49 protein-coding genes and 1 pseudogene (2 of these 50 only partly in view) are annotated in these 57,095 nt (G+C 68.3%); 25 read left to right on the top strand and 25 right to left on the bottom strand.

The window, feature by feature from the left end; genetic code table 11:
- From ASC87_RS08175 to ASC87_RS08190, 4 genes are all read right to left on the bottom strand, one after another.
- Positions 1-293: the beginning of a branched-chain amino acid ABC transporter permease gene (locus ASC87_RS08175; protein WP_056659448.1), read on the bottom strand. The gene continues 685 nt to the left of window position 1, outside the view; the window shows 293 of its 978 coding nt (coding positions 1-293); its start codon is at positions 291-293; the stop codon falls past the left edge of the window.
- On the bottom strand, positions 290-1,150 hold the full coding sequence (locus ASC87_RS08180) for a branched-chain amino acid ABC transporter permease (RefSeq protein WP_056659450.1): 861 nt from the start codon (positions 1,148-1,150) through the stop codon (positions 290-292). Before ASC87_RS08180 ends, ASC87_RS08175 begins: the two co-directional genes overlap by 4 nt.
- 27 nt (positions 1,151-1,177) lie before the next feature.
- Positions 1,178-2,359 (bottom strand): ABC transporter substrate-binding protein, encoded by a 1,182-nt coding sequence (locus tag ASC87_RS08185; RefSeq protein WP_082568480.1) that lies wholly within the window; start codon positions 2,357-2,359, stop codon positions 1,178-1,180.
- Positions 2,360-2,736: 377 nt separating this feature from the next.
- On the bottom strand, positions 2,737-3,246 hold the full coding sequence (locus ASC87_RS08190; protein ID WP_056659452.1) for a DUF1993 family protein: 510 nt from the start codon (positions 3,244-3,246) through the stop codon (positions 2,737-2,739).
- Positions 3,247-3,696: 450 nt separating this feature from the next.
- On the opposite strand from ASC87_RS08190, the gene ASC87_RS08195 reads away from it, so the two are divergent.
- Complete coding sequence (locus ASC87_RS08195; RefSeq protein WP_200954329.1) at positions 3,697-4,896, top strand: non-reducing end alpha-L-arabinofuranosidase family hydrolase; 1,200 nt, start codon at positions 3,697-3,699, stop codon at positions 4,894-4,896.
- A 178-nt stretch (positions 4,897-5,074) separates the two neighbouring features.
- On the opposite strand, the gene ASC87_RS31680 is transcribed toward ASC87_RS08195, so the two are convergent.
- On the bottom strand, positions 5,075-5,251 hold the full coding sequence (locus ASC87_RS31680) for a hypothetical protein (RefSeq protein WP_157603908.1): 177 nt from the start codon (positions 5,249-5,251) through the stop codon (positions 5,075-5,077).
- A gap of 26 nt (positions 5,252-5,277) precedes the next feature.
- Between ASC87_RS31680 and ASC87_RS08200 the strand changes: the two genes are divergently transcribed.
- From ASC87_RS08200 to ASC87_RS30640, 4 genes are all read left to right on the top strand, one after another.
- On the top strand, positions 5,278-7,461 hold the full coding sequence (locus ASC87_RS08200; protein WP_082568482.1) for a dockerin: 2,184 nt from the start codon (positions 5,278-5,280) through the stop codon (positions 7,459-7,461).
- Between the two features lie 551 nt (positions 7,462-8,012).
- Complete coding sequence (locus ASC87_RS08205; RefSeq protein WP_056659456.1) at positions 8,013-8,195, top strand: ester cyclase; 183 nt, start codon at positions 8,013-8,015, stop codon at positions 8,193-8,195.
- Between the two features lie 10 nt (positions 8,196-8,205).
- Complete coding sequence (locus tag ASC87_RS08210; RefSeq protein WP_056659458.1) at positions 8,206-9,198, top strand: NADPH:quinone reductase; 993 nt, start codon at positions 8,206-8,208, stop codon at positions 9,196-9,198.
- A gap of 308 nt (positions 9,199-9,506) precedes the next feature.
- Positions 9,507-9,863 (top strand): alpha/beta fold hydrolase, encoded by a 357-nt coding sequence (locus ASC87_RS30640; protein ID WP_056659459.1) that lies wholly within the window; start codon positions 9,507-9,509, stop codon positions 9,861-9,863.
- Here the strand turns inward: ASC87_RS30640 and ASC87_RS33135 are convergent.
- The 6 genes and pseudogenes from ASC87_RS33135 to ASC87_RS08240 all read right to left on the bottom strand — a co-directional run.
- Positions 9,815-10,004 (bottom strand): annotated as a pseudogene (locus ASC87_RS33135) (IS5/IS1182 family transposase); the annotation flags it as partial. The gene ASC87_RS30640 and the pseudogene ASC87_RS33135 overlap by 49 nt on opposite strands.
- Positions 10,005-10,100: 96 nt before the next feature.
- Positions 10,101-11,354: a hypothetical protein gene (locus tag ASC87_RS08220; protein WP_082568483.1), complete on the bottom strand. Its 1,254-nt coding sequence runs from the start codon at positions 11,352-11,354 to the stop codon at positions 10,101-10,103.
- A gap of 678 nt (positions 11,355-12,032) precedes the next feature.
- Positions 12,033-14,147, bottom strand: coding sequence for a LamG-like jellyroll fold domain-containing protein (locus tag ASC87_RS08225; protein ID WP_235582105.1), 2,115 nt, complete (start codon positions 14,145-14,147; stop codon positions 12,033-12,035).
- Positions 14,148-14,784: 637 nt separating this feature from the next.
- Positions 14,785-17,778 carry a winged helix-turn-helix domain-containing protein gene (locus tag ASC87_RS08230; RefSeq protein ID WP_157603911.1) on the bottom strand — a complete coding sequence of 998 codons (2,994 nt, stop codon included), beginning with the start codon at positions 17,776-17,778 and terminating at the stop codon, positions 14,785-14,787.
- A 324-nt stretch (positions 17,779-18,102) separates the two neighbouring features.
- Positions 18,103-19,425 (bottom strand): fumarylacetoacetase, encoded by a 1,323-nt coding sequence (gene fahA / locus ASC87_RS08235; protein WP_056659467.1) that lies wholly within the window; start codon positions 19,423-19,425, stop codon positions 18,103-18,105.
- Between the two features lie 16 nt (positions 19,426-19,441).
- Positions 19,442-20,518 carry a porin gene (locus ASC87_RS08240; protein ID WP_369820745.1) on the bottom strand — a complete coding sequence of 359 codons (1,077 nt, stop codon included), beginning with the start codon at positions 20,516-20,518 and terminating at the stop codon, positions 19,442-19,444.
- Here ASC87_RS08240 and ASC87_RS33500 point away from each other — a divergent pair.
- Positions 20,460-20,582 (top strand): hypothetical protein, encoded by a 123-nt coding sequence (locus ASC87_RS33500; RefSeq protein WP_255358913.1) that lies wholly within the window; start codon positions 20,460-20,462, stop codon positions 20,580-20,582. The genes ASC87_RS08240 and ASC87_RS33500 overlap by 59 nt on opposite strands.
- Before the next feature lie 93 nt (positions 20,583-20,675).
- Here the strand turns inward: ASC87_RS33500 and ASC87_RS08245 are convergent, their stop codons facing one another.
- The 8 genes from ASC87_RS08245 to pgl form a co-directional block, all read right to left on the bottom strand.
- The gene (locus ASC87_RS08245) at positions 20,676-21,473 is read right to left on the bottom strand and encodes a cyclase family protein (RefSeq protein ID WP_056659470.1); all 798 of its coding nucleotides are present in this window, start codon (positions 21,471-21,473) and stop codon (positions 20,676-20,678) included.
- Positions 21,474-21,493: 20 nt separating this feature from the next.
- Entirely contained in the window at positions 21,494-22,207 is a 714-nt protein-coding gene (locus ASC87_RS08250; protein ID WP_369820743.1) for an ABC transporter permease, read from the bottom strand.
- Positions 22,208-22,242: 35 nt separating this feature from the next.
- The gene (locus ASC87_RS08255; RefSeq protein ID WP_056659474.1) at positions 22,243-23,013 is read right to left on the bottom strand and encodes an ABC transporter permease; all 771 of its coding nucleotides are present in this window, start codon (positions 23,011-23,013) and stop codon (positions 22,243-22,245) included.
- A complete protein-coding gene (locus ASC87_RS08260; RefSeq protein ID WP_082568485.1) occupies positions 23,013-23,837 on the bottom strand; it encodes an ABC transporter ATP-binding protein in 825 nt (274 codons plus the stop codon). Before ASC87_RS08260 ends, ASC87_RS08255 begins: the two co-directional genes overlap by 1 nt.
- 5 nt (positions 23,838-23,842) lie before the next feature.
- On the bottom strand, positions 23,843-24,772 hold the full coding sequence (locus ASC87_RS08265; RefSeq protein WP_056659478.1) for an ABC transporter substrate-binding protein: 930 nt from the start codon (positions 24,770-24,772) through the stop codon (positions 23,843-23,845).
- Positions 24,773-24,796: 24 nt separating this feature from the next.
- Positions 24,797-25,501: a TetR/AcrR family transcriptional regulator gene (locus ASC87_RS08270; RefSeq protein WP_056659480.1), complete on the bottom strand. Its 705-nt coding sequence runs from the start codon at positions 25,499-25,501 to the stop codon at positions 24,797-24,799.
- Between the two features lie 222 nt (positions 25,502-25,723).
- Positions 25,724-26,611 carry a transcriptional regulator HexR gene (hexR, locus tag ASC87_RS08275; protein ID WP_056659482.1) on the bottom strand — a complete coding sequence of 296 codons (888 nt, stop codon included), beginning with the start codon at positions 26,609-26,611 and terminating at the stop codon, positions 25,724-25,726.
- A gap of 15 nt (positions 26,612-26,626) precedes the next feature.
- On the bottom strand, positions 26,627-27,346 hold the full coding sequence (gene pgl / locus ASC87_RS08280) for a 6-phosphogluconolactonase (RefSeq protein ID WP_056659484.1): 720 nt from the start codon (positions 27,344-27,346) through the stop codon (positions 26,627-26,629).
- A 181-nt stretch (positions 27,347-27,527) separates the two neighbouring features.
- Between pgl and edd the strand changes: the two genes are divergently transcribed.
- Genes edd through zwf form a run of 3 tightly spaced genes read left to right on the top strand, consistent with a single transcriptional unit; the run spans position 27,528 to position 31,488 of the window.
- Complete coding sequence (edd, locus tag ASC87_RS08285; RefSeq protein ID WP_056659486.1) at positions 27,528-29,384, top strand: phosphogluconate dehydratase; 1,857 nt, start codon at positions 27,528-27,530, stop codon at positions 29,382-29,384.
- Entirely contained in the window at positions 29,371-29,991 is a 621-nt protein-coding gene (gene eda, locus ASC87_RS08290; RefSeq protein WP_056659488.1) for a bifunctional 4-hydroxy-2-oxoglutarate aldolase/2-dehydro-3-deoxy-phosphogluconate aldolase, read from the top strand. The genes edd and eda overlap by 14 nt, the downstream gene beginning before the upstream one ends.
- Positions 29,992-30,021: 30 nt before the next feature.
- The gene (zwf, locus tag ASC87_RS08295) at positions 30,022-31,488 is read left to right on the top strand and encodes a glucose-6-phosphate dehydrogenase (RefSeq protein WP_056659490.1); all 1,467 of its coding nucleotides are present in this window, start codon (positions 30,022-30,024) and stop codon (positions 31,486-31,488) included.
- Between the two features lie 12 nt (positions 31,489-31,500).
- Here the strand turns inward: zwf and ASC87_RS08300 are convergent, their stop codons facing one another.
- The 3 genes from ASC87_RS08300 to ASC87_RS08310 are packed head-to-tail and all read right to left on the bottom strand — an operon-like array spanning position 31,501 to position 36,456.
- A complete protein-coding gene (locus ASC87_RS08300; RefSeq protein WP_056659492.1) occupies positions 31,501-33,135 on the bottom strand; it encodes a hypothetical protein in 1,635 nt (544 codons plus the stop codon).
- On the bottom strand, positions 33,132-34,748 hold the full coding sequence (locus ASC87_RS08305; RefSeq protein ID WP_056659494.1) for a hypothetical protein: 1,617 nt from the start codon (positions 34,746-34,748) through the stop codon (positions 33,132-33,134). The genes ASC87_RS08300 and ASC87_RS08305 overlap by 4 nt, the downstream gene beginning before the upstream one ends.
- 7 nt (positions 34,749-34,755) lie before the next feature.
- On the bottom strand, positions 34,756-36,456 hold the full coding sequence (locus tag ASC87_RS08310; protein ID WP_056659496.1) for an Hsp70 family protein: 1,701 nt from the start codon (positions 36,454-36,456) through the stop codon (positions 34,756-34,758).
- Positions 36,457-36,562: 106 nt separating this feature from the next.
- On the opposite strand from ASC87_RS08310, the gene ASC87_RS08315 reads away from it, so the two are divergent.
- From ASC87_RS08315 to ASC87_RS08340, 6 genes are all read left to right on the top strand, one after another.
- On the top strand, positions 36,563-37,459 hold the full coding sequence (locus ASC87_RS08315; protein ID WP_056659497.1) for a hypothetical protein: 897 nt from the start codon (positions 36,563-36,565) through the stop codon (positions 37,457-37,459).
- Positions 37,460-37,495: 36 nt separating this feature from the next.
- The gene (locus ASC87_RS08320) at positions 37,496-38,119 is read left to right on the top strand and encodes a LysE family translocator (protein WP_056659498.1); all 624 of its coding nucleotides are present in this window, start codon (positions 37,496-37,498) and stop codon (positions 38,117-38,119) included.
- Positions 38,120-38,201: 82 nt separating this feature from the next.
- A complete protein-coding gene (ada, locus tag ASC87_RS08325; protein WP_056659499.1) occupies positions 38,202-39,263 on the top strand; it encodes a bifunctional DNA-binding transcriptional regulator/O6-methylguanine-DNA methyltransferase Ada in 1,062 nt (353 codons plus the stop codon).
- On the top strand, positions 39,260-39,955 hold the full coding sequence (locus ASC87_RS08330; protein ID WP_056659501.1) for a 2OG-Fe(II) oxygenase: 696 nt from the start codon (positions 39,260-39,262) through the stop codon (positions 39,953-39,955). Before ada ends, ASC87_RS08330 begins: the two co-directional genes overlap by 4 nt.
- Positions 39,952-40,587, top strand: a complete 636-nt coding sequence (gene alkB, locus ASC87_RS08335) for a DNA oxidative demethylase AlkB (RefSeq protein ID WP_056659503.1) — start codon at positions 39,952-39,954, stop codon at positions 40,585-40,587. Before ASC87_RS08330 ends, alkB begins: the two co-directional genes overlap by 4 nt.
- A 10-nt stretch (positions 40,588-40,597) precedes the next feature.
- Positions 40,598-41,812, top strand: coding sequence for a YbfB/YjiJ family MFS transporter (locus ASC87_RS08340; protein ID WP_235582106.1), 1,215 nt, complete (start codon positions 40,598-40,600; stop codon positions 41,810-41,812).
- Here the strand turns inward: ASC87_RS08340 and ASC87_RS30645 are convergent.
- Positions 41,806-41,961: a DUF3096 domain-containing protein gene (locus ASC87_RS30645; RefSeq protein ID WP_082568487.1), complete on the bottom strand. Its 156-nt coding sequence runs from the start codon at positions 41,959-41,961 to the stop codon at positions 41,806-41,808. The two genes, ASC87_RS08340 and ASC87_RS30645, sit on opposite strands and share 7 nt — an antisense overlap.
- A 46-nt stretch (positions 41,962-42,007) precedes the next feature.
- Positions 42,008-43,099: a S1C family serine protease gene (locus ASC87_RS08345; RefSeq protein ID WP_056659505.1), complete on the bottom strand. Its 1,092-nt coding sequence runs from the start codon at positions 43,097-43,099 to the stop codon at positions 42,008-42,010.
- Positions 43,100-43,178: 79 nt separating this feature from the next.
- Here ASC87_RS08345 and ASC87_RS08350 point away from each other — a divergent pair, with 79 nt between their 5' ends.
- From ASC87_RS08350 to gudD, 6 genes are all read left to right on the top strand, one after another.
- Positions 43,179-44,162 (top strand): GAF domain-containing protein, encoded by a 984-nt coding sequence (locus tag ASC87_RS08350; RefSeq protein ID WP_157603912.1) that lies wholly within the window; start codon positions 43,179-43,181, stop codon positions 44,160-44,162.
- A 136-nt stretch (positions 44,163-44,298) separates the two neighbouring features.
- Entirely contained in the window at positions 44,299-45,099 is an 801-nt protein-coding gene (locus ASC87_RS08355; protein WP_056659508.1) for a carotenoid biosynthesis protein, read from the top strand.
- Entirely contained in the window at positions 45,096-46,454 is a 1,359-nt protein-coding gene (locus ASC87_RS08360) for an oxygenase MpaB family protein (protein WP_056659509.1), read from the top strand. Before ASC87_RS08355 ends, ASC87_RS08360 begins: the two co-directional genes overlap by 4 nt.
- A 55-nt stretch (positions 46,455-46,509) precedes the next feature.
- Positions 46,510-48,327: a diguanylate cyclase gene (locus ASC87_RS08365; protein ID WP_157603913.1), complete on the top strand. Its 1,818-nt coding sequence runs from the start codon at positions 46,510-46,512 to the stop codon at positions 48,325-48,327.
- 93 nt (positions 48,328-48,420) lie between these two features.
- Entirely contained in the window at positions 48,421-49,383 is a 963-nt protein-coding gene (locus ASC87_RS08370; RefSeq protein WP_056659510.1) for a tripartite tricarboxylate transporter substrate binding protein, read from the top strand.
- 31 nt (positions 49,384-49,414) lie between these two features.
- Entirely contained in the window at positions 49,415-50,749 is a 1,335-nt protein-coding gene (gene gudD / locus ASC87_RS08375; RefSeq protein ID WP_056659511.1) for a glucarate dehydratase, read from the top strand.
- A gap of 202 nt (positions 50,750-50,951) precedes the next feature.
- On the opposite strand, the gene ASC87_RS08380 is transcribed toward gudD, so the two are convergent.
- The gene (locus ASC87_RS08380) at positions 50,952-52,814 is read right to left on the bottom strand and encodes a PhoX family phosphatase (RefSeq protein ID WP_056659562.1); all 1,863 of its coding nucleotides are present in this window, start codon (positions 52,812-52,814) and stop codon (positions 50,952-50,954) included.
- Between the two features lie 72 nt (positions 52,815-52,886).
- Between ASC87_RS08380 and ASC87_RS08385 the strand changes: the two genes are divergently transcribed.
- The 4 genes from ASC87_RS08385 to fusA all read left to right on the top strand — a co-directional run.
- Complete coding sequence (locus ASC87_RS08385) at positions 52,887-53,246, top strand: DUF1304 domain-containing protein (RefSeq protein WP_369820744.1); 360 nt, start codon at positions 52,887-52,889, stop codon at positions 53,244-53,246.
- A 107-nt stretch (positions 53,247-53,353) separates the two neighbouring features.
- Positions 53,354-53,587, top strand: coding sequence for a hypothetical protein (locus tag ASC87_RS08390; RefSeq protein WP_056659513.1), 234 nt, complete (start codon positions 53,354-53,356; stop codon positions 53,585-53,587).
- 35 nt (positions 53,588-53,622) lie between these two features.
- Positions 53,623-56,259 (top strand): DEAD/DEAH box helicase, encoded by a 2,637-nt coding sequence (locus ASC87_RS08395; protein WP_082568488.1) that lies wholly within the window; start codon positions 53,623-53,625, stop codon positions 56,257-56,259.
- Between the two features lie 422 nt (positions 56,260-56,681).
- Positions 56,682-57,095, top strand: partial view of an elongation factor G gene (gene fusA, locus ASC87_RS08400; protein ID WP_235582107.1) — the beginning only. The gene runs 1,611 nt beyond the window's last position; only the first 414 of its 2,025 coding nucleotides appear in the window; it begins with the start codon at positions 56,682-56,684; its stop codon lies off the right edge, out of view.

The following is a 57,095-nucleotide window of genomic DNA, read 5'->3' on the forward strand; positions in this document are numbered from 1 at the left end:
CCCACGAGAGGATCCGGCATCACGTGCTTCGCGAACAGCGCCGCGACGTAGGCGCCTGTGCCGAAGAAGGCCGCGTGCCCGAGCGAGATGACCCCGGCATAGCCGAGGATCAGGTCGAGCGACAGCGCGAACAACGCGAGTATCGCGATCTCGTTGGCGAGCAGGGCGTGTTCACCGACGAAGAACCAGGAGACCGACAGTGCGGCCAGAAGGACCAACTCCCATGGTTTCCAACGCGAGGTGGCGTTGAGCGAGGCGAGGGTGGTGCCGAGGTCTGCGTGTGTGGCGCTCATCGCGTTGTCCCCCGGCCGACCAGCCCCTGCGGGCGCCAGAACAGGATGGCCACCATCAGCAGGTAGACGATGAAGGCGCCGAGCTTCGGGACGTAGTACTTGCCGAACACATCCGCGATGCCCAGCAGCAACGCGGCAAGCAGCGGCCCGGTGAGGGTGGTGGTTCCGCCGACCGAGACGACGATCAGGAAATAGATCATGAACTTGAGCGGGAAGCTGGGGTCCAGCCCCACCATTTCGGCACCCAGCGCGCCGCCCAGCCCGGCCAGGCCGGAACCGACCGCGAAGGTCACGCTGAACATGGCACTCACGTTGATGCCCAGGCCGCGTGCGACACGCTGGTCGTCCACCGCCGCACGCAACCGGCTGCCGAAGCGCGTTCGCGCCAGTGTCCGCTGCAGAAGCGCCGTCAGTGCCAGGCAGACGACCACGATGAAGAGCCGGTATCTTCCGATGCCGACGCCACCGATGTCGTAGCGGCCCTGCAGCCAGGCCGGCAGCTTGATGATCTGCTGCTGCGAGCCGATGCCGTAGTCGACCGCTGCGACCGCCATGAAGACCAGGCCGATCGACAGCAGGACATGATCGAGATGCGGCCGCTTGTAGAGTGGGCGATAGAGCGTGGCTTCGGCCAAGCCGCCGATCACCGCAGGCACCAGGAACGCGAGTGGCAGCGTCCACAGGAAGGGCACGCCGGCGCGGTCCATCAGCAGTACCGTCACGTAGCCTCCGGCCATCGCGAACGCACCGTGCGCGAGGTTCACGAAGTTCATCAACCCGAGCGTCACGGCAAGCCCGATGGCGAGCACGAAAAGCAGCATGCCGTAGGCGATGCCGTCGAAAAGCAAGGTCAGCATGTTTGATGGACGCGCAGGGGCGTCGACCTATTTGGTCTTGCCGGGGTCCTTGACGGCTTTCTGCACATCAAACTCGACGTTGTGCAGTTCGCCACCGACCCTCTCGACTTTTCGGATGTAGACGTCCTGCACGATGTCGCGGGTCTGGCCGTCGATCAGCACCGGGCCGCGCGGGCTCTCGAAGAGCTGCCCCTTCATCCCGGCGAGAAGCGCTTCGCCGCCTTGACCCTTGCTCGCCTTCAGGCCCTCGACGATCACGCGGATGCCGTCGTAGCCGCCCACGCTCATGAAGTTCGGCCGCATGCCGTTGTTGGCCTTCTTGAAGGCTTCCACGAACTTCTGGTTTGCCGCGGACTTGTGGTTGGCCGAGTAGTGGTGCGAGGTGACGACGCCGAGCGCAACGTCGCCCATGTCGTTGAGCTGGTCGTCGTCGGTGACGTCGCCGGTGGCGATCAGGCGGATGCCGGCCTTGTCGAGACCGCGCTCCGCGAACTGCTTCATGAACAGCGCGCCCTGGCCCGAGGGCAGGAAGACGAACAGCGCCTCGGGCGCGGCGTCTCGCACCTTCTGCAGCACGGGCGCGAAGTCAGGCGCGCGCAGTGGCGTGCGCAGCTTGTCGATGACCTGGCCGCCGTTCAGCACCATGCGGTTGGCGAAGTATTTCTCGGCGTCGATGCCGGGCCCGTAGTCGCTCACGAGCGTGACGACCTTCTTGATGTTGTTCTTGGCCGCCCATTCAGCGATCGAGACCGAAACCTGAGGCAGCGTGAAACTGGTCCGGATCACGAACGGCGAGGCCTCGGTGATCGCCGAGGTGGCAGCGGCCATCACGACCATGGGGGTCTTCGACTGGGTTGCGATCGGCGCGGTGGCCATCGCCGACGGCGTGATGCCGAACCCTGCCAGCGCGACGACCTTGTCGTTGACGACCAATTCCTGAGCGAGGCGGCGCGTCGTGTCCGGTGTGCCAGCGTCGTCCTTGACGATCACCTCGACCTTGCGGCCGTTGATCGTCGGGTGGTTCTGCGCCATGTAGAGTTTGACGGCCGCATCGATCTGGCGGCCGGTGGAGGATTGCTGGCCCGTCATCGGCAGGATCAGGCCGATCTTCAGTGGATCGGTATCGGCGGCAACCGCGTGCCCGCCCAGTCCAAGGCCAAGCGTCAGGGTCACGGCACAGAGGTGGTGCGAGAGGCTGCGGTAGTGCATGAAGTTGTGTCCAGGAAGATGGAGGGGATCCGGGCCGAGACAGGCGGATGTGGGGTCCGCCGATGCTATCGGAATTGCGGCGTGCGGCGCCCGGGTGCGGGGCGGTATGCAACCACCTCGCGCGCGGCCAGGTGCGAGGCCGCGGTGGCCGAGATGCCGGTCGGCCACGAGGGAGGCGGCAGGCACGCGGCCCCGCGCGACGCGCCGAACGATGCAGATCAGAAGTAGGTGGCGCCGGCGCGCGTGGTCACGACTTGGGCAGCGGCGCCGCTGCGGCTGGCTTCGACCTGCCCGAGGCCGTAGTTGACCTCGACGATGCAGCGGCCGGGCCGATCGCGCAGGCCAGCGCGGTTGTTGCAAACGTCGTGGGCCCTTGTTCAATACGTGCCGATGTAGTCCTTCTTGCCCACCTCGACGCCGTTGTGGCGCAGGATTGAATAAGCGGTAGTCACGTGGAAGAAGAAGTGCGGCAGTCCGTAGTTCAGCAGGTACGAATGGCCGCTGAAGCGCTTCTCTTTCGGCGTGCCGGCCTGAGTCACGATTTCGCGCGTGTCGCTGCCCTGGAACTGTTGCGGCGTCAGGCTGTTGACGAAGGCGAGCGTCTTCGCGATACGTGCCTGCAGGTCGACGATCGTCAGCTCCGTGTCCTCGAAGCTTGGCACCTCCACACCGGCCAGCCGCGCCGACACGCTTTTCGCAAAATCGCAGGCAACCTGAACTTGGCGCAGCAAGGGGAACATGTCTGGGAAGAGACGTGCTTGCAGCAGCGCGTTCGGTTCGATCTTCTTGGCAACAGCGTGCGCATCGGCTTTCGCCAGCACGCTGTTCAAGCCGCCGAGCATTTGATTGAAAACGGAGGTCGAGGTGATGTGTAGCGAGGAGGTCATGCGTGCTTTCAAATGGTTGGGGCGAACTGCGTGAAGGTACCGGGCCGCCAGGGGGCTACTGTACGCCCGCGACCCAGGGGCACTGAACTCCACTTCCGTTCCCGGGCCGCTGCGCACCGTGAGCTTGCAGTCTCGTCGCGCATCAGCGGATGCAGGGTTTGCGGCGTGCCTTGCACTTCGACATGCACCGAGGCCACATGACCGTTGTCGTTCGCGAGAACCTCGGCGAGCGCGCGCGGCGCGTCCGCAAGAGTCAATCGATTCGGGGTGAATTTGCATCCTGTTGCATGGCGTCTCGCCGCGCCAACGCTGCACGTGGCTTTCGTCGGTTCGTCACAGTTTGATCATTCGCGCCCCATGTCGCGCCCCACAGAATCGCGCCGGGAATTGAGAGCGTGGCACGTCGAACGACGTGTACGCGCCGCACTTTGACGCAACAGGAACTTCACGATGAGCATGCCAAACCAACGCCCGAGACGTGCCACTGCAACAAGCGCACTGCTGTGCGCACTGGTGCTATCAGCCTGCGGGGGCGGCAATGACTCAAGCACCCCAGCGCCACCCGTTGGCTCTGCACCTGCACCTGCACCTGCACCTGCACCTGCACCTGCTCCTGCTCCTGCTCCTGCTCCTGCTCCTGCTCCCGCACCGGCACCGGCACCGGCACCGGCACCGGCCACAGCTTTTGAATGGAAATCCAGCGAGCCCCTGATCAAGCCTCCAGCCGATGCCAAGCAAATCTTTGGCGTCAAGGACCCGACCATCGTCTTCTACGACAACCGGTACCACGTCTTCATGACCACGGCAGGGTCAGCGGGCTGGGGCATCGCCTATACGAGCTTTGCGAATTGGGAAGAGGCGCCGAACGCGCCCATCTTCATGCTCGACCAGTCCCCCATCGGGCCGGGTTACCGCGCAGCGCCGCAGGTCTACTATTTCGCGCCCCAAAAACTCTGGTACCTGATCTACCAGGGTGGCGACCCGTTGTATTCCACGACCAAGAACCTGGCGGACCCCCGGTCATGGACGGCGCCGCAGCCCTTCTACCCGACCATCCCGGCAAGCGTCAAAGACGCCAAGGGCAATGTGTATTGGCTCGACTTCTGGAATATCTGCGACGACAAGAAGTGCTATCTCTTCTTCACCGACGACCACGGCAGCTTCTTCCGCGCCGAAACACCGTTGGAGCGTTTCCCTCAGGGCTTCTCCGAGCCCGTCGTCGTCATGAAGGAGGAAAAGCCCGAGGACTTGTTCGAGGCGAGCAACACCTACAAGATCGCCGGTACCAACCAGTACTTGACGCTGATCGAGGCGATGGGCCCCGGCGGCAGGTATTTCCGGGCCTGGAAAGCCGATCGCCTGGACGGCACCTGGCAACCCATTCCCGGCGCCTCGATGAACATGTTCGCCGGCGCAGGAAACGTCAAGTTCAACGGCCGGATCTGGTCCGAAGGTGTATCCCATGGCGAACTGATCCGCGACGGCGTCGACCAGACGCTGAGCATCGACCCCTGCCAGCCGCTGAGATTCCTCTACCAGGGCCTGGATCTGGAAAAAGGCAAGGCGTACGAATACATCGAGCTGCCGTATCGGCTGGGCCTGATCACCGCCACGGCCCCCAACGCCATCAGCGAGTTGTGCAAGAAATGAACGCCCGCCCTGGCGCAGTAGCAGTGCGCGTCAAGCCGGTACAGCTCATGGAGACATCGATGTGGGTGCTGCAGCCATAGCCTGCCCCGTGATCAGCGTCGCCACGTCAAGCCATCAACGAACCAGACCCCGTCCCACATGAACAAGTACAGCAAACGACTCAGCGTTCTCTCCATCGTCACCGGGGCCCTTGTGGCTGGCTGTGGCGGCGGTGGTGGCGGCACGCCGGCACTAGCAGCAGCACCTGCAGCACCAGCACCAGCACCAGCTCCTGCTCCTGCTCCTGCTCCTGCTCCTGCTCCTGCTCCTGCTCCTGCTCCTGCTCCTGCACCGGCACCGGCACCGGCACCGGCACCGGCCCAGGCCGCCACCTGGAAGAGCGTGAAGTTCGGCGGTGGCGGCTACGTCAGCGGCCTCATCTTCCATCCGACCACCGCCAACCTGCTGTATGCGCGCACCGACATCGGTGGTGCCTACCGCTGGAACCAGGCCACGACGTCCTGGGTGCCCATCACCGACGGTCCTGGCTTCAGTGCAGCCGAGAGCCGTTACCACGGTGTCGAAAGCATCGCCGTGGATCCGAACAACGACCGACTCGTCTACATGGCCGCCGGCATGTACACGGCCGATGGCAACGGTCGCCTGTACATCTCCAGCGACCGCGGTGACCACTGGACCTACGTCGGCTTGCCCTTTCCCCTGGGGGGCAACAACCCCGGCCGGGCCATCGGCGAACGCCTGATGGTGGACCCCAACAAGTCCTCGACGCTGTTCTACGGCTCGCGCACCGCCGGCCTGTGGAAGAGCACGGACTCGGGCCTCACCTGGGCCCAGGTCACGTCGCTGTCGACCCTCAAGATGACCCAGGACCAGGTCGATGCCATCGGCGGCAGCGCGATGGGCGTCGGAGTCGTCGTCTACGACACCGGCAGCAAGGGCAGCGGCTCGGCCACGCAGACGATCTACGCAGGCGTCTCGCCGGACTACGTCAGCGCGGCGGGCCTGGGCTCGAATCTCTACAAGTCCACCAACGGCGGCGCTTCGTGGAGCGCAGTGTCGACGCCGGTCTCCGGCTATCACATTCCGCACATGGTGCGCGCTGCAGACGGCGTGTTCTATGTCGTGTTCACCAAGGTATCGGGGCCAGGTGCCGCCGGCCCCGCCCGGCTCTACAAGTTCGACGGCAGCAACTGGACCTTGCTGAAGGACCCGAACACCGGGGGGACGGGGACTGACTTCGGCCTCGGCGGCGTGTCTGTCTCCGGCACTGGCGCGAGCACGCGCATCGCACTGGGCGTGACCAACTCCTGGGGCGACTGGGCCGGTCAGCAGGTCGTTCAGTGGTCCGGCGATGGCGGCAAGACCTGGCGCGAGATCGCGGCCACCATGCCGCACTCGCCAGGCAATGAAGGGTTCTCCGGCTGGACCGACGACGTCGAGATCGATCCGTCCAACCCCGACCACGTGCTGCACGTCTCTGGCGGCGGCATCTGGGAAACCCGCAACGCTTCCTCCGCCACGCCGGGCTGGCACGACGCGATCGGCGGCCTCGAGGAGACTGCTGTCCTGGGCCTCGCCACGCCGCCGGCCGGCGCACCGTACATCGTGATCAACAGTTCGGGCGACGTCGGCCCCTGGGTGCACACGGATCTCGCGACGAAGCCGACCCTGTCGCCGCGCACCGAATGGAGCAACGGCTTCGGTGCCGACATGGCGTGGTCCGACCCGCTCTACATCGCCAGCATCGGCGTCGTCCTCGGCACCGGTACCGGCTTCGGCGTCTGGTCTGGCGACGGCGGCAAGACCTGGGCGAAGTTCGCGACCAACGCACCCGGCGGCACGACCAACACCAGCGGGGACGCGAGCATCGCGGTCACCGCGCGCAACAAGGCGGTCTGGGCGCCTGCCAAATCGGTGCCGTCCTACACCACGGACAACGGCGCGAGCTGGGTGTCGACCAACCTGCCGGGGCCGCCCAGCGTTGGCGTCGCCAGCGGCTACCACCTGGCCGCAGACCGCAAGAACCCGAACAAGGTCTATGCCTACGATTCGGGCGGCGCCTGGTGGGGCACGCCGGGCAAGGTTCATGTCTCGACCGATGGCGGCCACAGCTTCACGCCGAGCGCGGGCTCGGTGTCGGCGGGGCTGGCGCCCAACTACTTCATGCACACCTCGCTGGCGGTCAACCCCAACACCGAAGGCGACCTCTGGCTGGCCGACGGCAACGCCGTGTACCACTCGACCGATTCGGGCGTGACCTGGACCAAGCTCAGCACCTTCGCGTCGATCTGGAGCGGCAACGCATGGCCCGTCGTGCAGGGCGCCACGGCGGTGGCACTGGGCAAGCCCAAGCCCGGCGCCGCGTACTCGGCGGCGGTCTATGTGGTGGGCGTGGTCAACGACGTGTGGGGCGTCTACCGCTCCGACGACGGCGGTGCCACCTGGTCGCGCTTCAACGACGACGCGCACCAGTTCGGCGGCATCGGGACGATTGCGGCCGATCAGAGCGTCTATGGCCGGGTCTACGTCAGCGGCATCGGCCGGGGCATGCTGTACAGCAACTGAACCCCGTCTTCTTCATCCCCTCGCTCCCGCATTGCCCATGAGGCTGGCGGAGCCAGTCTCACACGGGACGCCGAGGCGGATTGGCTGTTCGACTGGGAGTGGAGTTGTCGAGCGGTCGCCAGCGCTTCAGCGCAGGTGCGCGGCTGGCGCTGCAGCGATGCGCCGACGACTCCGATCGCGTAGGGGTTGAAGCTACTCTTGACGCGCAGAGCGCCACGAGGCCGAGGAGGGCGGCGGTGCCATGGTCAGCGCCCGCCGAAGTCCAGGGCGCGCACGGCGCGCTGCATGGTCTCGGGACGCGACGCCTCACGACTGAAGGTCGTGGTGTCAGCGTCGATGCAGCGCGCGTGGCAGGCCGAGGGCCGACATTGAACCTGCTCGATATCGATGGGTCTCATTCCGCGCGGCATGGATCCATTGTCTGATATCCACCATTTGGCAGCCGACTTTGATCGTGTCGAACTCGCCGGAAAATCGAACAATCTGGGAATGCGGGCACCGGGTGACCACATGCCCCGGCTCCCATCCTGATCGACAGTCCGAGGTGATCGATGCAAAACAACCGACGTGTGCTATTCCTGTCAGCGGACTCCGGCGTGCCTCCCACCGGCAAGACGATTGCCGTGCAAGCGCTGAACATCTATCGGCTCTCGACCGGAAAGATCGTCTCCGAAGTGGGCCAACCGGACCTGCTCGGACTGATGCAGCAGATCGGCGGGTTGCCGCGTCCCTGAGGCCGCATCCATGCAAGCGACCTGGTACGAAAAGCAGGGGCCGGCACACGATGTCCTCGTTGTCGGCACGATGGCCGACCCGCAGCCTGGCCCAGACGAAATACGAATTCGCGTTCGTGCCTCGGGCATCAACCCGGGCGACGTGAAGAAGCGCCAGGATGCCTTCGGGATCGGGATGCCGTTTGCCCGCGTCATCCCGCACAGCGATGGCGCTGGAGTCGTCGATCGAGTTGGCCCGGGGGTGCCGGCGTCTCGGGTGGGGCAATCGGTGTGGTGCTACGGCGCGCAGAGCTATCGGCCTTTCGGCACGGCGGCAGAGTTCACCGTGGTGCCGCAAGGCCAGGCCGTAGCGTTGCCGGAGGGCGTGTCGTTTGAGCAGGGGGCGTGTATCGGCATTCCCGGGATCACGGCTCACCGTGCGGTTCACGCCGGCGGCCCGGTCGCAGGTCGCACGGTACTTGTGCAGGGCGGTGCGGGTGCGGTGGGATTGTGTGCGGTGGGGTTGGCGCGGCTGGCTGGGGCTCGCGTCATTGCCACCGTCCGGTCACAAGCTGGCGTGGCTGAAGCCACAGCAGCGGGTGCCCACGACGTTCTATGCACCGACGGTCTGTCCGAGCAGGACATCGTCGCGGCATTGCGCAAGGTCGCCGGGCATGGCATCGACCATATCGTCGAGGTTGCATTCGACGCCAACGTCAGCATCGATGTCGAGGTCCTGTCTTCAGGCGGTTCGATCGGAGCCTATGCCACCGGCCGATCGACACCGAGCATTCCATTTTGGCCACTCGTGTTTCAGAACACCCGGGTTTACTTTCTCGGCAGCGACGATTTCCAGAGCGAGGCGAAGGTGGCTGCCGCGCGGGATATCAACGCACTCCTTGGCTCGGGCTGGCCAGGCTTCAGCGTCGACCGCGCGTTCACACTCGCGGAGATCGCCGAAGCCCATGTGCAAGTCGAAGCCAGGGGGAGGCGTGGTCGCGTGGTTGTGCTCGTGCCGCGGTAGTTCATCTGAGGCGTTGCCGCCACGCGGCTACAGCACGAGTCGGAAGGCGTGCCGGTCCGAGCGACTGCTTCCCGCGTGGTGAACCTCGGTCGGCTGGGCGCCCTGCCCGAGATGCTGCAACCGACCTGGGGCGCGCTCTTCAGCGCGCTGCGGCTGAGGAAGCATGCCGTCACCGTCCTGACATCCACAACGTGAAGTCAGGCTGCGAGGCGGAGTTCGAACGCGTTTGCGGGACCTGCACATCGAACCGGCCAACGAAGCCGGCTCGACAGCATCACACCGGGTACTGCTGCACCAGCGGCTCGAGCGTGATCCACTTCGATGTCTCGAACCGAGCCTGGTTCCCGCAACATCGCAAGTACCTCGGTGAGCACCGCCCGCCTTCGCTGATCGTCTGGGTACCGCAGGACGACTACATGCCTGAGCAGCCAGCCCGCGCCTGTCTGCGCGACCTGCCCGAAGCTGAGTTGCACCTGCTCGCTGGCGGCCACTGGTTGCCGGAGACGCACCCGACGAGGTGGTGGCGCTTGTCCGTGATTTCCTCGGGCGTGTCCGAGTGCATCCTGCACAGCCCTCCCGCGGTGCTCAAGGCGCTACACGCACTGCGCGCCAGAAGCCGGCATTTGCGCGCCAACCGGCAACGGGACTGGATGCGGTTGAGATAGGCATACAGCTTCGACAGCACCAGCGGGTGATACGGGCGTCGACCCGTTCGAGCGGGGGCTTGCGCCATCGAAACCCATGTCCATCAGGTCCAACTCATCGACGAAGACATCCACGATACGAATCGTGTCGTCTTCGCCAATGGTGGCCCTGCATGCCGGCCAACAGGATGAAGGTGTGGTCGTCAGGGGCGGTCGAATGTCTTCGACACGTTCACGTCCTTGTTCTCCCCGTTGAACTCAGCGGGGAAACGGAGCGGGGTTTGTCAAGTAGGCCTTGAACAGGCGCGCGAACTGGCCGCCGTCGTTCGTGATGTCCGCCGACGTCTCGTCCCCGGGACTGAAGACGATCGCGAATGTGCCGTTGCCCGTGTACTGCGTTGGATGCGTCAGCATGTACTGGACGTGGTTGTCCCGATAGTGCTTCGGAGTTCCGCCGGGGGTCGTCGAGGGCACGCCCATGGGGGTCTGCCAGTACAGGATCGGCAGGCCGCCCAGGTGGCTGCGCACGATGCTCCAATCGTTGAGGCCCTGGTTGAAATTCGGTGTGGTGACGTTGTTCTCGTCCAGGTAGAACGGGCCGGGGCCGCGATTCGCACAATTTGGCACGGGCGTCGGGTCTTCAAAGCAACCTGCATCGCGATCGCTCGTCTGCGCCACGATGAAGTCGGCCTTGTCTGCGCCGAGTTTTGCCATGAAGGTGCCGGTGGCGTTTGCATCCCCCCCCCACAAGGACGGGGGGAAGCCCATCCTCGCCTTGGGCGCGTACGTCCGCCCGAGCTTCAACAGGCAACCGACGACGCCGACGGCCGTATCCGGTTGGCTGGCGCATTCCGGCACCGTGCTCACGCGCGCCGGCAACTTCGCCGGGTCGCCGCCGGGTGCCCCGCCCTGGGCGAAGCCCCAGAAGTCAGGCTCGAGGTTGACCAGGGTGGGGCGGTTGGTCTCGGCGATCTTCTTGTACATCAACTTGACTTGCGACCAGTAGGCGGCCATGAACGGCGCGTCGTTGATGACGGTGACGTCGCCACCCTTCCAGGAAGGCATCTGGAACAGGGTGAACATCGGCACGGCGCCCATGGCCGCGACGTCGTCGGAGAAGACCGTCACGACACCACCGTCCGGATAGTTGTATTGCCATTGAGGCCATGCGTTACCGCCGCCAGAGTTGAAACCCGTGACCGCCACGAGATAGGTATCGATGATGTCCGGAGCGATCTGCTGGGCCTTCATGTCCGCGATAGGACTGGCCGCGCCGAGGCCCACGAGGAGCCGGCCGGGCTTGCCGAGGGCTGTATTGATCGAAGGAGTGGGCGCAGGTGCAGGTGCAGGTGCAGGAGCAGGAGCAGGAGCAGGAGCAGGAGCAGGAGCACCGCCAACCGGCGCCGCGGATGTGTCCTTGCTATTGCTTCCGCCACAAGCGGACATGATCAGCGAGCAAAGCAGCGCGCTCGCTGCCGTGATGCGTGATCTGGGTTGCTGCGGCGTGCTCATGGAGAGGTCCTGTGGTGTCAATGTGGGAGTTCGAGCCGAGCCTCTCGTGAAGCAGGGTTGGCTGGCATGGCTCATTCGATGTGCGGTGCACTCGATGCTTTCGCAATTGTGTCGACCGCGACATACAAAAACTTGACGGAACCGTGACGGCAATGCGATCAGCACACTGCGTTGATGCATTGCGACACGGTGCAACAGACTGCAAGTAGTACCGATGCTGAGCGGCGGTGCAAGCGAGTCAGATTTCCACTGGCGCGACCTTGATGGCCCCATGCGCGTCAGTGCGCCCCACTCAGGTACGGCTGCAGGATCGGGACGAGACGATTCATGATCTTCACGTGACCCGCGTCGCTCGGATGAAAGCTGGACGAGGAGGGCTTCGATGCCACCGGCATGGCTCGCCATGCACGCCGGCATGCGGCACTGGCCGGAACGCGCGGACCCCGCGATGCAGGCCTTGTCAGTCTTTCTGGGGTCGTGGTTCGCCGCAGCGGTCGCCAGTGCGTCACTAGCGAGGTGGCGACGACTCGGATCGAGTCAATGCCGAACACGAAGGCCAGGCGCTTCTCGTCGGCCTTCACCCGCATGAGCTCCACCTTGTGACGTCCCTTTGACAGTTGCTTGCGCACGGGCAAGAGCGCTGCCGCGAGCGATGTCCAGCGCCGCTTGGCCCGTCCGTCAGCGGGCAAGTTCCGCGATACGGGGTGCGTCCAGCGCGCCGCTGTAGACGCGCAGATCCTGCATGCGGCCCTTGAAGAACGGATCGCGGGGGTACTGGGAGCGGCCCAGCCAGGTTCGCGTGGTGTGGCCGAGCTGGTACGGTGTGATCCAGATATCGTTCTGGCTGGCGACCGGTGAGCCGTCCACATAGAGCGTGCCCACGGTGCCTGAGAGGGTCACGGCCACATGCACCCAACGGCCGGCGGGCAGGGCGTTCCCGGAAACCGACTGCATGCACCAGGATTCCACGCGCGTGGTCATGAAGAGCATCTTGTCGTGGCTATCGCGGGCGCCAAGCGCCATGAAAGCCACGTTGTTCGAGCCGAAGTCGAACACTCGCGAATAGGTCGTCGCGGCGTCCCAATAGACCCACAACGCGATCGTGAAATCGCCGAGCGCCGACAGGGTCCCGTCCTCCAGCACCACGTGACCGCTGCTGCCGTCGAGCTGCACGGAACCTCCTCCCGCGCGTCCTTCGACGAAGCTCGCGCCGCCCACCAGCTTGCCGTGTCGACCGTGACCGCTGACGTCATTGGCATTGCCGTTGAGCGGCATGTGCAGCCACAGCTCGCCAGGGACAGCCACGCGAACGATCTCGGCGCCAATGCGCTCGCCGAGGTTGGTCGTCACGGCAATGATCCGGTAGTACCAGGTGCCCTGGGCGGGAGCGTCGGCGTAGGTGCGAGGATCGATCACTTGCGCAAGGGTCGTGAACGGGCCGTTGGGGGCGCTCGCTCGTTGAACCAGATAGTGGGTGCCGTCGGCACTGCCCCACCACGACAACAGCACCTTGCCGCCGCTGAGGAACGCGCTCAGGCCGCTGGGTTTCGCGGCCGGGGACGGATCGCGCGCATAGAGCAGCGTGCCGAGGCCGGGGCTGTCGCCGGTCCCGTCATAGCGCTCGGCGCGCATGTTCGCGACCATCGCCTTGGTCCACGGCGCCGACAAGCCCTTGCGGTTCACGTAGTGGTTGTAGATCAGCTCGAAGCAGGGCCGGCGGTGCCCGGTTCCGGATACCGCGTTGCCGGTGAACTGGTCGTTCGTGTACTGGGTGAACGGCAACTTGTAGGGGTTGCCGTTGGGGTCGCTCAGGTTCGTCTTGGCGACGTACTCCGTGCCGGCCAGCAGGCGGTTGTTCCAGTACCCGTAGAGGTCTTCGCCTTGGTTCCACGCCATCTCGCACAGCGCGCCGGCCAGGGCGATGCCGAGGGTCGAGTGACCCTGGTCGCGGTGGCTTTCTTGCCATTGGCCCAGATGGCCAGGGTGCATGAAATAGACGTTGAAGGCGCCTGCGCCATTGCCCCGCCCGGACTTGTAGTAGTTGGACGCTTCGGCAGTGAGATCGGGCCGGTCGCAGAACACCCCGATCGCGTACACCGAGCAGAGGTTGCACAGGTCCCAGTTGGCCCAGTAGTGCATGACCTTTCTGGTCTCGCTGCCGTTGTGATCGATCAAAAAGGCGTGGCACAACGGATAGAACACCTTCAGCAGCATGGCCTGGAAGCGGGCGAGGTCCTCCTTCGCCCAGCCGGGATAGGTGCGCATCAGTTCGGCGGCATTGGCCCATTGGTAGCCGTACAGACCGGAGGCGAGGAAGACGTTGGAGTCGCCGCCCAGCTTGGTCAACTTCGACGACCAGGCATTGAGAAACACCAGCGCCTTCTTGGCGTAGTCTTCGTCGCCCGAGATCTTCCAGCGCAGCGCGAGTTGGTGGGCGCGCTGCATGTCGGTGTACATCTGGCCGAAGTTGTCCCCGTCGGTGCCACGGAACACGGTCTCCAGGGGGCGCGGCGACGCGCCGAGGTGCGAGCGGCCGCTGCCGAGCAGCGCGTCCCAGCCGTCCACCCATGGCTGTTCCTTCGCGGCGAGCTTCTCCCGAATGCGTTTGAGGTCGGTCTCGGTGTGCAGCAGCCCTGGGTGTTTGGCTTGGCTTCCCGCGGGCGCCGCGCCGGGCGTGGCGACTTCGGGGGAGGCCGGGCCGCCCGTGTCGACGAGGGCGTCGTCGATCTCGTCCCTCGTATCGATGAAATCGCTGTTGTTGGCGCCACCGCAGCCGGGCAACAGCGGCAGCATGGGCAGCATCGGTAGGAGGCCAAGCCCCAATGACAGTCTGCGGCGCGCGACATCTTGCGGAACGTGCGAAACGTTGGGTTGGGTTTTGCTGTTGGACACATCGACCTCCTCAGGTTGCGGGGCGACTCTAGACAGGCGACGGGTACAAGTCTTGACCGACTCATGACGGAACATCCGGATACAAGGTGCGCAGGGCCACGGACAGCAACCCATGGCATGCATGATTGCGACGTGGCTTGCGCTGCTGTGCGACCGCCACGATGACACCGGTGCCGTCCGCGCATGGGTCGAGCAGGATGTCTCCTGATGCTGCACGCACGGATCAGTGCGGGGGGCGGGGAGCAATCTCCGTCCCTACCGCGACCCGAGCACCTGTCTGTTGTCGGTGGCGCGCAACCGCTACTCGGTGCCGCGAGCTGGCCGGGCAATGGTCAGCACCCGGCTGTACCCGGACCGCGTGGTCGTGGTGGCTGGCGGCAGCGTCCGGCGTTGAGCTTTAAACAGCTCCGCCGCAAAGTGCGTCGCTGTGCCGCACAAGGTCCTTGACGTCCGGAGTGCGTCTCGGCGACCGCCTTGTCCATCGCCATTGGCGTTTCGACGAGCGGCGGCAGGATCGGTGTCCGAACTCGCCGGGCGATCAAGGCGTGGACGTGCTCGTCGAGTGCGCGCTGCCCAGCGCGCCGCGGCCGGCCTCGATGCGCGCTTTGAGGTCCGCCGCCAAGTCGTGGTCGGGATCCTGGTCGAGGACCACGTCCAGCACATGCAGTGCTTCGCTCCGACGGTGTTCTTCGGCGGCGCGCGATGCGAGGTCGAACATCCGCGCCATCCACTCACTCTCGTCCACGGCTTGGGCGTTCCCCTCCGCGATGCCGGCATGCAGCTGAAGCAGCCGTGCGGCCAGCCGCCGGCCGAGTGTCGTCGGTGACCGGTCGTGCATGCTCCCTTCGATCCGAGACGCGGGCGTCAGCAACACGTACTCCAGCGTCAAGGTTTCCATGCGGCGCGCCAGTCGGGCGAAGAGGACGTGCACGCCGGGGCTGCGGGTGCCAATGGCGGCCGCAATGGCCTCTGGCGTCGGGGCCGTGGCGGCATCGACGCCCGCTTGCACCTCAGCGGCGGACATGCGCTTCAGCATCGCGTGCACAGCCAGGGTGTAGCCGAGAACTTCCAGGGGATACGCGAGATCTCGATCCGCGACGCCGGCGCCCGGGTCTCCGCCCGCCAGCGGCACGACGGCCAGCGGATGCTCTCGGATCCCGTGCAAGTCCGACAGGAGCGTTGCGGCGGTGTCTTCTTCGGGGGCTACACGCGCATCGGCCACCAGCCCGTAGCCTTTGCCGGAGACGGTCTTGATCCGCACCGCGTGCGTCTTGCTCCGTCGCATCACCTGGCGAATCCTGGCGATCGCCTGCGCAACCACTTCCGGCGACGCGGCTGCCTGGCGCCACACGGTGTCGAGGAGTTCGTCCTGCGTTACCAGGCGGTGACGATTGCGGTACAGGTGCAAGAGCACGTCGAACGGCTTTGGCGCGAGTGTCTGGCGCCGCCCATCGACCCAGAGTTCCCGGCGTTCCACATCGAGCATGCAGTGGGCGAAGCGATACTCCCGAAGCATCGCGTCATTGGGCGGCGCCAGCGGCACAGGGGGCTCGCGCTGCGCCTCGTTGGGTGGTATCGCCGACAGCGCCTGCCCCAGCCGCCGGAACAGGGGCAGTGCAGCTGGCGCGGTTGCGAGCCGCGCAAGCAGCGACTGGGCCTCCGGTTCCTGTTGGCGCCGCCGTGCCAGCAACGCACGCGGGTATAGCAGGTTCGCGGTGGTGTTCTCATCCTGCAGGTGGGCCTGCGCGTCTGCGCGGTCTAGCTCGGCCTCTGCAAGTGGAAGGCGCCCGCTGCGCACGAGGGCCTCCACAAGCCAGGGGAACAGGGGCGCCTCGGCCACGCGGTTGCCGCGGCGACGGCACTCGGCCGCCGCCCGCAAAAAACAGTCGGCCGCCTCGTCGACGCGCCCAGCCGCCATGGCGGCATGACCATGGGCCTGCCAGAGGTAGCCGTTGTTTTGCACCCGGTCCGGCTGGGGCAGCAGGGATAGCAGCTCAGCGGCGGCGTCTGGGCGGCCTTGCTGGCGATGGAGCAGGCAGTGGATGTTGACGACGGCGGTCAACAGGCTCATGTTGGCCTCGATCGCCAGCGCAGTCGCGGTCGCCTCTTCCGCGCACTCTCGCGCCTCGTCCAGCCGGTCCGCGTAAAGCAGTTCGCCCGCGAGATTGAGGCACACGCTTGCAAGCGCTGTCGTGGCGTTGAGCCTGCGGGCCGCGTGGGCGAGCTTTCTGTTCCATCGGATGGACTTCTCAGCATGGCCAGACAGTGAGCTCATGATCGCCCGGAGCCACAGCACGTTCAGCAATCCCCAGTGGCTGCCAATGCCCGTGAAGATCGTCTGGGCCTCGTTCAGACGTGTCGCTACGGAGTGGAGCTCGCCGAGGCGGCACTCGACGGATGCCAGCAGCGTCAGGGTGTATCCCTGCCAGTGCGGCGGCATGCAGACGCGGCCCAACGCGAGGCCGTGTTCCAAACTCTGCGCCGCATCGCGCAATCGGCCTTTCACGTGGTACAGCGTCCCGAAGCACTGCTGCACTTGCGCTTCAAGGCACTGGTCTTGGTGGCGTCTGGCGGCCTCCAGCAGGCGTGCCCCGCAGACCAGTCCATCGTCGCTGCCGCAGACCGCCTGAGCACGCAGAAGTTCCAGATCGAGGCGCGGGAAAGCCGGGTCGAGGTGCTGCAGAAGCGCAAGTGCCCGCAGTGCGGCTGGATGCTGGTTCATCGCAGCAGAGTGCTTGGCCCGTGCGAACAACTCGATGGACAGCAAAGAGCAGCCGCGCAACTCGTGGCCGTGGCGCTCGCCGACGCCCAGCAGTGTGTGCAGCAGGGCCTCAATGGCGGGAAGAACGAGCCCGGCGGGAGCGGCGGCGCGGATTGAAATGACGGTCTTCTTGTCGTGGTCATGGACGTGGAGATCGAGCGCGAGTTCGGGTCCTGCAAGCGTCAATGAACCGACCACGGCATAGCGCGCGCCGGCCGCGCGCAACATCTGCAGCATCCGTGGGTCTTCCTGCGGCCACGACGACTCCAGTGAGTGTGCGTCCTGAACCTGGATGCGCCCGTCGATCGACAGGCCGTGCGCGATGCAGGCCACCAGGCCGTGTGCCGCCCACTGCAGGCTCGGGCGCCCGGTGTGATTGCGCAATGGGCCGATGATCAACGAGGGCATACCGTCGCGGAACGAGCCAGGCGTCGCCCGCTCTGGGGGCGACGCCGACGCCGGTGCCGATGGCACGTCGAACATGTAGCCGACACGCGGGATCGAGCGGATGATCGGCTGCGGCCCGTCGTCCCCGATGGCCAGCCGTGCCGCACGGATCGCCTGGCGCAGCGCGGCTTCGGATCCCGTGCCCTCCGGACGCAGCGCGGCCAGCAGTTCCTCCTTCGTCACCACTCGATGGCGGAAGCGGGCCAGTTTCTCCAGCACGCGCCATGCCCGCGGCTCGATCTTCACTGGTTCTCCGTGACGGAGCACGCGCCGTCCGAGCAGGTCGAGCGAACCGCCGGGCAGTGTGATGAGAAGCTCGCTCATGGCGTCGGCGCGCACCGGCCGCGGCTTCGCGCCGCAGTCGGCAACAGCGCGGCATATCGGGACGTGAGGGAGAGGCGTTGCATCGGCGGCATGCGATCTTGCGCTTCCGCGCCACTGTGGACTCTCGGCCCGCCGGCGCGGTGCGCCGACCTGGGCCTCGGAAGAAGGCGCATTGAATTGTTGTCCAAAATCGGATCGTCTGACCTGGTGCACACGGTTCGTCACAAGTTCATCAGGAATGCCCGCCGACGCTCGCTGACGGCATGCTCCACTGGGCTTCAAGTTTTATGGTCGTGTGCATGTACGTGCGCTGCTCGAGAGCAATTACTCCAATCTGTCGCCCTCGCGCACGTTGCATGGAAGTACCTCGCCACTGCACGTGCCGAACCCAATGCGGGGGTGACCCTCTCGCGCGCACCAGGCGCGCAGCGTCACCACATCGCCATCCTCGAGAAAGGCGCGCGATTCCCCGTTGGGCAATGCAATGGGCTGCTTGCCGCCGCGACTCAATTCCAGCAGGCATCCTTGCTCTCCTTCGCTCGGACCCGATTGAGTTCCCGTGCCGATCAGATCACCGGGTCGCAGATTGCATCCGCCTTCGGTGTGATGGGCCACCATTTGTGCCAGCGACCAATGGCAGTGGCGAAAGTTGGATCGGCTCAGCCGCATTTCGCCTCCTTCGGAACGCGCTGTCCTCAGCCACACTTCCAGCTCGATGTCGAATCCGGGGGGTGGGGCATCGCTGCGGTGGCGCAGGTTGGGAAGCGGCTGCGGGTCTGCTGCTTCGCGCGCAAGCGCAATGCGAAACGGCTCCAGCGCTTCGAGTGTCACGACCCATGGGGAAATCGTGGTGGCAAAGTTCTTTGCCAGAAACGGGCCGAGCGGCTGCGACTCCCAGCCTTGCACGTCACGCGCCGACCAATCGTTGAGAAGGCAAAGACCGAAGACATGTCGGTCGGCCGCATTCACGTCGATGGGCTCGCCTCGTGCATTGCCAGGGCCGATGAAGGCGCCCAGTTCCATCTCATAGTCGAGCCGACGCGTGGGCCCGAAGTGGGGTGTGGCGTCACCCGGTGCGCGCGACTGGCCCAACGGACGCCGGAATCGCGTACCGCTGATGTCGATCGACGATGAGCGGCCGTGATAGCCAATGGGCAGCCACTTGAAGTTCGGCAACGGCGGGTTGTCCGGCTGGAACACGCGGCCGGCGTTGACCATGTGGTGATAGGACGTGAAGAAATCGGTGTAGTCGCCAATCCGGGCCGCAAGCGCGTTCTCGGCGTCGGCTTGTGGCACCAGGCAGTCACGCAGCGCCTCGACCTGCGGCGCGCCCTCGCGCAGCAGCCGTGAAATCGCCAGCCGCAGTGCAGACCAAGCGGTCGGGCCCATGGCCATCAGACCATTCAGCGTCGGTGCGGCAGCCATCTCGGCGGCCGCAGCCACCGTGCCGGTGAAGGCCCCTGCACGCAAGGCCGCAGAGAGGTCAAGGATCTGATCACCAATGGCAACGCCACCGCGGAACGCCTCGGCCGACGAGCGGCGGCGGAAGATGCCGTGCGGCAGGTTCTGGATCGGGAAGTCGATGCCGGGCACATTGGCCGACTCGATCCAGCTCCGCAGATCTGGAGAGTGCGTTTCGTTGAGCATGTCGGCGCCCTCTCTCTCAGAACCGGTGACGCAGGCCGACGCCAACGTTCGTCGCGCTGGCAGTCAAGAGCCGTGGCGGTGCCGACACCGTGTTGGTCACGGTGCGGTCGTTCATGACCATTGCGTAGACGTCCGTGCGCTTCGACAGGAAGTAGTCGTAGCCGACCGTGAACACCTTGCGCTCCTTGTTGCCGCCCGCCACCGTGGCCGGCACGGGGCCCACGGCGTCGCCAGTGGTGCGCGATGCGTAGCCGGCGAGGACGTAGCCCGTGCTGACCGGGATCGAAGCACTGAGATCCCGGATCTTGTAGCCGATGTTCAACGGCGCGGCTTCGGTGCCATCGTTATGGATGCGCCCGACGTGCGCAAACACCTTGACCACCTTGAAATCATACGATCCCGCGAGTTGCCAGGCCTTTGCATTGTTCGACGACGTGCCGTCGGCGAAGGTCGCGGGATTCTTCTTGACGTTCTGATACGCGAACGAGATACCCGCAGCGTTGGCCGCATAGCTTACGCGCGCCGCTGCGTTTCTGCCGCCCTGGCCTTCGCTGGCCGACACGGATGCACTGGCGCTGAAGCCGGCGAAGTTCGCGCTGTCGATCAGGATCTGGTTGGTCCAGCCGGTGCCGCCGCTCAACGGGCTGCCGATGAACGTGACCAGGTTGATCGGCGAGAACACCGTGGAGTCGACGAACGCATTCGACGTGATGCTGTTCAGGTACAGCAGGCTCGTGCCGTTGCCCAGCCGAAGGCGCCCCAACGACTTGCTGCTCAGCCCGACCCACGCGGCGCGCGACCACATCGGATCGGCCGCCACGTTGACCGGCGCGCCGATCGCGTCGCTGCGTCCCGACTGGCCGGTGTCGTTGCGGATGAAGCCCGCGAGCTCGAAGATCGCGGCCGCCCCCCCGCCGAGATCTTCACTGCCCCGCACACCGAAGTGGCTCGTCGACAGGCCGCCGCCGTCGAGCTTCTTGACGGCCTTGTCATTGCTGTTGACGCCGGCCGTGGTGCCCGTGAAGCGGGTCGCCATGGCATCGAGCGAACCGAAGATCGTCATCGATTGCGCCATCACGGCGCCGTTCGACATCGCAAGCAACGTCGCGATCAGTTTGAACTCTCGTTTCATGTCGTCTCCGGTTTCTTGGGCGTGAGTTGACCCACGGCGCGTCTGCGAAAGCAGGCGCCGGGGCGGAAGGGAAAGTGGGATAGGGCGTTCGCGCAGTTAGCGCGCCGAGGTCACGGGCTCATGGCGAGCCGGCCTGCAGGGCATCGTCGAAGATGGCGACGGCGCGGGTCCAGCCCGCCGAGGCACCCTTGATCTTCACCGGGAAGCAGCTGACGTAGAAGCCGTGCGACGGCAGGCTCTGAAGGTTGTGCAGCTTCTCGAGGTGGCAGTAGCCGATGTCGCGGCCGGCCTTGTGGCCTTCCCAGATCAGTGACGCGTCCTTCGTTTCGGCGAACTTCTTCGCGGTGTAGGCAAACGGCGCGTCCCAACTCCAGGCGTCGGTGCCGGTCAGTCGCACGCCGCGTTCCAGCAGGTACAGCGTGGCCTCGTAGCCCATGCCGCATCCGGCGCGGGTGTACTCGGCCGAGCCGTAGGCGGTGCCGGCGCGCGTGTTCACGACCACGATCTCGAGTGGCTTCAGCCTGTGGCCGATGCGCGCGAGCTCGGCCTCGACGTCTTCGGGCTGAACGACGTAGCCGTCGGGCAGTTGCTGGAAGTCGAGCTTCACGCCGGGCTGGAAGCACCAGTTCAGATCGACCTCGTCGATCGTCAACGCACGCTGCCCGCCGTCCATCGTCGAGGCGAAGTGGTACGGCGCATCCAGATGGGTGCCGTTGTGGGTGTTGAGATGCACGTCCTCCACCGCCCAGGCTTCGCCGTCAGGGAGGTCTTCCTTCTTGAGGCCGGGGAAGAACTGCGCCAGGTCGGGGTAACTCATTTGATGATCGATGTAGCTGATCTTCGGCGACAGGCCGGGTGGGTCGGAAGGCACGTCGTTTTCGAGGTGCATGGAGATGTCGATGAAGCGGCGTGCCATGGTGATGTTTCCGGTGAGACTCAGATCTGTTTCCACTTCAACGCGCGGCGCTCGGCCATGCCGAGCAGGCTGTTGCTGACGAAGCCGATGGCACCCAGCAGCACCACGCCGGCAAAGAGATCGGCCGACCGGAATGAGCGCGCGGCCTGCAGGATCGCCAGGCCCAGCCCTTCCTGCGAGGCGAGCATCTCGCCGACGATTGCGAGGATCAGCGAGACCGTGAGCGACAGGCGCATCCCGGCCAGCGCGTCCGGCATTGCGTTCGGCAGCCCGACCTTGACGATGAACGCGAGCGGCGACAGGCGCAGCACGCGCCCGACCTCGTGCAGCCTGGGCTCGATGTTGGCAAAGCCGTGCGCGGTCGCCAGCAGCACCGGCCAGACGGCGCCGAAGGCAATCACGATCAGCACCATGGCCGGCGACAGGCCGATGAACGCGATCGCCACCGGCACGATCGCCGATGCCGGCAGCGGACGGATGAATTCGAGTGTGGGCTGCAACCAGGCGCGCAGCAGCGGCGAGATGCCGATCAGTGCGCCGAGCGCGATGCCGATCACCGAAGCGAGCGCCCATCCGTAGGCCATGCGTTCGGCCGTGCCGAGCGTCAGGTGCAGCAGCTCGCCGTGGCGCAGGCCCTCGCTGAGCGACCGCCAGGTCGCGGCCGGGCCGGGCAGGAAGATCGGCGAGATCCACTCGAGCCTGGCGATCACGGCCCACAGCGCGAGCAGGGCCACGCTCACGCTCACGCTCGCCACGATGGCTCGGGTCTTCATGGCTGCTGCGCCAGCGAATGCTGGAACAAGGTTCGTTGAAGCAGCAGCAATCCGGCGCCGAGCCCCCAGCCCAGCAGGCCGATCCAGAGCAGCATCGCGAACATCAGGTCGGGGCGCAGGCTCTGCTGCGCGTTCATCAGCGCATAGCCCAGGCCCTGCGGATTTGCGGCGATCTCGGTCGTCACCGCGACAACGAGCGCGATGCCGACGCACAGGCGAAACGCGACGAAGATGCGCGGCAACGCGGCTGGAAGCACGAGCTTGAGTATCCGTTCCCACCAGGAAAAACCGAGCACGCGCGCCACCTCGAGCAGACGCGGTTCGACATTGCGAACTGCCGCGTGCGAGAGCAGCAGCATCGGCCAGAAGCAGGTGAATGCGATCACCGCGATCTCCATCCGGAAGCCGAAGCCGAACACCAGCATCGACAGCGGAATCAGTGCCACCGACGGCACCGGCCTCAGCAACTCGACCGACAGTGCCGCCGCGTCGGAGGCCGCGCGCGACAGGCCGAACCAGATGCCGGCGGCCAGGCCCACGCCGCCGCCGAGCGCGAGCCCGGCGAGTGCCGCAGCCAGCGTTTGCGCCGACAGTCTGAGCGCGCTGCCGTCGGCGATCGCCTGCGCCAATGCATTGAGCACGTCGGTGGGGCGGGCCAGCGCGTCGCTCTCGACAGGCTTGATGCGCATTGCCACTTCGGCGAGCACCAGCAGCGTCACCGGAAGGACCCAGCCTCGCCATCCGAGCCGATCGAGAACGGCGCGCATCAGTGCGTGTCCTTCACATGGTCGAAGGCGGCGCGGCGCAGGCGCAGGAACTCGGGCTCCTCGCGCGTGCTGAGCTGGTCGCGCGGCCGCGGCAAGTTGACCTCGAAGGTCTGGGCCAGGCTGCCGCGCTCGCCTGGCGCGGCCCGCAGGGCCAGCACGGTGTCTCCGAGGTAGATGGCTTCCTCGAGGTCGTGCGTGATGAAAAGCACCGTGGTGCCCGACTCCTGCACCAGTTGCAGCATCTCATCCTGCAGCGTCTGGCGTGTCATCGCATCGAGGGCGCCGAAAGGTTCGTCCATCAGCAGCACCGCGGGCTCCTGCGCCAGGCAGCGGGCAATCTGCAGACGCTGCTGCATGCCGCCCGACATTTGGCTGGGGTACTTGCCGGCATGCTGGGCCAGACCGACCTTGGCCAGCAGTTGCCGGATGCGATCGGCGCGCTCGCTCTTGGCAACGTGCGCTGCCTCGAGTGCGAGGCTCACGTTGCCGGCCACGGTGCGCCAGGGCAGCAAGGCCTTGGCGTAGTCCTGGAACACGATCGCGACATCGTGCGCCGGCCCGGTGATGGGCGTGCCGTTGCGTCGCACTTCACCTGCGCTTGGTTTCACCAGGCCGGTGAGCAGCCGCAACAGCGTCGTCTTGCCGCAGCCCGACGGGCCGATCACGCAGACGAACTCGCCGCGCCGCATGCTGAAGCTCAGGCGGTTGATGACGCGCACCGCGCCGAAGTCGAGCGCGACCTGGTCGAAGACGATCAGTGGCGCATCGGCCTGTGCCGGTGTCATGACCTGCGGGTGCTGGGTTGTTCGCAACAGTGCATTCATGGCATCTACTTGACGATCAGCGACGACACCATTGGCGGCTTCTTCAGCATGTCCTGGTTGCGCATCGTGTCGGTCCAGAAACGCATCTGCGCGTCGCTCAGGTCGACCACCAGGTTCGGCCACGGTGTGGCTTTCAGAACCGGCGGCGGCACCTTGAAGTACTTGCCGAGTGCGGCGTAGGCCTCGTCGCGGTTGGAGATCGAGAAGGCAATCGCTTCGGCAAGTGCCTCGCGGAAGGCCTTGACCTCGGGGCCGTTCGCGGTGGCCCACTTGCGCGTTGAGGTGTAGACGACGTTTGCGAAGCCGCTCGGCGTGTCGGTGGAGAAGCCCGGCACGATGGTGCCGGCCTGCGTCTGCACGATGCGGCCGACGAAAGGCTCGGCTGTGACGGCCGCATCGATGCTGCCGCCCTTGAGCACGTCGCCGATCTGCGGCAGTGGCACTTCGATGAAGGTGACGCGCTTCGGGTCGACGCCCTTGTCGATCAGCCACCGCCGCACCAGCACGTGGAGCGTGCCGCCCAGGCCCGGCACGCCGAATTTCTTGCCGACCAGATCCTGTGCGGTCTTGATGGCGGCGGCTGGCCGCGCGACGATGTTGACGTAGCCCTTGGTGTTGTCGTACGTGCTGCCGCTGGCCAGCGTCACGAGGTCGAGCCCGCTGTCGACGGCCTGCAGCAGCACAGGCGGCGTGGTGCCGCCGATCTGGATCGAATCCGAGATCACCGCTGGCGGGATGCTGGAGGTCAGCGTGATCAACTGCAACTCGACGTTGAGCTTGCGCTTCTCGAAGAAGCCGCGCTCCTTGGCGATGAAGGCGGCGGCGAAATCGGGCACGGCTGTGTAGCCGATGACGATCTTCTTTTGCGCCTGGGCCGCGGCACTGCCGAGAAGCAGCAAGGCCAGGAAAACGCTCCGCAGGCGCTTGGGGTTCATGAATGTCTTCATCGACGTGATGCCTCAGTGTGTGGATGCGCTGCAGGCGGCGCGGATGCCTGCGGCAATGAATCGCACGAGAATCGGCCCCGAGCGCTTTGGGTCTCCGGCGACGTTCTCGCCCAGGGATAGCCGCTCGATCCGGCGATCGGTTACGTGCAGGAGCAGGGCGCCGAGTGCGAACTGGTAGCAGTACGCCACCGTGCCGCGGCTGGCCCGCGGCGAGGCGGCCATCAGTGCATTGATGAACGCGTGGGCCAGGGGGTCGAAGAGATCGCGGATCACGGTCTCGTCTTCTTCCAGTTGCTCATTCATGCCGCGGGCCATGAGGCGCAGGAAGTGGCGCCCGTCCTCGCTGGCGGCCACGGTCAACACCGGGAGCACAAACGCCTTGACGATCTCATCCAGAAGCTGGCCCGGAGCGGCTTCTTCCTGTGCCTTTGCCAAGGCGGCGAGCCGCGCCTGGATGTAGCCGGAGCGTTCGCGGTAGATCTGCTGGTAGAGCTCGGCCTTGGGGCCGAAGTAGTAGCCGACGAGTGCCAGCGGCACGCCCGCCTCGTCAGCGATGTCCCGGATCGAGACGCCGTGGAAGCCTTTGGAGGCAAACAGGCGTTCCGCGGCAAGCAGGATATTGCGCCGGCGGTTTGGTGCGAGATCGGTGTCCGCTTCGGTTGGGCTGCTCGAACGGGGCGACCGCTTCGCACTCGCGACCCTTGCTTTCTCGGTCATGTCTAAAACTCCTGTCTGACAACCGCGTCATCCGCCGATTGCGTAATCTTGTACGAACGTACCAATTGTCTTGTACGACTGTACAATTCAAGACTAGGGCTTTCCCGATCACGAGTCGCTTGCCGAAAGGGCGACGAATCTGTACGACCGTACATCGATGAACGGGTTGTGACTGCGCTTCGTGCAGTGCAGCGCCTCTCCCGTCGGCACGCAGGCCGGCGGTCACGACTCCGGCGTGCGCTTTTCCTGCAGCACCGCCTTCGAGCGGCGCAGCTGCGCCACGAGCTCGGGGCCGCGGGCCAGGGCCACCGACACTGCCAGCACGTCCAGTACCGCGAGGTGGGCCAGGCGCGAGGTCATCGGGGCGTAGACGTCGGGGTCTTCCGGCACGTCCACGTTCAGCGAGATGTCGCACGCCTGGGCCAGTGGCGAGCCCGGCACGGTGATGCCGATGGCGGTGGCACCCGCTTCGCGGGCGATCTCCACGCTGCGGATCACGTCGCGCGTGCGGCCGCTGCCCGAGATGGCCACCAGCACGTCGCCGGGTTTCAGCATTGACGCCGACATGGCCTGCACGTGGGTGTCCGAGTGTGCCGCCGTGGGCACGCCGAGGCGGAAGAACTTGTGCTGGGCGTCGAGGGCCACGATGCCCGAGTTGCCCACGCCGTAGAACTCGATGCGGTGCGCCGCCGACAGCGCCTCGACCGATCGCGTGAGCGATGACGGGTCGAGGTGGTTGCGCACCGTGACCAGTGCCGCGATGGCCCGGTCGAACACCTTGGCGCCCACCTCCGCGCTGGAGTCCTGCGCATTCACGTCGTGGTGGATGTAGGGCAGGCCGGTGGCCAGGCTCTTCGCGAGCCGGAGCTTGAATTCCCGCAGCCCGCTGAACCCCAGCGCGGTGCAGAAACGCGCGATGGTGGGCTGGCTCACGCCGGCGCGGTGCGCCAGTTCGGCAAACGACAGGTCGATGGCCTCGTTCGGGTGCTGCAGCACGTAGTCGGCCGCGAGCCGCTCGGACGGCCGCAACTGCGCACGCGCGGCCTCGATGCGTTGCAGCAGCGTGGCCGTGGCGGCGGGCGGTTCAGGGGGCTTCGGGGTGCGGGGCATCGGAACGGGGAAAGGTCAGGGGCTCCAGTACATCCTAAGCGGTCGCGTGCGGTGCTGGAGCAGGTGGTCGATGGGCAGTGGTGACGCGGTTCGGCTGGAGCGGGCTTCGCCCGACAGCATGGCGGCCTTCTGGGTGCCTTGCACAAGCAATGCCACGTTGGCTGCGGCCAGCAATGCAGCCAGGTTCATGCCCAGGCGCGCGTGCGGGGCCACCGGCGGGTCGATGGCGGCCAGCGACGGGGTGGCTGCCGGGTCGAGCGCGGCGGCCAGGCCGGCGGCCTTCGGGAACAGCGATGCGGTATGGCCGTCTTCGCCCATGCCCAGCACGATGACGTCGGCACCGGCCAGCACCGTCTCCAGGGCCCGGTTGCGCTCCGCGACGGCTTCGGCCGGGTGGTCGGTGCGGGTTTTCAGCGGCACGAACGTGGCGGCCGCGGCGTGGCGGGTCAGCAGGCGGTCGCGCACGAGGCGCTCGTTGCTGTCGCCGGTGGCCGGGTCGACCCAGCGTTCGTCCACGAGGGTGATCGTGACGTTGGCCCAGTCGAGGCGCGACCGCGAGAGTTCATCGAACAGCAGGCCGGGGCTGCGGCCGCCAGAGACGGCGAGCGTGGCGCGGCCGCGCGCCTGCAATGCGGCGGTGAGCCGCTGGGCCACGTCGTGCGCGAGCGTCTGCGCGGCCTGCAGCGGGTTTTCGAATGTGTGGAGTTCCGGTTCGCGGAGGGAGGGCGTGGTCATCGAGGGTGCTCGGTAGTTAATCTACAGAATTGGCGCCTCGTGGGCGCGAGCTGCAGTGTGATTGCAGCGTTCATCGGGTCAATACGGATGATCGAGGCTGGAAATCGCTTCGAAGAACGTGTAGCATTCCTACAAGTTCGCAAGTATCACTCAGAAGTCGATTCAGTTCGACCCCCGATCCATGCCTCTTCATCCCGTGGTTGCGCGTGTCACCGACCGTGTCCGTGCCCGCAGCACAACCACCCGCGCCGATTACCTCGATACCGTGGCCGCCAGCCGTCTGGCTGGTGTGGCCCGAGGCGCCATCTCGTGCACGAACCTCGCGCACGCCATGGCTGCCCACCCCTCGCATGAAAAGCTGGTGTTGCGTGAGGCCCACCGGCCGAACGTGGCCGTCGTCACGTCGTACAACGACATGCTGTCGGCCCACCAGCCTTATGCGGACTATCCCGCGCTGATCAAGCGCGCCCTGCACGGCGCCGGCGCCGTCGGCCAGGTGGCCGGCGGCGTGCCCGCGATGTGCGACGGTGTCACGCAGGGGCAACCCGGCATGGAACTGTCGCTGTTCTCGCGCGACGTCATCGCCATGTCCACCGCCGTGGCGCTGTCGCACGGCGTGTTCGATGCGGCCATGTGCCTGGGGGTGTGCGACAAGATCGTGCCGGGCCTCTTGATCGGTGCGCTGCACTTCGGCCACCTGCCGGTGGTGTTCGTGCCCGCGGGCCCCATGCTGACGGGCCTCGGCAACGACGAAAAGGCGAAGATCCGCCAGCTGCACGCCAAGGGCCAGGTAGACCGCGCCGCGCTGCTCGAAGCGGAAAGCCGCGCGTACCACGGCGCCGGCACCTGCACGTTCTACGGCACCGCCAACAGCAACCAGTTGCTGATGGAGGTGATGGGCCTGCACCTGCCGGGTGCCGCCTTCGTGCCGCCCAACACCCCGCTGCGTGCCGCGCTGACCGAAGCCGCCGCCGTGCGCGTGGCGTCGCTCACCGCGCAGGGCAGCGAGTACACGCCGATCGCCCAGGTGGTGGACGAGCGCACCATCGTCAACGCGATCGTCGCGCTGCTGGCCACCGGGGGCTCCACGAACCACACGATCCACCTGGTCGCCATCGCCCGGGCGGCCGGCATCCTGATCGACTGGAGCGACTTCGACACGCTGTCGCAAGCCATCCCGCTGCTGACACGCATCTACCCGAACGGCAACGCCGACATCAACCACTTCCATGCCTCCGGCGGCATGGGCACGCTGATCGGCAACATGCTGGCCGAAGGCCTGCTGCACGCCGACGTGAGCACCGTGGCGGGCCCGGGCCTTGCCCGCTATGCCGAGGAACCGGTGCTGCCCGACGACGGCAAGATCACGTGGCGCGCCGCACCGGCCGCGAGCATCGACACCAGCGTGCTGCGCCCGGTGGCCGACCCGTTCAGCGCCGACAGCGGCCTGCGCATGCTGAGCGGCAACCTCGGCCGCGCGGTGATCAAGGTGTCCGCCGTCAAGCCCGAACACCGCCGTGTCGAGGCGCCGGCCGTCGTGTTCGCGAGCCAGGACGAATTCCTGAAGCGCTACAAGGCCGGCGAACTCGACCGCAGCTTCGTCGCGGTGCTGCGGTTCCAGGGCCCGCAGGCCAACGGCATGCCCGAGTTGCACCAGTTGACCCCCGCGCTCGCCAACTTGCAGGACAAGGGGCTGGCGGTGGCGCTGGTCACCGACGGCCGCATGTCCGGCGCGTCGGGCAAGGTGCCCGCCGCCATCCACATCACCCCCGAGGCGCTGGGCCAGGGGCCGATCGGCAAGGTGCGCGATGGCGACATCGTGCTGCTCGACGCCGACCATGGCGTGCTCGCGGTGCACGTGCCGGCGGGCGAATGGGCGGCGCGTCCGCTCGCGCCGGCCCCGGCCGGCGTGCAGCGTGGCATGGGCCGCGAGATGTTCACCGCGGCGCGGGCCGCGGCCGGCACCGCCGAAGAAGGGGCCACCACGTTCGGTTGGGCACCCGTCACCACCAAGGAAACGATCGATGAAAACGCGTGAAATCCTCGCCCTGTCGCCGGTGATGCCGGTGATCGCCCTCGACCGCCTGGCCGACGCCGTGCCGCTCGCCCGTGCGCTGGTGCGCGGAGGCATCCGCCTGCTCGAAGTCACGCTGCGCACGCCGGTGGCACTCGACTGCGTGCGTGCCATCAAGGCCGAGGTGCCCGAAGCCGTGGTGGGCGTGGGCACCATCGTGACCCCGGCCGACCTGGAGGAATCCATCGAGGCCGGCGCTGCGTTCGGCGTGAGCCCCGGTGCATCGGCCGCGCTGCTGCGTGCCGCCGCCGCGTCGCCGTTGCCGTTCGTGCCCGGCGTGATGACCCCGTCCGACGTGATCAACGCGATCGACGCCGGCTTCCACACGATGAAACTCTTCCCGGCGGCCCAGGCCGGCGGGCTGGAGATGCTCAAGGCGCTGGGCGGCCCATTCCCGCATGCTCGCTTTTGCCCCACCGGTGGTGTCACACTGCAGTCCGCCCCCGCGCTGCTGGCGCTGAAAAACGTCGTCTGCGTGGGTGGCTCGTGGCTCACCCCGTCGGCGCTGATCGCCAACGGCGACTGGGCGGCCATCGAAACCCTGGCCCGCGATGCCGCGGCACTGCGCTGACACCTGACCCACGGACGGCCCGACACCACCATGTTCGACCACCACGCCACCCCCTGCCGCAGCCTGGTGCTGTTCGGCGCCACCGGCGATCTCGCGCGCCGCATGCTGTGGCCGTCGCTGTACGCGCTGCACCATGACGGGCTGCTGCCCGAATCGTTCGCGCTGATCGGCGCGGCCCACTCGAAGTACGAGCCGGCGAAGTTCGCCGAACTCGTGCGCAAGTCGGTGCTCGGCTCGGCCAACGCGGCCATGTTCGACGAGGCCAAGTTCGAGAGTTTCGTGGCACGGGTGAGCTACGTGTCGATCGACGCGTCCACCGATGGTGGCATGCAGCCGCTGCGCGACGCGCTGGCGCCGCACCCGGGTGGCACCATCTTCTACCTGTCCACGTCGCCGCACATGTTCGGCCCGATCTGCCGCACGCTGGGCGGCTGGGGCGTGCACCCCGACAGCCGCGTGGTCGTCGAAAAGCCCATCGGCACCGACGAGGCCAGCGCCAAGGTGGTCAACGAGGCCATCGCGTCGGCCTTCACCGAACCCCAGGTGTTCCGCATCGACCACTACCTCGGCAAGGAAGCGGTGCAGAACCTGCTGGCGCTGCGCTTCGCCAACGCCATCTTCGAGCCGCTGTGGAACGCCAACGCCATCGAGCAGGTGCAGATCACCGTGGCCGAGACCGTGGGCGTGGAAGGCCGCTGGGGTTACTACGACGGCGTGGGCGCGCTGCGCGACATGGTGCAGAACCACCTGTTGCAGCTGCTGTGCCTGGTGGCCATGGAACCGCCGGCGAGTTTCACGCCATCGGCCGTGCGCAACGAGAAGGTCAAGGTGCTGTGGTCGCTGCGGCCCATCACCGCGGCCAACGTGGGCACGCACACCGTCACCGGGCAGTACGCCGAAGGGTTCGCCGGTGGCGAGTCCGTGCCGGGCTACCGCGAGGAAACCGGCGCCAACAAGACCAGCGACACCGAAACCTTCGTGGCGCTGCGCGCCGAGATCGACAATTGGCGCTGGGCCGGCGTGCCGTTCTACCTGCGCACCGGCAAGCGCATGCAGCGCCGCTCGAGCGAGATCGTCATCCACTTCAAATCGGCGCCGTACAACATCTTCTCCGGCATCGGTGCCACGCTGCAGCCCAACGTGCTGATGATCAAGCTGCAGCCCGAAGAGATGATCACGCTCAGCCTGATGCACAAGCTGCCGGGCCGCAACGACATGCAGCTGGGGCAGGTGGGCCTGAACCTGTCGCTCGGCGACAAGTTCACCGGCACCCGCCGCCGCATCGCCTACGAGCGCATGCTGCTCGACGTGCTCGCCGGCAATCCGTCGCTGTTTGTGCGCCGCGACGAGGTCGAGGCCGCATGGAAGTGGATCGACGGCATCGTCGAAGGCTGGCGGCAGACCGGTCAGAAGCCGCGTGGGTATGGTTCCGGTTCGTGGGGGCCGAGTGCCGCCATCGGCCTGCCCGAGCGGTTCGGGCACACCTGGAACGAGTGATCGCGGGCCGCTTCAGGCGGCCCAGCGCGCGGCGAGCCAATCCCCAAGGCGGGCCGCCAGCGCCCGCGCGCCCCAGCCTGCCGCGAGGCATGCCGGCAGCAGCAGCAATCGCCCGCCCATCGGCAACAACGCCGTGGGCATGCGCAACTGCAGTAGGAACGCCACCAGCATGCACCACAGGGCCAGCCGATCGCCCAGGCGCTGGGTGACCCAGGCCACGGCCACCGGCACAGCGACCACTGTGGCCGCCGCGAACGACCGCACGGCCCGCCAGGGTGCCGCACGCCGACGCTCGCTGGCCAGGGTGTCCAGCCAGCGCAGGAACGTGCCACGCCGCCACAGGCGCGAGCCGGCCAACACCCATGCGACGAGCAGCACCATGGCTGGCACTGGCAGGCCGCCGCTGATCAGGTACGCGTAGGCCAGGAAACCCGTCGCTACCAGGCCTTCCTCGATCGTGTCCGGCAGGGCCAGGACCACGCCGAGCAACGCGAGTGCGGCCGAGCCCCAGTACAGCGCATCGACCTCGAGCGGACCCGACGCGGCCATGCCGGCCGCACACAGAAGCAGGATCCCTGCGCCCCAGGCAGCGCTGCGGCGAGGGCGCGACGGTCGTGCGAAGGTGCGCCACTTGTCCACCGCCGATTCGGTTGATGCCCGGAACCGCTGGGCGGCACCCAGGACGGACGCCGCGCCCAGCACGGCCACCGCGCCCATCGTCATCGCCGAGGCCGCAGTGAAGATGGCCAGGAGGATCGGCGAGCCTTGAAGCAGCGCGGCCGCCACCAAGGCGGCCAACAAGGCCATCGCCCGCATCGCTCGGCCGCCGGACAGCGCTTCGTGCACTCGCCGGTGGTCGACGCGGCTGATGCCGAGGCCGCCCAGCAGGTCGCGCCCCGCCGTGGCGGGTGGGCGCTGCTGCTCGGGCATCCGGAGCATGGTTTCGAGTAGCGTCCATTGGGCGCGGATCACCTCGTCCCGCAGGGCCCCGACCAGCAGGGCCCGCATCCAGTCGCCCGACCTGATGACCCGGTGCAGGCGCATCACCTCGTCGAACTGTGCCAGGAAGGCCGGATCCGTCACCGGCTCGTTGAGGTTGGACAGCGCGCGGGCCAGGGCCTCCATGCGCGGACGACCCATCAGGCGCTCGAGGCGGAAGTCGCGGTCCGCCCACCCGAAATGGTCGCGCCAGGCCATGACCAGGCGCACCGGGATCTCGTTGACCTGGATGGCGACGTCGGCGAACCGAACTGACGCTTCCTGCTGCGCTCGCAGCGGGAGCAGGTTCAGTTGGCGGGTGAGGTCTGGCAGCAGTGCGATCGCTGCTGCCTCTCCGTGGTCGCGGACGGTGAGCACGACGTGGGCACACAGCGCTTCGGGCGGGACCCAGGTGGGCAATGCCGGTTCCACCTCGGGCCTCGGGGCGGCTGGCTTCGCTGGTTCGGCAACAACGACAGCGGCATCGCCATCGGGATGCACCGCGCGACGGGCCGCCTGCAACAGCCGGTCGAACGCCTCGCGCAAGGCTTGGTACGCCGCCGCATCGTCATCCGGCCGCGTGGTGCGAAGCGTGAGCGCGTAGGCCCGCTTGATCGCGATGACGTCCGAGGTGGGGCCGTCGAGGCCCACGCGCTGCCAGTCGTTCATCGGGACCGCTCCACGAGCCAGCGCCCGGCCGCCAACGCGCCGCTGCGGGCGTAGAACGCTACCGAGATGCAGATCAGCAGCAGCATCGGGGGCGCCACGTTCACCGGCAACGGGCGCATCTGCGCCACCGCGGCCACGAGCATGCTCCACAGGATCAGGCGGTAGCCCCACCACGAGGCCAGCCACGCCACCGCCACGGGGATGCCGACCACGGCGGCGGCCAGCGCGCGGGGCGGGGTCAACCCGCTGTCCACCAGTTTCTGGAACCGCCCGTTGGACAGCAGCGGGATGCCGCTGAACAGCCACGCGGCCAGCAGCACGGCGTGCGCCGCAGGCAAGCCCCGGAGCACGAGCGCCAGGTAGCCGAGGGCGCCCAGGCCGACCAGCGTCGCGTCGACGTCGTCCGGGACCGCGAGCACCGATCCGGCCACCGTGAGGCTGAAGGCCACCACGAGCCACCCCGGTGCGTCGTGGCCCGCCTGGGCCCAGAACGCGGCGGCACCCGCCGCCATCAGCAAGAGCCCCACGTTGGGTGCCCCGCCGAGGTGGCCTCGGGTGAGCCGGTGCAGGAACCGGCTGCTCGCACCGGCCGCCAACTGCCGGCGCCAGTGCACCGCTTCCCGGGCGAACCAGGCCACGCCCGACACGACCAACGCGCCCACCCCCATGAACATGCCGCTACAGAACACCGCCAGCACCAGGTCGATGTCCTCGAAGCGCATGGCCGCCGCGATCACGCCGGCCAGCAAGACCATCCGGAGCGTGCGCGACAGGCCGAGGGCGGAGGCCACCTGGGCCTGGTCCTGCGGGGTCATGTCGAGGGCGGCGAGCAGGCTCCGGCCGGGCTGGCCGAGCTGGCCGTGCAGCGCCCCTTCGGTCAGTGACTCCACCGTGGCCAGCTGCTGCCGTACGGCCTCGTCGGCGAACGTGGCGAACAGGCGCGCGCGGGCGCGGTGGCCTCGCTTGACCAGCCGGTCCACGGTCTTCAGGTCGGTGAACCGCTCGAGCACCGCGGGGTCGGTCTCGGGGGCAACCAGGTCCGCCAGCGTGAAGGTGAGTGCATCGGCGCGATCGGGTCCGAGCAGGCGGGCGGCGCGGTAGTCGCCCAACCAGCCGAAGTGGTCGCGCAAGGCCACCTGCACGGCCACCGGCAGGTCCCGGTGGGCGATCACGGCATCGGCGAAGCGGACGGACGCCTCGTCCTGCGCCTGCAATGGCAGCGCGTGCAGTTCGTTCATCAGCTCGGGCAATGCGATTTCGGTGGCGGCCGGACCCCGCGTCTGGAACCAGGTGACGAACTGGGCACACAGGTGCTGCGGTGACGGCCCCGATCGCGGCGGGAGGTCGGTGGGGGCGATCTCGATGGCCGGGGCCGGCGGCAGGGGCTCGGCCTTGGCCTTGGCCTCGGCCACCGGGTGCACGCAGGGAGATGGGAGATCGTGCGCCGCCTGTTTCGTGGCTGCCAGCAGGCGGTCATAGGCCTCCCGGAGCGCCTGGTAGCCCTCGGGATCGTCGTCCGGGCGGGTCAAGCGCAGGCGCCTTGCGTACGCCCGCTTGATGGCCATGGGGTCCCGCGATGGGCCGTCGAGGCCCACGCACTGCCAGTCGTCCATGGCTGCGCTAGAAGCGGAAGCCGCTGTCTATGCTGTCGAGGGCGTCCTTGAACCCGCGGCGCGACGTGCGCACGATGCGTTCGTCCTGGGTGTCCAGCGCGGTCTCGAACTGGTTCATCCACGACTGGATCGCGGTGCGCTCCTCGCCCAGGCGGTCCTCGTACAGGCGTTTCGCGCGTTCCAGCAGGTACCGGTTCTCCTCCTGGTCGCGCGGGTGGCGCTTGAGCAGGCGCAACTGGGCCAGTGCCGCCTCGACCTCGGCGTCCGACATCTCGGTGGCGCTGTTGCGCACGAGGGTGTGGGCCGTCTTGCCGGTGCCCGACTCGCGGACGTCCACCTCGAGCAGGCCGTTGTGGTCGTAGGTGAACCGGACCGCGACCGACACGCTGCCGGCGGGCCCGGGTGACACCGGCACGTCGAGCTTGCCGAGGTGCAGGTTGTCCGACGCGACGGGCGACTCGCCCTGGCGGATGTCGAGGCGCACGAGCGACTGACCGTCCTGCATCGTCCAGTAGGTCTGCATGCGCGACACGGGCACGGGGGTGTTGCGCTCGATGATCGGGGAGAAGCGGTCCTCGACCACGCGGCTGCCCACGCGCTCGTTGACCACCACGCCGAGCGAGTAGGGCATCACGTCGGTGAGCACCACCTCGTCCAGGGCGGCGTCGCGCGCCTTGAGGCCTGCCTGGATGGCCGCACCGTGGGCGATGGCCAGGTCGGGGTCGATGGTGCGCAGCGGCAGGCGCTGGAACAGGCGTGTGGTGAGGTGCCGCACCATGGGCATGCGCGAGGCGCCGCCCACGAGCACCACTTCGCCGAGGGCCTGTGCGTCGATCTGGGCGTCGTTCAGCGCGCGCTCGATGGGGCGCCTGAGCCGCTGCAGCAGCGGTTCGCATGCCGCCTCGAAGTCGGCGCGCGTGACCGGGCAGGTGTGCACCACACCGTCATGCTGCAGCGACATCGTGGCCGAGTCCTTGTCGCTCAGGTCGCGCTTGGCCTGCTCGATGGCGCGCCACCCGAGGCCGCCGCGCAGCAGGGCCTCGCGGGCGGGCGCCGGCAGCGTGGTGCAACGTTCGGTGAACAGCCGGGCCAGCGCGTGCAGGAAGTCTTCGCCACCGAGGCGGGTGTCGCCGGCGCTCGCCCGCACCTCCACCACCCCTTCGAAGTACTCCAGCACCGACACGTCGAACGTGCCGCCGCCCAGGTCGAACACGAGGAAGGCGGTGTGTTCGGCACGTTCCTGCAGGCCGTAGGCGAGGCCCGCTGCCGTGGGTTCGTTCAGCAGCCGTTCCACCTTCAGCCCGGCCAGTTCACCGGCGGTGCGCGTGGCCCGCCGCTGGGCTTCGTTGAAGTATGCGGGTACGGTGATGACGGCTTCGGTGACGGGTTCACCGAGGAACGCCTCGGCGTCGGCCTTCAGCGATTGCAGCACCAGCGCCGACAGCTCCTCCGCGCGGAAGGTGCGGGGGCCGAGCGTGATGCGGTGGTCGGTGCCCATCCAGCGCTTGAACGCCTGGACGGTGCGGTCAGGATGGGTGGAGGTCCGTTCGCGGGCGGCATTGCCTACCAGCAGGTGGCCTTCGTCGTCGAGGCTCACGGCCGACGGCGTGGCGAAGTCGCCCAGCGCGTTGCGGATCAGCTGGGGCTGCCCGTCCTTGAACACACCGACCAGGCTGTTGGTCGTTCCGAGGTCAATGCCGATGATCATGTGCACGCGGGGTTGTCGATGTCGCGCGGCAGGATAACAGCCCGCCCATGCAGGTGGTGCGCAGCCTGTCCTGTCTCCGCTAGAGTTGTTCCGCAGGAGGCGCACCATGACCACGACACACCCACCGCGCCACGAGGCCTCCGGGCCCGGTTTCGTGCTCCGGCACCTGATGGGGGAATACTCGCTAGGCCGCTCGTACTGGGTGCACACGGTGCTGCTCGGCGGGCTCGTCACCGTGGCGGGTGGCATGCTGCTCGGCCGCCTCGGTGAACGCTACGGGCTGCGCTACCTGTCGATCGGGGTCATCGTGTTCGAGGTAGGGGTGGTGGCGGTGTGGCTGTGGGCGCTCGCCGGCACGTGGATGGCGTCGTTCCGGCACCTGATGGGACGTGGCAGCAAGCTGTGGGCCGTGCTCGCGATGCTGTCGCTCACCGCGGCGTCCGTCAGCACCGTGCGCGAGGCCGCGCACATGCGCCCGTTCATCACGGAACACTGGGCCACCGCGATGGGGCGCCAGCCCGCGGGAGACTTCCACATCGAACTCATCGACGGCGGGCAGGTGGTGGCGTTCACCGGCGGGGTCAACGAGTCGGCCGCGGCGGCGCTCGACCGCGCCATCGCCAACGCGCCGAAGGTCACCACCGTGCGGCTCGAATCCCCCGGTGGCTGGTTGCGCGAAGGTGAACGCATGGCCGAGGTGGTGCGCCGCTACGGCCTGCGCACGCGCATCGAGACCGAGTGCCATTCATCGTGCACGCTGGTGTTCCTTGCCGGCAACGACCGCACCATGGCACCCGGCGCCAAGCTCGGCTTCCACCGCGGCCGCGCCATCGGCGGCGGCGACCCCGACGAACCGCCCGACCGCCGCGAGGCCGCCATCTACCTGCGGGCGGGGTTGACGCCGGCATTCGTGCGGCGCATCCTCGCCACGCCCCATGCGTCGATCTGGGTGCCGTCGCATGAGGTGCTGTACCAGGCCGGGGTGCTGACGCGTCGGGGGTGAGATGATGGCGGGTCGCTTTTTCGTGAGCCCGCCCCCATGCCCGCCCTCGACACCCTTGCTGCATTCTTCGGCGTTTCCGTGCTGTTGTGCCTGAGCCCCGGCCCGGACAACGTCTTCGTGCTGTTCCAGTCTGCGCTCAACGGCCGCAAGGCCGGGCTGAGCGTGGTGCTCGGCTTGTGTTCCGGCCTGCTGGTGCACACGGCGGCGGTGGCGTTGGGCCTGGCCGCGATCGTGGCCGCATCTGAAACCGCGTTCACCGTGCTCAAGCTCGCGGGCGCGGCCTACCTCGTGTGGCTCGCGTGGCAGGCGTTCCGCGCACCGGTGGGGCCGCTGTCGGCGCAGGCCGAACCGGCCAGCTTCGGGCGCATGTACCTGCGGGGCGTGGTGATGAACCTCAGCAACCCGAAGGTCACCATCTTCTTCCTGGCCTTCCTGCCGCAGTTCGTGGACCGCACGCAGGGCGGCACCGCGCTGCAGGTGCTGTGGCTGGGCGCGGCCTTCATGGTGGCCACGCTGCTGACGTTCGGTGCCATCGCGGTGTTTGCCGCCACGTTCGGGCAGGCGCTGCAGCGTTCGACCCGGGCACAGCGGGTGCTCAACTGGGGCGCCGGCACGGTGTTCCTCGGGCTGGCCGCGCGCCTGGCCATCTCCCAGCGCTGACCGAATTCAATCGCAAGAGTCGGGGTGATCGGCAGGCCCCCTCCCGGCACGATGGGCACTCCGCTAGATTGACGAGGTGCCCATGAAACGAGATCTTCCTCCCACCGACGACGCCCTGTGGGCCGCCGTCGCGGCGCGCGACGGGTCGCAGGACGGCCGGTTCTTCTACGGCGTTGCCACCACCGGCGTGTTCTGCCGCCCGTCGTGCGGTGCGCGGCTGCCACGGCGCGAGAACGTCACATTCCACACCACCGCCGAAGCCGCGGTGCAGGCGGGCTTCCGGCCGTGCAAACGGTGCCGGCCCGACGGCCCCACGCGGGCCGAACAGCAGGCCGGGCAGGTGACCCGGGCGTGCCGCCTCATCGAAACCAGTGAAAACGAGCCGGGCCTCGATGCGTTGGCCGAGGTGGCGGGCTTGAGCCCGCACCACTTCCACCGCGTGTTCAAGGCCGTCACCGGCATCACGCCCAAGGCGTATGCCCGGGCCCACCGCACCGGCCGGCTGCGCGAGACGCTGGCCCAGGCACGCACCGTGACCGGCGCGCTGTACGACGCGGGCTATGCCTCCAGCGCCCGGTTCTACGACGAGGCGCCACAGGCGCTGGGCATGGCGCCGCGGACCTACCGGCAGGGTGGCGCCGACACGGCCATCCGCTTCGCCCTGGCCCAATGTTCGCTCGGCGCGCTGCTGGTGGCGGCCACCGACGTGGGGCTGTGTGCCATCGCACTGGGCGACGATCCCGCCGTGCTGCTGCGCGACCTGCAGGACCGGTTTCCGCAGGCCGAACTGCAGGGCGCGGACGCGGCGTTCGAGCTGCAGGTGGCCCGTGTCGTGGGGCTCGTCGAACGCCCCGGGGCGGGGGCCGAGCTGCCACTCGACATCCGGGGCACCGCGTTCCAGCGGCGGGTATGGCAGGCGCTGCGCGAGATCCCGCCGGGCACCACCGTCAGCTACGCCGAGCTTGCGCGCCGCCTGGGCGCCCCCACCGCGGTGCGGGCCGTGGCGTCGGCGTGTGCCGCCAACACGCTCGCGGTGGCGGTGCCGTGCCACCGGGTCGTGCGCAGCGATGGCAGCCTGTCGGGCTACCGCTGGGGTGTCGACCGCAAGGCGGCGCTGCTGGCACGCGAAGAGGGCGATCGATGACCTTGCCGTCCATCGACTGGGCGCGTGTCGAGCACGACCTCGACGCGCAGGGGCAGGCGGTGCTCCCGGGCCTGCTGGACGTGGCGCAGTGCGAGGCGCTGGCCGCGATGTACCCCGACCGCAACCGGTTCCGCAGCCGCGTCGTGATGGAACGCCACGGGTTCGGGCGCGGGGAGTACCAGTACTTCGCGTACCCGCTGCCCGAGCCGCTGGCGTCGCTGCGGCCGGTGCTGTATGCACGGTTGCAGTCCATCGCCAACCGGTGGAACCACACGATGGGCGTGGCCGTGTCGTACCCGGCCGACCACACCACGTTCCTCGAACGGTGCCACGCCGCCGGGCAGGTGCGGCCTACGCCGCTGCTGCTCCAGTACGGCGCGGGCGACTACAACTGCCTGCACCAGGACCTGTACGGCGAGCACGTGTTTCCGCTGCAGGTGGCGGTGCTGCTATCGGCGCCCGGCACCGACTTCACCGGCGGCGAGTTCGTGATGACCGAGCAGCGGCCGCGGATGCAGTCGCGGCCCATGGTGGTGCCGCTGGGGCAGGGTGACGCCGTGGTGATGGCCGTGCACCACCGGCCCGTGCAGGGCACCCGGGGGCCGTACCGCGTGCAGCTGCGCCATGGCGTGAGCGAGGTGCGCTCCGGGCACCGGCACACCGTGGGCCTCATCTTCCACGACGCGGCATGACCGGTGACCTCTTCGACGGCACCGACCAGCCGCTCGCGCCGGGGGCCGTGCTGCTGCGCGGTTTCGCGCGGGAGGTGGCGCCAGCGCTGGTCGACGCGGCCCGGGCGGTGATCGCCGGCGCACCGCTGCGCCACATGGTGACCCCGGGGGGGCTCGAGATGGGCGTGGCGATGACCAACTGCGGTCCGCTTGGCTGGGTGTCCGACCGGCGCGGGTACCGGTACCAGGCGGCGGACCCGCTGAGTGGCGCGCCATGGCCCGCCCTGCCCGAGGCATTCCGCACGCTGGCGCTGGACGCCGCCGCGCGCGCAGGTTTCCCGGGGTTCGTGCCCGATGCCTGCCTCGTCAACCGCTACGCGCCCGGCACACGGCTCTCGTTGCACCAGGACCGCGACGAGGCCGACTTCGGCGCGCCCATTGTTTCGGTGTCGCTGGGCCTGCCCGCGGTGTTCCTGTTCGGCGGCCTGAGCCGCGCGGATCGCCCGCGCCGCCTCGCGCTCGCGCATGGCGACGTGGTGGTGTGGGGTGGCCCGTCGCGGCTCGTGTACCACGGTGTCGCGCCGCTGGCGGCGGGTGACCACCCGCTGCTGGGCGCGCAACGCATCAACCTGACGTTCCGGAAGGCCGGGTAGCATCCTGCGGGTGCAAATCCCCCACGACCGTTCCCCCTCGACCACCACGGTGGCCCTCGCCGGCCTGTTTTCGCTGGCGGTGGCGATGGGCATCGGCCGGTTCGCGTTCACGCCATTGCTGCCGGTGATGCTGGCCGAAGGGGTGGTGGACCTGCCGGGTGCCACGTGGCTCGCCACGGCCAACTACATCGGCTACCTGCTCGGGGCGCTGATGTGCTCGGCGCAACCGCTGCTGTGGGCGCGGTGGGGCCGGCCGCCGCTCGATGCGGCGCGCTGCGTGCGCGGGGGCCTCGCGGCCACGGTGCTGCTCACGCTCGGCATGGCGCTGCCGGTGCCCGCCCTGTGGCCGCTGCTGCGGTTCCTCGCCGGTGTGGGCAGTGCGGTGGTGTTCGTCTACACGTCGGGCTGGTGCCTTGGCCGGTTGACCGCGATGGGGTCGCCGTCGAAGACGGGGGTGATCTACATGGGCCCGGGTGCGGGCATTGCCGTGAGCGGCCTGCTGGTGAGCGCGATGGTGCTGGCCGGCGGTTCGGCCGCGGTGGGCTGGGCCGTGTTCGCCGCGCTGGCCGCCGTGTTGACCGCAGTGGTGTGGCCCACGGTGCGGGGAGCGGCCGACCACCGCACGGCCGCTCCGGCCGCCGCCGGGCGGTTCACGGCGGAGAAGCTGTGGTTCGTGCTGGCCTACGGCCTCTCGGGGTTCGGCTACATCATCACGGCCACGTTCCTGCCGGTGATCGCACGCGAGACCTTGCCGCCGTCGTTCTGGCTCGGCCTGTTCTGGCCCATCCTGGGCGTGGGAGTGATGGCGGGGGCCTTGGCTGCCACGCGCCTGCCGCGCCGCGTCGACTTCCGCGACGCGCTGGCCGGGTGCTACGTGGTGCAGGCCGTGGGCGTGGTGCTCGGTGTGTGGGTGCCGGGCCTCGCGAGCTTTGCCGTGGGCAGCCTGCTGGTGGGGCTGCCGTTCACCGCGATCAGCTTCTTCGGGATGCAGGAGGCTCGCCGGCTGTCACCGGTGGCGCCGGCCGGGCTGATGGGGCTGTGCACCGCGGTGTACGGCCTGGGCCAGATCGCCGGGCCGCCGCTGGCAGCCTGGCTGGTGCACGGCAGTGCTTCGCGCGCGGCGGGCTTTGCGCGGGCGCTCGAAGCGGCCGCGGCGTCGCTGGTGCTGGGCGCCGTGATCCACCTCGTGCTGGCGCGGGTGTGGCCCCGGCCAGCGGTTCAGTGAAGGCGGATGGAGCCGAGGCCCAGCAGGCCGATCACGCCGATGGCGATCAGGTAGATCGCGACGATGAAGTTCAGCAGTTTGGGCATGACCAGGATCAGGATGCCGGCGAGCAGCGAGATCAGCGGGGTGAGCGACAGGTGGATGTTCAAGGTCGATCCTCGAAAGACAACGAAGCGGGCACTGTAGCGCCTCCGGTCATTCCCGCAACTCGGCCAGCGTGACGGCCAGCTTGCGCACCTTGCCCGCGCGCCACACCGTCAGCGTCACCTGGTCGCCGGGCTGGAACCGCTCGAGCGCGGTGAGCAGGTCGTCCGCGTCCTCGACGGCTTCGTCGTCCACCCCCTGGATCACGTCGCCCGGCACGATGCCCCCTTGCGCGCCACGCATGAACGGCGCGAGGCCCGCGCGGGCGCCGGGTCCACCCGGCGCCACCCGCACCAGTGGCACGCCCTTCGGCAGGCCGAGCGACCGGACCAGCGTCTCCGGGCCCGGGGTCACGCCGATGGACGGGCGCACCATGCGGCCGTCGCGGATCAGCCGCGGCACGATGCGGTTCACCTCGTCGATCGGGATCGCGAAGCCGATGCCGGCACTCGCCCCGGACGGGCTGTAGATCGCGGTGTTCACGCCGATCATGCGGCCGGCCGAATCGAGCAGCGGGCCGCCGGAGTTGCCCGGGTTGATGGCAGCGTCCGTCTGGATGGCGCCGCGGATGCTGCGGCGCGTGACCGACTCGATCTCGCGGTTCAGCGCGCTGACGATGCCCACGGTCAGCGTCTGGTCGAGCCCGAACGGGTTGCCGATGGCATACACCTTCTGGCCCACGATCAGGTCCTTGCTGGAGCCGAGCGCCAGCGGCGGCAGCTTGGTCCTGGCGGCGTCGATGCGCAGCACCGCGAGGTCGCGGTCGGGGAAGATCCCCACCAGCTGGGCGCGGTGGGTGCTCTGGTCGGCCAGCGTGACCCGCGCGGCGCTGGCGCCCTGGATCACGTGGAAGTTGGTGACGATGTGACCGCGGTCGTCCCAGATGAAGCCGGTGCCGGTGCCCTGCGGCACCTGGTGGGTCTGTGCCGAGAAGAAGTCGCGTTCGATGCCGAGGACGGTGATGTTCACGACCGACGGCGACGCGCCCTTGAACACCGCGATGTTGGTCTGCTCGTCCGGGGTCAGCGGGCCGCGGGGGGTGACCGTGCGGGGTACCGCATCGGGGCGGGCGACGGCAGCGAACGTGGCGCTCGACAGGACGGCGGCAAGCAGGAGGGCGCGGCGCGAGGTTCGCAGGGTCATGGTTCGGGTCGGGTGGCTTCCGGCTAGTGCGTGCACTAACATGGTATGGCCTTGGCCTGCTACTTGCTGAACCCGGGACATGACCTCCGCCACAACCTCCCCATCGCTCGCCGTTGTGGTTCCGGCGCCCGCGGCCCGAACCTTCATCCGCGCCGTCGAGGTGTGGACGCCGTCGGCCGACGACACGCTGCTCGAACTCGACAACGGGTTGTTCGGGTCGGCTCCCCACTTCGGCGCGCTGAGCCGCACGATGTGTTTCGGCCGCGGTGAAGGGCTGCCGGGGCGGGTCTGGGAGGAAGGCCATCCGCTGCTGCTCAAGCATTTCAAGGGCTCGTACTTCCGCCGCATTGCCGCGGCCGAGGCCGCCGGCCTCACCTGCGGTATCGCGGTGCCGTGGTTCCGTGCCGGGAAGCTCACCGCGGTGCTCGTGATCTTCTGCGGCGACGTGCTGGCCCACGAAGGGGCCATCGAGCTGTGGCGCAACGATCCGCGTGTCACCGGCGACATGACCCTGGCCGATGGCTACTACGGCACCCGCGCCGAAGCGCTCGAGAGCCTGTCCCGCGAGACCTGGCTGCCACGGGGGGCCGGCTTGCCCGGCCTGGCGTGGCAACGTGGCGGCGCAGTGTTCATCGACGACCTGGGGACGTCCTCGCGTTTCCTGCGGGGTGACGCGGCCGAGGCGGCCGGCATCCAGCGGGGCCTGGCATTTCCGTGCCCCGCGCCGGGCGATGCCTCGTGGGTGATCAGTTTCCTGTCGGCCTCGGAAACCCCCGTCGCGCGGCGCATGGAGAGCTGGGTGCCCGAGGACGACGGCAAGCGCCTGCGCCTGGCCTACGTGTCCGGGCAGGCCGGACCGGGCGCCGGCGAGGTGCTGCTCGAGCGCGCCGCGGGCACCATCGGCCGCGCATTCCTGACCGGCGTGCCGGCGGTCTCGGAGAAGGCCGGCGGGGAGCCGGGGGGCGTGGGCAACACGGCCACTGCGGCCGGGCTGGGGGGCCTCGTGGCCATCCCGGTGCTCGTCGACGAGGTGGTTGCCGAGGTGGTGGTGCTGTACTTCTGAGGGCAGGCCCGGCGGACCCGTTCACCAACGTGGTGCCGTGCGCCGTGAGGTGGTGCGCGCTGATCCGGGTACGCCCCGCATCGGTTCCGGTCATCCGCGGCTACGATGCGCGGCATTCCAACCTACCGTCCTTTCCATGAAGCCTGTCGTCACTGCCAGCGTCGTGCTGCTGGCCGCGCAATTGATTGCCCTGGCGGTGCGCAGCCACAACGACACCACGGTGGCGCTGGCCATCAGTTCGCTGCTGATGTTCGCCTGCAGCTGGGCCAGCGCCACCCACCTGCTGGGCGTGCGCGCCGCGGCCCGGTTCGTCGTCATCGCCGTGGTGCTCGGCTGGTTCGCCGAGCAGATGGGGGCCTCTCGCGGCTGGTTCTTCGGCGACTACGATTACACCGACGTGCTCGGCCCGCGCCTGGGCGAGGTGCCCGTGGTGATCCCGCTGATGTGGTTCGCGCTCACCTACACCGGGTACGTGATCGCCAACCTGATCGTGTGGCGCTCGCCGGTGGACGGGTCGCCGAAGTGGGGCGACGCCATCGTGCTGTCGCTGCTGGCCGCCATGATCGTCACCGCGTTCGATCTCGGCGCCGACCCGTACTTCGTCTACAAGCTCAAGGCCTGGATCATGGTCGAGAAGAACGGCTGGTGGTTCGGCGAGACGGTGCAGGGCTTTGTCGGCTGGATGACCGTGTCGTTTGCCATCGTGTTCCTGTTCCGGGCCACGGTGCGCAAGTTGCCGCCCGTGCCGGCGGCCCGGGTGTCGCGCCGCCACGCGTTGATCCCGATCGGCATCTACGGCGGCGAGATGGTGTTCCAGGTCTTCTTCGGCTACCCCGTCGAGGTGCGCAGCCTCGCGGTGTTTGCGATGGGCATCCCGGTGCTCTGCGCGCTCGCGGGCTGGCAGCATTGGCGCATGGACGCGAAGGTGGCCGCATGACCGCCGACCTCGACCGGATGCAACGGGTGGCCGACCCGCTCGCCGACAGCGCCGTGGCCGCCGCGCTGGGCCCGTGGTCCGACATCGGCGTTGCCGAACGGTTCACCCGCATCGGCGCCATGAACCGGTTGATCTCCGGCTGGAAGACCAACGCCGACCTCGACGGCTGGCGTGCCGTGGGCAACGGTGTGACGCCGGAGATGGCGGCGTCGCTCGAGGCCTTCGTGCAGGCGGCTCGCGGGCTGCCCGCCTGGGCCGACCCGGCGAAGATCGCCCAGGCCGAACGGCTGTTCTTCGAACAGGGGCCGCTGTCATGCGTGCTGCTGTTCTGTTCGAGCCTGCCCGAGTGTTACGTGGTGCCCGACCTGTCCGCGGTGCTGCAGACGGCCGGCCAGCTCACCGCGCACACCGACTACCGCGTGCGGTCCACCGCCGCGATGATCTTCCCGGTGATGATGGACGGCGGCCTCACCACCCCGTCGGGGAGCGGTGTGGCGCAGATCCTGAAGGTGCGCCTGATCCACGCCACCATTCGCCACCTGATCCTGCGGGGCGACCCGTCGCAGGCGGGCGGCGTGGTGCCGCCCCTCGTGCACGGCGAACTGCACTCGATGCACGAGGCGCTGCTGGCACACGGCTGGAACGTCGACGCCGACGGCCTGCCGTGCAACCAGGAGGAACTGGCCTACACGCTGTTGACGTTCAGCCACTGCTTCCTCGCCAGCCTGCGCCGCCTGCACCTCGGCGTGGGGGATGTGGACGAAGCGGCCTACCGGCATACCTGGAACGTGGTGGGCCACCTGCTGGGCATCCGTGAGGACCTGATGGCGCACTCCTTTGCCGAGGCCGGGCAGCTGTTTGCCACCATGCAGGCCCGCGGCCGTGCCGACCCCGTCTCACCCGACCCGCGCCCCGTGCTGGGCCAGGCGCTGATGGCGGCCATGAGCGCGGTGATCCCGTTCGCGCTGGCCAAGCCGGTCCCGGTGTTGATGACCCGGCACCTGTGCGGCGCCGAGACCGCCCGCGACATCGGGCTCGACGGGCGCGTGTCGTGGTTGTCGCGCGCCTTGTTCTGGCTGGGCATGGGCCTGATCGGGCTGGTCGACCGCCTCGGCCGGCTCGTGTGGCCGCAGTTCTCGCTGTCGCGGGTGGTCGTGCGGGTGCTGGGGTATCACGTGGTGACGAAGCTGCTGATGGACCAGACCCGCCCGCTGCAGCTGCCCGACCACCTGCTGTCGCGGGTGCGGGACACCGTGGCCGCGTGGGGTGACGATCCCAAGGCACCCCGCTGGCTGAACGTGATGGAAGACCGGTTCACGACGGTCGGCCGCTGGGCACCGGTGGACCGGTCGTGAAAACCCGTGCTGGCGCGCGCTGATAATGGCGGGCGTCACGCACGGTTGCTTCCACATGTCCAGCCGACACCTTCAGCCGCTCCTCCATTGGTGTTTCATCGGATGGGTCTGGGCCTTCGCGGCCCTGCCCGCGGCATGGGCCCAGCCGGCCGCACCGGCACGTTCGCTGGTGCTGGACGGCGGCCAGGACGTGGTCGACGTGTGGACTGCCGCCACGCTGCGGTTCGACGACACGGGCGCGCTCACCCTTGACGACGTGCTCGCGGCACCGGCCGCCTTCACGGCCCCGCCCACCGCCTATCCCACGTTCGGCCTGCGCAGGGAAGCGGTGTGGGTGCGGGTGCCCATCGACGTGCGGTGCCAGAAGCGATGCCCGTGGATCTTCGACATCGACTACACCGCGCTCAGCCACATCGACGTGCACCTGCTGACCGACGGCCAGGTGGTGCAGCGCGTCGAGCTGGGCAACCTGCGGCCCTTCGCCAATCGCCCGCTCGGCAGCCGTTCGCATTCCGCGGTGCTGAACCTGCAGCCCGGCACCCACCACGAAATCCTCGCGCGCATCGAGACCCAGGGCGCGATGATCCTGCCCATCACGCTGAACACACCGGGCGCGTTCCACGCGCGGGCGCTGAACGAGCAGATGCTCCAGGGGCTGCTGGGCGGCCTCGGCTTCTGCCTGCTGCTGTACAGCGTGGCGCAGGGCCTCGGCCTGCGCGAGCCGCTCTTCCTGAAGTACGCGTTGATGATCTCGGGCAGCCTGCTGTTCTCGGTGCTGCAGTTCGGCATCGGCGCCCAGTACCTGTGGACCGACAACCTGTGGTTCGAGTCCCACATCGGCGCGCTGTCGGCACTGATCGCGTCCGCCGGGTCGTTCCTGTTCATCGAGCATGTGCTCGCCGGCCCCGACACCAGCCCACTCTTCACGCGGGTGATGAAGGGCGGCGCGGCCTTTGCCGCGCTGGTGGGCGTGGCCTACGTGGCCGGCCTGATCGACACGCGCGCGGTGAGCGCCATCGTCAGCGTGCTGGGCCTCATGCCGGTGCTGATGGGCATGCCGGGCGCGGTGAAACGCACCCTGCGCGGGGACCCCGTGGGCGTGAGTTTCCTCGTCGCGTGGGCGGTGTACTTCATCGCGACGGCGGTGATCATCATGGTCATCAACGGCCGCGCACCGGTCAACTTCTGGACCCTGCATTCGTTCCAGATCGGCGCCACCATCGACATGCTGCTCTTCATGCGGGTGCTGGGGCTGCGCATGAAGGCCATCCACACACAGGCGCGGCACGCCACGCTCGAGCGCGACGCCATGCGTTCGCTCGCCCACAGCGATCCGCTCACCGGCCTGCCCAACCGCCGCGGCCTGAATGCGGAACTCACCGCGGCGCTGTCACGCCCCCGGGCCGACAACCGCGTGGCCGTCTTCATGCTCGACCTCGACGGCTTCAAGCCGGTCAACGACCGGCATGGCCACGACGTGGGCGACGAGCTCCTGATCGCCGTGGCCCAGCGCCTGAACGACACGCTGCGCCGCGGCGACACCGTGGCTCGCCTGGGTGGAGACGAGTTCGTCGTCATGACGGGCCAGTTGCAGCGCGACGAGGACGCGCTGCACCTCGGCGAGCAACTGCTCAAGGCGTTCGCCGAGCCGTTCATCCTGGGCCAGCACACCTGCAGCGTCGGTCTGACGATCGGCTATGCCCTGTCGCCCGCCGATGCGGCCGACGCGGTCACGCTGCTGAAGTTCGCCGACGCCGCGATGTACGTGGGCAAGGCGTCGGGCAAGGGCTGCATCCGGCGCGGCGGGCTGGCGGTGCTGCGCGAATCCCAAACGCCTCGCGACGACGCGGTCGCCGGTCAACCGGCTCCGTAGTACCCACAACAGGGTTTTCCGGCCATTGACGCCGCGATAGTTAACGTTAACAATCTGGTCTCCGTTGAAGTTCTACCGGATGGAGCGATTGCGATGAAAACCTGGTTCTGTTCCCTTGCCGCTGGCGCGCTGCTGCTGGCCTCGCCTGCTTGGGCCGCCTGGCCCGAGAAACCCGTGACACTCCTCGTGCCGTTCCCGCCGGGCGGTTCCACCGACAGCCTCGCGCGCACGCTGGGCGCCAAGTTGCAGGAGACGCTCGGGCAGACCTTCATCGTCGACAACAAACCCGGCGCCACCGGCACCATCGGGGCGGGCCAGGTGAAGCGGGCCGCGCCCGACGGCTACACCGTGCTGGTCTCCTCGCTCGGCCCGTTCGTGATCGCCCCGCACCTGATCAAGGCCATGCCCTACGATCCGGCACGCGACTTCGACCTGCTGATGGTGGCCGTGCAGGCGCCGAACGTGCTGGTCGTGCCGGCCGTGTCGCCGCACAAGTCGGTGGCCGACGTGCTCGCGGCGCTCAAGAAGGACCCGGGCAAGATGAGCTTCGCGTCGTCTGGCAACGGCTCGTCCGACCACCTCACGGCCGAACTCTTCTGGCAGCAGACGAACACCTCCGGCCTGCACATCCCGTACAAGGGCGGTGCCCCGGCCATCAGTGACCTGCTCGGCGCCCAGGTCGATGCGTCGTTCCAGAACATCAACGCGGTGATCTCGCAGATCCAGGCCGGCAAGCTGCGGGCGCTCGCCGTCACCGGCGACAAGCGCTCGACGCTGCTGCCTCAAGTGCCAACCTTGTCCGAGGCCGGAGTCAAGAACGCCGACGTGTACTCGTGGCAGGCCGTCGCCGCACCCAAGGGCCTGCCGGCCGACGTGCGGACGAAGCTGCATGCCGCGCTGGTGTCCGCGCTCAACGACCCGGTGGTGAACAAGAAGCTGACCGACGTGGGGTTCGAGGTCATCGCCAACACCCCCGAACAATTCACCAAATTCCAGGCCGCCGAGTTCGCGCGCTGGAAGAAGGTCATCGACACTGGCCACATCACGGCCGACTGACCCACCACCCTCTTTTCTGACGGAGCCCACCATGTCCACCCCGAAGGTCGTCGACCTGCAAGTCATCCCCGTCGCAGGCCGCGACGGCATGTTGCTCAACCTCAGCGGCGCGCATGCGCCGTACTTCACCCGCAACCTCGTCATCCTGACCGACAGCGACGGGCACACCGGCGTGGGCGAGGTGCCCGGCGGCGAGAAGATCCGCCAGACGATCGAGGATGCCCGCCCGCTGATCGTGGGCCAGCCCATCGGCGATCACCTGCGCCTGCTGCAGCGCGCCCGCGACCAGTTCGCTGACCGCGACAGTGGCGGCCGCGGCCTGCAGACGTTCGACCTGCGCGTGACCATCCACGCCGTGACCGCGCTCGAATCGGCGCTGCTGGACCTGCTGGGCCAGCACATGGACCTGCCCATCGCTGCGCTGCTCGGCGAGGGCCAGCAACGCGACCGCGTCGAGATGCTCGGCTACCTGTTTTTCGTGGGTGACCGCACGAAGACCGACCTGCCGTACGCATCGCCGTCCGACGAACCGGCCGATGCCGACGCGTGGAAACACCTGCGCCACGAGGCCGCGATGACACCCGGCGCGGTGGTGCGCCTGGCCGAGGCCGCGCACGCGCGCTACGGTTTCAACGACTTCAAGCTCAAGGGCGGTGTGCTCGCCGGCGAGGCCGAGGTGGAGGCCGTCACCGCGTTGCACGAACGATTCCCGCAAGCCCGCGTGACCCTCGACCCGAACGGCGGCTGGCTGCTGAAGGATGCGATCCGGCTGATGCGCGACATGCACGGTGTGGTGGCCTATGCCGAAGACCCGTGCGGTGCCGAGGACGGCTTCTCGGGCCGCGAGGTGATGGCCGAGTTTCGCCGTGCCACCGGCCTGCCCACGGCCACCAACATGGTGGCCACCGATTGGCGCCAGCTGACCCACGCGCTGTCGTTGCAGTCCGTCGACATCCCGCTGGCCGATCCGCACTTCTGGACCATGGCCGGTTCGGTGCGCGTGGCGCAGACGTGCCGCGACTGGGGCCTCACGTGGGGCTCGCATTCCAACAACCACTTCGACGTGTCACTCGCGATGTTCACGCAAGTGGCCGCGGCTGCGCCGGGCCGTGTCACCGCCATCGACACCCACTGGATCTGGCAGGACGGGCAACGCCTCACGAAAGATCCGCTGCAGATCCGAGGCGGTTTCGTGGACGTGCCGAAACGCCCGGGTCTCGGTGTGGAACTCGACATGGCCGAAGTGATGAAGGCCAACGCGCTGTACCGCGAACACGGCCTCGGCGCCCGCGACGATGCCATCGCGATGCAGTACCTGGTGCCGAACTGGCGCTTCGACCCAAAACGGCCTTGCATGGTGCGCTGACCCCTGGAACGAAGGGTCCGCAACGGAGGCAGAACGACCGAAAAGCGAGACTTAACGCACGGTCCGTTTTGCCTATCGGGGCGGGCCCCAATGCCACTGTCACACAGCGTCACTACAGTGGTGCTCAGACGGCGGCGCGGCGGATCAGAGCATCCGCGCCAAGAAGACCGGCAATGTTTCGTGACCGGCGCCGTCGCCATCTTCACGTGCCGATGACGCCCCCATCGCGCCGCCGCACCACCACGGTGGCCGAACGCGGCCGGCCGCCATCGGGCCAGCGCGAATGCCGCGCGGGTTCGGCCGGGTCGTTGCGGCTCGAGGTCGGGCTTTCGCCCGGGTGCTGGATGTTCACGAACATCGTGCGCAGGTCGGGTGCGCAGGTCACGCCCGTCACCTCACAACCGGCCGGCCCCGTCAGGAAACGGCGCATCTCGCCTGTGACCGTGTCGGCCGCAAGCATCATGTTGTGGCCGAGTCCCGACCCGGTGGACGACGCGTCGGTCTGGATCCACAACACTCCGCGCGGATCGATCCACAGGCCGTCGGGGCACACGAACGCATCGCCCGACACGGTGCCACCGGCCTCGGCCGGGCCCGCCAGCACGAAGTGGTTCCACGTGAACGTGATGCCGTCGCTGTCGCCGTCTTCCTTCCACCGGATCACCTGGCCCATCGTGTTCCTGGCGCGCGGGTTCGCGGCATCCGTGCCGGGGGCATCGTCGGTGCCGCGGCGGCTGTTGTTCGTCAGTGAGCAGTACACCTCGCCGCGTGCCGCATCCACGGCGATCCATTCGGGACGGTCCATCTTCGTGGCGCCCAGCAGGTCGGCCGCCTGGCGCGTTTTCACCAGCACCTCGCCCTGGTCGGCGAAACCGGCCGCGGCGGTGAGCGGCCCTTCGCCGTGCACGAGTGGCAGCCAGCGGCCGCGGCCATCGGCGTCGAAGCGCGCCACGTGCAGCGTGCCGTGGTCCAGCAGCGTGCGGTTCGCCGCGGCACCGCCCGGGGCGATGCGGTCGCGGCTCACGAATTTGTAGATGTACTCGAACTGCGCGTCCTCGCCCGAGTAGACCACCGCACGCCCGTCCCGCGTGACCGCCACCGTGGCGCCCTCGTGCGCCGCGCGGCCGAGGGCGGTGCGCTTGATGGGCGTGGACGTGGGGTCCATGGGGTCGATCTCGACGATCCATCCGAAGCGGTTGGGTTCGTTCGGATGGCGTGCCGCGTCGAAACGCTCGTCGTGTTCTGCCCAGCGCATGCCGGCGCCGCGGCGCTTGAGGCCCCAGCGCGTGCCGTGTGCATCGGGCTTCTCGGGGCCCTCGAAGTAGATGATGAAGTTTTCCTCGCCCGTGAGGTAGGTGCCCCACGGGGTGATGCCGCTCGCGCAGTTGTTCAACGTGCCGAGGACGCGCATGCCGGATGGATCGGCGGCGGTGCGCAGCAGCGGGTGGCCGGCCGCCGGTCCGCCCACGCCCACCGGCGTCAGCGTGCTGATGCGCCGCGCGTAACGCGACGGGCGCACCACCTGCCAGCCGTCGCCGTCGCGGGCCACCTCGATCACCGACACCCCATGCGCGGCCTGGCCCTTGCGCACCTTCTCCGCGCTCCATGCCGCCGTGCCGTCGGTGTGCAGCAGGCCGTCGTCGATGTACTCGTGGTTCATCGCGAGCAGGCCCCGGTGGGCACCGTCGAGTGCGAAGTAGTGCAGGCCGTCGTGGTGCATGCCCATCTGCACCGCCTGTTCGTCCGCGGTGTTGCCGGCATCGGCGCGGAAGGCGGGCAGGTGCCCGGCGATGCCGACCGGGTCGCCCCACGGCGCGATCACCTGGGCGGTGTAGCCCTCGGGCACGACGACCGTGTCCTGCGTGGAAAGCGGCACCGGCGCGAAGCCGATGCGCGGCGGCGGCACCGTGGCGCAGCCGGAGAGCGACAGCGGTGCGAGCCAGCCGCCAAGCACCAGGCCGAGCCCGCCGCGCAGCACCGTGCGCCGCTCGCCGGCCGACACGTCATGGATCGACGGGTTCGCCGACCGGTTGCTGTCTTCCATCGTGTCGAAGTCCTTGGCCATCGTGGGTTCCGGTGCAGTGTCGAGTGCGCCGATTCTGTGCGATGCTTCGCCGATCATCAAAACGGGGAACCCATGCTGTCCACTGCCGCCCACATCGTCGTGGCCCTGATCGGCCTGCTGCACATCTACATCCTCGTGCTGGAAATGTTCCTCTGGGACAAGCCCGCCGGCCTTCGCGCGTTCGGGCAGACCGCCGAGCGGGCGGCCGCCACGAAGGTGCTGGCGGCCAACCAGGGCCTGTACAACGGTTTCCTCGCAGCCGGCCTGCTGTGGGGCGTGTGGCTTGGCGCGGCCGGCAACCCGGTGAAGATCTTCTTCCTGCTGTGCGTGCTGGTGGCCGGGGTGTACGGTGCGGCCACCGCGTCGCGCAAGATCCTGTTCATCCAGGCGGTTCCGGCAGCCCTCGGCCTGGTGCTCGTGGCCCTCTCCTGACGGCCCCGTAGTCCCATCCCTACGCGCGGGGGCGCGTGGGTCCGATGGGCGAGGGCGATGATCGGCGGTGCAATGGGACATGTCCCGAACACCGAAGGAAACCGCCCATGTTGACCACCGTCTCTGACCGGTACCACGCGCTGCGCGAGGAACTGAGGCGCCTGCAGGCGGCGGACGTGCGTGACATGCCCGCCATCGAACACGTGCTCGATGCCTTGTCGGCCGAGTACCGCCGCCTCAAGTCCGAGGACGGACAGCACGGCAACAACCCGATCGAGTGGCGCCACGGCGAACCGCCGGAACTCGTGCTCGAACCGGAAGCCGCACTGCCGCCGCCGTGAACCGGCGCGGGTGAGGCTTGTGGTGCAATCGCCGCATGTCCTCCCCGCTTCCCCGGCCCCGCGACGCCGTCATTGCCGAGTGGGTCGCCGCGTTGAAGCGCCGGGCCGATCCCGCCGCGTTGCGTCAGTTGCCCGAACTCACCCCGGCCGAATCGGCCGAGGTCATGGCACGCATGCGCCACGGCGAGGCGGCCCCGGCCGAGCCCGACCTACCGGCTGGCCGGTTCCGCCCGCGCCTCACGTTGCACACCCTCGGCCGCGGCGAAGGGCTGTTGGGCATGCGCCCCTCGGGCCCGTTCGGGCCTCGCGGTACCACCGTGACCGTCGCGTTCGTGGACTGGACCTACACCTCCCCGGCCGGGGTTGTCGCCGAAGTGCCTGCACCCACGTCGGTGCTCAACAGCCGGCACGCCCCACCCCTCCACACCACCGATGCGGCCGGCCGGCCCGTGCGCATCGACCGCGACATCCGGGCCGAGGCCGACGCGATGGACCAGGTGTGGGGGCTCGGTCTCCACCCGCTCGACCCGGCCACGCTGCAGTGGCGCGGCCGCCCGTTCATCGGCCCCGGTGCACCCGTGTGGTCGCTCGAACAGGAGGCGCGGTTCGCCGACCTGTGGGCCGACGCGCTGCCGGGCCTGCGCGCGAGCGGCTGGCGCATCGTGGTGCGCCCGGGGTTCGCCCACGAGAGCGTGCCGGTCACCGCCTGGCGCCTGGTGCTCGACCACGACACCGGCGAGGTGCTCGGCAAGGAGGTCAGCGGGCCGATGGGCCCGCGCCTCGTGGACGTCAAGGCGCTGCGCCAGCCGAAGCGTGAAGGGTCGTTCCTGCTGAGCCTCGGCGTCGAGATCGACGGCGAGATCTGGGACCTCGCACCGCTGCTGTGGGACCTGCTGCGCCGTGACCGCCGGTGGCTCGACGCCCGGCAGATCGAGGCCATCCCCGACGAGTCGGTGGTCACGCTGCGCGCGCCCGGCGGCCGCCGCGTGGAGGCCCCCGCCGCACCGCTGAAGGCCATCATCGGCACGATGGTGGACCTGCTCACCGACACCGAACCACGCGCCGGCCCGTTGAGGCTGTCCGCATGGGAAGCCCAGCGCCTCGACGCGTTGCGCGAGAGCCTGCACGACACCCAGGCCGCACGTGCCGGCCCGTTTGGCGCGTGGCAGCTCACGGGCGACACCGGCCTGCGTGAACTCGCCCGCCGTCTGCAGCACACCGAAGAACCTGCCGAGGTGCCCGACCCCGCGGGCCTCGGCGTGACGTTGCGCGACTACCAGCGGCGCGGCGTGGCCTGGCTGCAGCACCTGCGCGAGCAGCACCTCGCGGGCATCCTGGCCGACGACATGGGCCTCGGCAAGACCGCCCAGGCACTGGCCCACCTGCTGATCGAACAGCAGGCCGGCCGCCTCGATGGCCGGCCTGCCCTGGTGGTGGTGCCCACGTCGCTCGTCTTCAACTGGCAGGCCGAGGCCGCGCACATGGCCCCGGGCCTGCGGCTGATGACCCTGCACGGCCCCGGCCGCGCGGCCCGGGTGGCCGACATCGCCGAACACGACGTGGTGCTGACGACCTACCCGCTCGTGTGGCGCGACATCGACGTGCTGGCCGCCGTGCCGTTCCACCTGCTCCTGCTCGACGAAGCCCAGACCGTCAAGAACCCCGCCGGCCGTGCTGCCCATGCGCTGCGCCGCCTGGACGCCACGCACCGCCTGTGCCTCACCGGCACACCGCTCGAGAACCACCTCGGCGAGCTGTGGGCGCAGTTCGATTTCCTGATGCCGGGGTTCCTCGGCGACCAGCGCACGTTCACCCGCCGCTGGCGCAAGCCCATCGAGGAAAACGGCGAGACGCTGCGCGCAGAACTGCTGCGCCGCCGCGTGCGCCCGTTCATCCTGCGGCGCCGCAAGGACGACGTGGCCACCGAACTGCCGCCGAAGACCGAGGTGATCGAGCGCGTGGAGCTGCAGGGCCGCCAGCGTGCGATGTACGAAAGCGTGCGGGTCGCCGCCGACGAACTGGTGCGCCGGGTGTTGCAGAAGAGCGGCCTGTCCGGCGGTCTCATCACCATCCTCGATGCGTTGCTCAAGCTGCGGCAGGTGTGCAACGACCCGCGCCTGCTGAAGCGCAGCCGCATCCCGAAAACCATCGAGAGCGCGAAACGCGAACTGCTGCGCGACCTGTTGCCGTCGTTGGTGGCCGATGGCCGGCGCGTGCTGGTGTTCTCGCAGTTCACCGCGATGCTGTCGCTGCTCCAGGACGACCTCGATGCCCTCGGGCTGTCCTGGCTCGCGTTGACGGGTGACACACCACCCGCGCAGCGCGGCCAGGTCGTGCGCGACTTCCAGGCCGGCGCCGTGCCCGTGCTGCTGCTGAGCCTGAAGGCCGGCGGGGTGGGGCTGAACCTCACCGCGGCCGACACCGTGATCCACGTGGACCCGTGGTGGAACCCGGCGGTGGAACGCCAGGCCACCGACCGCGCGCACCGCATCGGACAGACCCAGCCCGTGTTCGTCTACAAGCTCATCGTGGCCGGCAGCATCGAGGAGCGCATCCTCGACCTGCAGGCCCGCAAGGCGGCGCTGGCCGACGGGGTGCTCGGCGAGGACGAGGCCACGGCGATGAAGTTCACCGCGGCCGACCTCGACGCGCTGCTGTCGCCGCTGCCGTGACACCCCCGCGATTGAGGGCCGTGGCGGCAACACAGCGTTGCTTGCGGTTCGGCGCGCCGGGCCTCACAATCCGTTCCATGTTCAAGACCACACCGATCAACCAAGCCGCACGCGACCGCCAGGCCGCGTGTGCGGGTGACCGCGTGAATCGCGCCTAGAGCCGCCTTTCGAATTCGTTCGGAAGGCACCTTGCCTTCCGGACCCGGTCCTCCAGGAACCCCGGTCGGCGTCGCCCTCCGGGGTTTTTTGCATTCGGGGATTGTCATGTTCCACCAGCGCACGTTCGACAAGTTGATTGCCACGATTCGCACCCGCCAAGGCGCGGGAGGCTTGCGCTCGTGCTTTGGCTCGCCCCATCGGCAAGTGAACTGCCGGCCCTGACGCGTTCTTTCGCGGTGGGTCGGCCACCACGAAAGAACACTGTGAACAAATCCATCCGCAACATCGGCGTCATTGCACACGTGGACGCTGGCAAGACCACGACGTCCGAGCGCATCCTGTTCCACACGGGCAAGAACTACCGCATCGGCGACGTCAACCATGGCGACACGACCATGGACTTCGACGAGCAGGAACGCCGCCGCGGCATCACCATCAACAGCGCGGCCACCACCGTGTTCTGGAAGGGTGCGCAGATCAACCTGATCGACACGCCCGGCCACATCGACTTCAACATCGAGGTGAACCGGTCGCTGCGCGTGCTCGATGGCGCGATCGTCGTGTTCGACGGCGTGGCCGGCGTGGAACCGCAGACCGAGACCAACTGGCGCCTGGCCGACCGGTACCACGTGCCGCGCATCGCGTTCGTCAACAAGCTCGACCGCATCGGGGCAGAC

Source organism: Rhizobacter sp. Root1221, from assembly GCF_001425785.1.
Lineage (GTDB): Bacteria > Pseudomonadota > Gammaproteobacteria > Burkholderiales > Burkholderiaceae_C > Rhizobacter.

Excerpts from the sequence above, each read along its gene's own strand:
- ASC87_RS08180 (WP_056659450.1), bottom strand. The coding sequence starts at position 1,150 with ATGCTGACCTTGCTTTTCGACGGCATCGCCTACGGCATGCTGCTTTTC.
- ASC87_RS08185 (WP_082568480.1), bottom strand. The coding sequence starts at position 2,359 with ATGCACTACCGCAGCCTCTCGCACCACCTCTGTGCCGTGACCCTGACG.
- ASC87_RS08190 (WP_056659452.1), bottom strand. The coding sequence starts at position 3,246 with ATGACCTCCTCGCTACACATCACCTCGACCTCCGTTTTCAATCAAATG.
- ASC87_RS08195 (WP_200954329.1), top strand. The coding sequence starts at position 3,697 with ATGAGCATGCCAAACCAACGCCCGAGACGTGCCACTGCAACAAGCGCA.
- ASC87_RS08205 (WP_056659456.1), top strand. The coding sequence starts at position 8,013 with ATGCAAAACAACCGACGTGTGCTATTCCTGTCAGCGGACTCCGGCGTG.
- ASC87_RS08210 (WP_056659458.1), top strand. The coding sequence starts at position 8,206 with ATGCAAGCGACCTGGTACGAAAAGCAGGGGCCGGCACACGATGTCCTC.
- ASC87_RS08220 (WP_082568483.1), bottom strand. The coding sequence starts at position 11,354 with ATGAGCACGCCGCAGCAACCCAGATCACGCATCACGGCAGCGAGCGCG.
- ASC87_RS08225 (WP_235582105.1), bottom strand. The coding sequence starts at position 14,147 with ATGCTGCCGCTGTTGCCCGGCTGCGGTGGCGCCAACAACAGCGATTTC.
- ASC87_RS08230 (WP_157603911.1), bottom strand. The coding sequence starts at position 17,778 with ATGAGCGAGCTTCTCATCACACTGCCCGGCGGTTCGCTCGACCTGCTC.
- fahA (WP_056659467.1), bottom strand. The coding sequence starts at position 19,425 with ATGCTCAACGAAACGCACTCTCCAGATCTGCGGAGCTGGATCGAGTCG.
- ASC87_RS33500 (WP_255358913.1), top strand. The coding sequence starts at position 20,460 with ATGGCATCGAGCGAACCGAAGATCGTCATCGATTGCGCCATCACGGCG.
- ASC87_RS08240 (WP_369820745.1), bottom strand. The coding sequence starts at position 20,518 with ATGTCGAACGGCGCCGTGATGGCGCAATCGATGACGATCTTCGGTTCG.
- ASC87_RS08245 (WP_056659470.1), bottom strand. The coding sequence starts at position 21,473 with ATGGCACGCCGCTTCATCGACATCTCCATGCACCTCGAAAACGACGTG.
- ASC87_RS08255 (WP_056659474.1), bottom strand. The coding sequence starts at position 23,013 with ATGCGCGCCGTTCTCGATCGGCTCGGATGGCGAGGCTGGGTCCTTCCG.
- ASC87_RS08260 (WP_082568485.1), bottom strand. The coding sequence starts at position 23,837 with ATGAATGCACTGTTGCGAACAACCCAGCACCCGCAGGTCATGACACCG.
- ASC87_RS08265 (WP_056659478.1), bottom strand. The coding sequence starts at position 24,772 with ATGAACCCCAAGCGCCTGCGGAGCGTTTTCCTGGCCTTGCTGCTTCTC.
- ASC87_RS08270 (WP_056659480.1), bottom strand. The coding sequence starts at position 25,501 with ATGACCGAGAAAGCAAGGGTCGCGAGTGCGAAGCGGTCGCCCCGTTCG.
- hexR (WP_056659482.1), bottom strand. The coding sequence starts at position 26,611 with ATGCCCCGCACCCCGAAGCCCCCTGAACCGCCCGCCGCCACGGCCACG.
- pgl (WP_056659484.1), bottom strand. The coding sequence starts at position 27,346 with ATGACCACGCCCTCCCTCCGCGAACCGGAACTCCACACATTCGAAAAC.
- edd (WP_056659486.1), top strand. The coding sequence starts at position 27,528 with ATGCCTCTTCATCCCGTGGTTGCGCGTGTCACCGACCGTGTCCGTGCC.
- eda (WP_056659488.1), top strand. The coding sequence starts at position 29,371 with ATGAAAACGCGTGAAATCCTCGCCCTGTCGCCGGTGATGCCGGTGATC.
- zwf (WP_056659490.1), top strand. The coding sequence starts at position 30,022 with ATGTTCGACCACCACGCCACCCCCTGCCGCAGCCTGGTGCTGTTCGGC.
- ASC87_RS08300 (WP_056659492.1), bottom strand. The coding sequence starts at position 33,135 with ATGAACGACTGGCAGCGCGTGGGCCTCGACGGCCCCACCTCGGACGTC.
- ASC87_RS08305 (WP_056659494.1), bottom strand. The coding sequence starts at position 34,748 with ATGGACGACTGGCAGTGCGTGGGCCTCGACGGCCCATCGCGGGACCCC.
- ASC87_RS08310 (WP_056659496.1), bottom strand. The coding sequence starts at position 36,456 with ATGATCATCGGCATTGACCTCGGAACGACCAACAGCCTGGTCGGTGTG.
- ASC87_RS08315 (WP_056659497.1), top strand. The coding sequence starts at position 36,563 with ATGACCACGACACACCCACCGCGCCACGAGGCCTCCGGGCCCGGTTTC.
- ASC87_RS08320 (WP_056659498.1), top strand. The coding sequence starts at position 37,496 with ATGCCCGCCCTCGACACCCTTGCTGCATTCTTCGGCGTTTCCGTGCTG.
- ada (WP_056659499.1), top strand. The coding sequence starts at position 38,202 with ATGAAACGAGATCTTCCTCCCACCGACGACGCCCTGTGGGCCGCCGTC.
- ASC87_RS08330 (WP_056659501.1), top strand. The coding sequence starts at position 39,260 with ATGACCTTGCCGTCCATCGACTGGGCGCGTGTCGAGCACGACCTCGAC.
- alkB (WP_056659503.1), top strand. The coding sequence starts at position 39,952 with ATGACCGGTGACCTCTTCGACGGCACCGACCAGCCGCTCGCGCCGGGG.
- ASC87_RS08345 (WP_056659505.1), bottom strand. The coding sequence starts at position 43,099 with ATGACCCTGCGAACCTCGCGCCGCGCCCTCCTGCTTGCCGCCGTCCTG.
- ASC87_RS08350 (WP_157603912.1), top strand. The coding sequence starts at position 43,179 with ATGACCTCCGCCACAACCTCCCCATCGCTCGCCGTTGTGGTTCCGGCG.
- ASC87_RS08355 (WP_056659508.1), top strand. The coding sequence starts at position 44,299 with ATGAAGCCTGTCGTCACTGCCAGCGTCGTGCTGCTGGCCGCGCAATTG.
- ASC87_RS08360 (WP_056659509.1), top strand. The coding sequence starts at position 45,096 with ATGACCGCCGACCTCGACCGGATGCAACGGGTGGCCGACCCGCTCGCC.
- ASC87_RS08365 (WP_157603913.1), top strand. The coding sequence starts at position 46,510 with ATGTCCAGCCGACACCTTCAGCCGCTCCTCCATTGGTGTTTCATCGGA.
- ASC87_RS08370 (WP_056659510.1), top strand. The coding sequence starts at position 48,421 with ATGAAAACCTGGTTCTGTTCCCTTGCCGCTGGCGCGCTGCTGCTGGCC.
- gudD (WP_056659511.1), top strand. The coding sequence starts at position 49,415 with ATGTCCACCCCGAAGGTCGTCGACCTGCAAGTCATCCCCGTCGCAGGC.
- ASC87_RS08380 (WP_056659562.1), bottom strand. The coding sequence starts at position 52,814 with ATGGCCAAGGACTTCGACACGATGGAAGACAGCAACCGGTCGGCGAAC.
- ASC87_RS08385 (WP_369820744.1), top strand. The coding sequence starts at position 52,887 with ATGCTGTCCACTGCCGCCCACATCGTCGTGGCCCTGATCGGCCTGCTG.
- ASC87_RS08390 (WP_056659513.1), top strand. The coding sequence starts at position 53,354 with ATGTTGACCACCGTCTCTGACCGGTACCACGCGCTGCGCGAGGAACTG.
- ASC87_RS08395 (WP_082568488.1), top strand. The coding sequence starts at position 53,623 with ATGTCCTCCCCGCTTCCCCGGCCCCGCGACGCCGTCATTGCCGAGTGG.